Annotated in this window: 43 protein-coding genes (1 of these 43 only partly in view); 25 read left to right on the top strand and 18 right to left on the bottom strand. The window is 36.3% G+C overall.

Annotation, left to right across the window (positions count from 1 at the left end):
- Positions 1-546 (bottom strand): RCC1 domain-containing protein (locus QNI15_RS31915; protein ID WP_390902231.1); only part of this gene is annotated, 546 nt, incomplete at its 3' end.
- Between the two features lie 638 nt (positions 547-1,184).
- Positions 1,185-1,628, bottom strand: coding sequence for an OsmC family protein (locus QNI15_RS31910; protein WP_314003616.1), 444 nt, complete (start codon positions 1,626-1,628; stop codon positions 1,185-1,187).
- A 222-nt stretch (positions 1,629-1,850) separates the two neighbouring features.
- On the opposite strand from QNI15_RS31910, the gene QNI15_RS31905 reads away from it, so the two are divergent.
- Positions 1,851-3,026 carry a hypothetical protein gene (locus QNI15_RS31905; RefSeq protein ID WP_314035808.1) on the top strand — a complete coding sequence of 392 codons (1,176 nt, stop codon included), beginning with the start codon at positions 1,851-1,853 and terminating at the stop codon, positions 3,024-3,026.
- Between the two features lie 58 nt (positions 3,027-3,084).
- On the opposite strand, the gene QNI15_RS31900 is transcribed toward QNI15_RS31905, so the two are convergent.
- The 3 genes from QNI15_RS31900 to QNI15_RS31890 all read right to left on the bottom strand — a co-directional run bounded on the left by QNI15_RS31900 (position 3,085) and on the right by QNI15_RS31890 (position 8,739).
- Positions 3,085-6,546: a hypothetical protein gene (locus QNI15_RS31900; protein ID WP_314035806.1), complete on the bottom strand. Its 3,462-nt coding sequence runs from the start codon at positions 6,544-6,546 to the stop codon at positions 3,085-3,087.
- A 50-nt stretch (positions 6,547-6,596) separates the two neighbouring features.
- A complete protein-coding gene (locus QNI15_RS31895) occupies positions 6,597-7,100 on the bottom strand; it encodes a hypothetical protein (protein WP_314035804.1) in 504 nt (167 codons plus the stop codon).
- Positions 7,101-7,164: 64 nt separating this feature from the next.
- A complete protein-coding gene (locus QNI15_RS31890) occupies positions 7,165-8,739 on the bottom strand; it encodes a hypothetical protein (RefSeq protein WP_314003626.1) in 1,575 nt (524 codons plus the stop codon).
- A 443-nt stretch (positions 8,740-9,182) separates the two neighbouring features.
- On the opposite strand from QNI15_RS31890, the gene serA reads away from it, so the two are divergent.
- From serA to QNI15_RS31865, 5 genes are all read left to right on the top strand, one after another.
- A complete protein-coding gene (gene serA, locus QNI15_RS31885; protein ID WP_314035802.1) occupies positions 9,183-11,090 on the top strand; it encodes a phosphoglycerate dehydrogenase in 1,908 nt (635 codons plus the stop codon).
- Between the two features lie 123 nt (positions 11,091-11,213).
- Entirely contained in the window at positions 11,214-12,146 is a 933-nt protein-coding gene (locus tag QNI15_RS31880; RefSeq protein WP_314003630.1) for an EamA family transporter, read from the top strand.
- 89 nt (positions 12,147-12,235) lie between these two features.
- On the top strand, positions 12,236-13,300 hold the full coding sequence (locus QNI15_RS31875; RefSeq protein ID WP_314003632.1) for an aminotransferase class V-fold PLP-dependent enzyme: 1,065 nt from the start codon (positions 12,236-12,238) through the stop codon (positions 13,298-13,300).
- 218 nt (positions 13,301-13,518) lie between these two features.
- On the top strand, positions 13,519-14,229 hold the full coding sequence (locus QNI15_RS31870) for a hypothetical protein (RefSeq protein WP_314035800.1): 711 nt from the start codon (positions 13,519-13,521) through the stop codon (positions 14,227-14,229).
- 678 nt (positions 14,230-14,907) lie between these two features.
- Entirely contained in the window at positions 14,908-16,050 is a 1,143-nt protein-coding gene (locus QNI15_RS31865; protein WP_314035798.1) for a metallophosphoesterase, read from the top strand.
- Here the strand turns inward: QNI15_RS31865 and QNI15_RS31860 are convergent.
- Complete coding sequence (locus tag QNI15_RS31860) at positions 16,047-16,934, bottom strand: diacylglycerol/lipid kinase family protein (RefSeq protein ID WP_314035796.1); 888 nt, start codon at positions 16,932-16,934, stop codon at positions 16,047-16,049. The two genes, QNI15_RS31865 and QNI15_RS31860, sit on opposite strands and share 4 nt — an antisense overlap.
- A gap of 6 nt (positions 16,935-16,940) precedes the next feature.
- Positions 16,941-17,402 (bottom strand): acyl-CoA thioesterase, encoded by a 462-nt coding sequence (locus QNI15_RS31855; RefSeq protein WP_314035794.1) that lies wholly within the window; start codon positions 17,400-17,402, stop codon positions 16,941-16,943.
- Positions 17,403-17,639: 237 nt separating this feature from the next.
- On the opposite strand from QNI15_RS31855, the gene QNI15_RS31850 reads away from it, so the two are divergent.
- The 6 genes from QNI15_RS31850 to arfB all read left to right on the top strand — a co-directional run bounded on the left by QNI15_RS31850 (position 17,640) and on the right by arfB (position 25,144).
- Complete coding sequence (locus QNI15_RS31850; RefSeq protein WP_314035792.1) at positions 17,640-19,070, top strand: circularly permuted type 2 ATP-grasp protein; 1,431 nt, start codon at positions 17,640-17,642, stop codon at positions 19,068-19,070.
- 91 nt (positions 19,071-19,161) lie between these two features.
- Positions 19,162-20,115 carry an alpha-E domain-containing protein gene (locus QNI15_RS31845; protein WP_314035790.1) on the top strand — a complete coding sequence of 318 codons (954 nt, stop codon included), beginning with the start codon at positions 19,162-19,164 and terminating at the stop codon, positions 20,113-20,115.
- Between the two features lie 102 nt (positions 20,116-20,217).
- Positions 20,218-20,958 (top strand): peptidase, encoded by a 741-nt coding sequence (locus QNI15_RS31840; protein ID WP_314035788.1) that lies wholly within the window; start codon positions 20,218-20,220, stop codon positions 20,956-20,958.
- Between the two features lie 65 nt (positions 20,959-21,023).
- Positions 21,024-21,866, top strand: coding sequence for a transglutaminase family protein (locus QNI15_RS31835; protein ID WP_314003647.1), 843 nt, complete (start codon positions 21,024-21,026; stop codon positions 21,864-21,866).
- Between the two features lie 445 nt (positions 21,867-22,311).
- The gene (locus tag QNI15_RS31830) at positions 22,312-24,636 is read left to right on the top strand and encodes an OmpA family protein (RefSeq protein ID WP_314003649.1); all 2,325 of its coding nucleotides are present in this window, start codon (positions 22,312-22,314) and stop codon (positions 24,634-24,636) included.
- Between the two features lie 109 nt (positions 24,637-24,745).
- Positions 24,746-25,144: an alternative ribosome rescue aminoacyl-tRNA hydrolase ArfB gene (gene arfB / locus QNI15_RS31825; RefSeq protein ID WP_314003651.1), complete on the top strand. Its 399-nt coding sequence runs from the start codon at positions 24,746-24,748 to the stop codon at positions 25,142-25,144.
- Positions 25,145-25,160: 16 nt separating this feature from the next.
- On the opposite strand, the gene QNI15_RS31820 is transcribed toward arfB, so the two are convergent.
- Entirely contained in the window at positions 25,161-26,318 is a 1,158-nt protein-coding gene (locus QNI15_RS31820) for a tetratricopeptide repeat protein (protein WP_314003653.1), read from the bottom strand.
- Between the two features lie 37 nt (positions 26,319-26,355).
- Between QNI15_RS31820 and QNI15_RS31815 the strand changes: the two genes are divergently transcribed.
- From QNI15_RS31815 to QNI15_RS31800, 4 genes are all read left to right on the top strand, one after another.
- Complete coding sequence (locus QNI15_RS31815) at positions 26,356-27,597, top strand: 3-deoxy-D-manno-octulosonic acid transferase (protein ID WP_314035786.1); 1,242 nt, start codon at positions 26,356-26,358, stop codon at positions 27,595-27,597.
- A 157-nt stretch (positions 27,598-27,754) separates the two neighbouring features.
- On the top strand, positions 27,755-28,942 hold the full coding sequence (locus QNI15_RS31810; RefSeq protein WP_314035784.1) for an acyltransferase family protein: 1,188 nt from the start codon (positions 27,755-27,757) through the stop codon (positions 28,940-28,942).
- A gap of 94 nt (positions 28,943-29,036) precedes the next feature.
- Positions 29,037-29,960, top strand: a complete 924-nt coding sequence (gene rsgA, locus QNI15_RS31805; protein ID WP_314035782.1) for a ribosome small subunit-dependent GTPase A — start codon at positions 29,037-29,039, stop codon at positions 29,958-29,960.
- Between the two features lie 129 nt (positions 29,961-30,089).
- Positions 30,090-31,052 (top strand): glycosyltransferase family A protein, encoded by a 963-nt coding sequence (locus QNI15_RS31800; protein ID WP_314035780.1) that lies wholly within the window; start codon positions 30,090-30,092, stop codon positions 31,050-31,052.
- A 5-nt stretch (positions 31,053-31,057) separates the two neighbouring features.
- Here QNI15_RS31800 and QNI15_RS31795 read toward each other — a convergent pair whose 3' ends face one another.
- Both QNI15_RS31795 and QNI15_RS31790 read right to left on the bottom strand, forming a co-directional pair.
- Entirely contained in the window at positions 31,058-33,481 is a 2,424-nt protein-coding gene (locus tag QNI15_RS31795; protein WP_314035778.1) for a TonB-dependent receptor, read from the bottom strand.
- 135 nt (positions 33,482-33,616) lie between these two features.
- Positions 33,617-34,057 carry a hypothetical protein gene (locus tag QNI15_RS31790; RefSeq protein WP_314035776.1) on the bottom strand — a complete coding sequence of 147 codons (441 nt, stop codon included), beginning with the start codon at positions 34,055-34,057 and terminating at the stop codon, positions 33,617-33,619.
- A gap of 212 nt (positions 34,058-34,269) precedes the next feature.
- Here QNI15_RS31790 and dcd point away from each other — a divergent pair, with 212 nt between their 5' ends.
- A complete protein-coding gene (gene dcd, locus QNI15_RS31785) occupies positions 34,270-34,794 on the top strand; it encodes a dCTP deaminase (RefSeq protein WP_313983875.1) in 525 nt (174 codons plus the stop codon).
- 62 nt (positions 34,795-34,856) lie between these two features.
- Here dcd and QNI15_RS31780 read toward each other — a convergent pair whose 3' ends face one another.
- The 5 genes from QNI15_RS31780 to QNI15_RS31760 all read right to left on the bottom strand — a co-directional run bounded on the left by QNI15_RS31780 (position 34,857) and on the right by QNI15_RS31760 (position 39,404).
- Entirely contained in the window at positions 34,857-35,624 is a 768-nt protein-coding gene (locus QNI15_RS31780; protein WP_314003667.1) for an FKBP-type peptidyl-prolyl cis-trans isomerase, read from the bottom strand.
- A 59-nt stretch (positions 35,625-35,683) separates the two neighbouring features.
- Entirely contained in the window at positions 35,684-36,400 is a 717-nt protein-coding gene (locus tag QNI15_RS31775) for an FKBP-type peptidyl-prolyl cis-trans isomerase (RefSeq protein ID WP_314003669.1), read from the bottom strand.
- Positions 36,401-36,604: 204 nt separating this feature from the next.
- Positions 36,605-37,531 carry an aspartate carbamoyltransferase catalytic subunit gene (locus tag QNI15_RS31770; RefSeq protein ID WP_314003671.1) on the bottom strand — a complete coding sequence of 309 codons (927 nt, stop codon included), beginning with the start codon at positions 37,529-37,531 and terminating at the stop codon, positions 36,605-36,607.
- 73 nt (positions 37,532-37,604) lie between these two features.
- Positions 37,605-38,159, bottom strand: a complete 555-nt coding sequence (gene pyrR, locus QNI15_RS31765) for a bifunctional pyr operon transcriptional regulator/uracil phosphoribosyltransferase PyrR (protein ID WP_314003673.1) — start codon at positions 38,157-38,159, stop codon at positions 37,605-37,607.
- 222 nt (positions 38,160-38,381) lie between these two features.
- Positions 38,382-39,404 carry an XRE family transcriptional regulator gene (locus tag QNI15_RS31760; protein ID WP_313983861.1) on the bottom strand — a complete coding sequence of 341 codons (1,023 nt, stop codon included), beginning with the start codon at positions 39,402-39,404 and terminating at the stop codon, positions 38,382-38,384.
- Between the two features lie 212 nt (positions 39,405-39,616).
- On the opposite strand from QNI15_RS31760, the gene QNI15_RS31755 reads away from it, so the two are divergent.
- From QNI15_RS31755 to QNI15_RS31720, 8 genes are all read left to right on the top strand, one after another.
- Complete coding sequence (locus QNI15_RS31755) at positions 39,617-40,414, top strand: PD-(D/E)XK nuclease family protein (protein ID WP_313983858.1); 798 nt, start codon at positions 39,617-39,619, stop codon at positions 40,412-40,414.
- Between the two features lie 260 nt (positions 40,415-40,674).
- A complete protein-coding gene (locus QNI15_RS31750) occupies positions 40,675-41,343 on the top strand; it encodes an AAA family ATPase (protein WP_313983855.1) in 669 nt (222 codons plus the stop codon).
- A gap of 112 nt (positions 41,344-41,455) precedes the next feature.
- The gene (locus QNI15_RS31745) at positions 41,456-42,319 is read left to right on the top strand and encodes a hypothetical protein (protein WP_314035774.1); all 864 of its coding nucleotides are present in this window, start codon (positions 41,456-41,458) and stop codon (positions 42,317-42,319) included.
- A gap of 101 nt (positions 42,320-42,420) precedes the next feature.
- Entirely contained in the window at positions 42,421-42,729 is a 309-nt protein-coding gene (locus QNI15_RS31740) for a hypothetical protein (RefSeq protein WP_313983849.1), read from the top strand.
- Between the two features lie 69 nt (positions 42,730-42,798).
- The gene (locus QNI15_RS31735) at positions 42,799-43,167 is read left to right on the top strand and encodes a hypothetical protein (RefSeq protein WP_313983846.1); all 369 of its coding nucleotides are present in this window, start codon (positions 42,799-42,801) and stop codon (positions 43,165-43,167) included.
- Positions 43,168-43,238: 71 nt separating this feature from the next.
- The gene (locus QNI15_RS31730; protein WP_313983843.1) at positions 43,239-43,502 is read left to right on the top strand and encodes a hypothetical protein; all 264 of its coding nucleotides are present in this window, start codon (positions 43,239-43,241) and stop codon (positions 43,500-43,502) included.
- A gap of 108 nt (positions 43,503-43,610) precedes the next feature.
- Positions 43,611-44,018 (top strand): hypothetical protein, encoded by a 408-nt coding sequence (locus tag QNI15_RS31725; protein WP_313983840.1) that lies wholly within the window; start codon positions 43,611-43,613, stop codon positions 44,016-44,018.
- 90 nt (positions 44,019-44,108) lie between these two features.
- Complete coding sequence (locus tag QNI15_RS31720; RefSeq protein WP_314035772.1) at positions 44,109-44,477, top strand: hypothetical protein; 369 nt, start codon at positions 44,109-44,111, stop codon at positions 44,475-44,477.
- A 210-nt stretch (positions 44,478-44,687) separates the two neighbouring features.
- Here QNI15_RS31720 and QNI15_RS31715 read toward each other — a convergent pair whose 3' ends face one another.
- The 3 genes from QNI15_RS31715 to QNI15_RS31705 form a co-directional block, all read right to left on the bottom strand.
- Complete coding sequence (locus tag QNI15_RS31715) at positions 44,688-46,136, bottom strand: S41 family peptidase (protein WP_314035770.1); 1,449 nt, start codon at positions 46,134-46,136, stop codon at positions 44,688-44,690.
- A gap of 77 nt (positions 46,137-46,213) precedes the next feature.
- On the bottom strand, positions 46,214-47,401 hold the full coding sequence (locus tag QNI15_RS31710; protein WP_314035768.1) for a helix-turn-helix domain-containing protein: 1,188 nt from the start codon (positions 47,399-47,401) through the stop codon (positions 46,214-46,216).
- 177 nt (positions 47,402-47,578) lie between these two features.
- A protein-coding gene (locus QNI15_RS31705) for a hypothetical protein (protein ID WP_313983832.1) crosses the window boundary here: on the bottom strand, positions 47,579-49,037 show its 3' portion. Its footprint extends 83 nt past the window's final position; 1,459 of the gene's 1,542 nt are visible here — the last part of the coding sequence; the start codon falls outside the window, past its right edge — the gene reads right to left on this strand; the stop codon is at positions 47,579-47,581.

Raw genomic sequence — 49,037 nt, 5'->3', positions numbered from 1 at the left:
ATATCTACCAGCTGCTATTGCTTTTACATTCGTTGCAATTTGCTTAGGGGTTGAAATGTTATCATTAGTTCCATCACCCAACTGACCATATCCATTATACCCTGTAGCCCAGAGAGTATTGTCATTCTTAAGAATCAATGAATGATATCTACCAGCTGCTATTGCTTTTACATTCGTTGCAACTTGTTTCGGAGTTGAAGAACTGGTTGTAGTTCCATCACCTAACTGTCCATATCCATTATCACCTGTAGCCCAGAGAGTATTGTCATTCTTAAGAATCAATGAATGATATAGGCCAGCTACTCCTAATGTTGCATTCGTCATAACTAATTTTGGTGTCGAAATACTGGTTGTAGTTCCATCACCTAACTGTCCATATCCATTATCACCTGTAGCCCATAAGGAATCATTTCGTACGAGAAAAGTCTGAGACTCACCGGCACCTATTGATGCTGTTACCTGAGGTTCTGGATCTTTGGAATCTTTACAGGAAACTCCAATAAAAAGAATAGATAATGATAGAAGAGAGAGAATGGTTTTTTTCATAGCATTTGAGTGTGTTTAGAAAAATGAACTGGTTTCTTCTGCAAAATTGATTACAGAAATTTGACTATCCAATTTTATGAATACAACTCGTAGAGTATCAGGTATATAGTTGTGTAAGTTTCAATGAGAGAAATTGATTAGTGCGGAAAAATAATTCAGGAGCATCGAGTATAATGCCCATGTATTTTTAGGTGAGAATTTATTTGAGGAAAGATATTCTATTGAGACTTGTTTTGACTCATACATTACTTAATTTATAAAATCCTGCTGTAGGTTATTTTTAGAGGCTATAGGTAGCATTCTATATTCTGGCTTATCTATATAATTATGTCTTTTGCAGTTGTTTTTTATTCTACTTCTTGGGAAAACATACATCTGAACACTAGAAAGGATATTGATAAGCTTGAGTATCAGTGTTTTTGAGCCTTTGATTTATGGAAAACCAGATTGTATTCTAGCTGAGAGGTAGTTTGTAGTTGTTGAGGGGTAGAACTAGATGTTGTAGGAATGCTACTTTACTTTACAATAATAGTTACTGATCGAAATACAGGAGATACAATAGGTAGAAAAGTTTAAGTGCATAATTAGGCTAAATAGAATTGTTAGTCAAAATTATGCACTTAAAAATAATCAGATTCTTAAACGGCTTTTTCTGCTACAAGAGATGCAGTCAAGGTAATAGGCACACTTAATGCTTTGGATACAGGACAATTAGCTTTAGCATTTTGAGCAATTTCCTGAAACTTTGTATTATCAATCCCTGGAACATTTCCTGTTAATTCCAGGTGAATACCTTTGATTGTGTATCCTCCATTTTCAAATACTAAGTCCAGCGTAGCCTCAGTTGATAGTTCTTCCGGAATATAGCCTTCTCCATTGAGTGTGGCTCCTGTTGCCATTGTAAAGCATCCGGCATGAGCTGCTGCTATCAATTCTTCTGGATTGGTGCCCACTGTACCATCCTCTCCAAAGCGAGTATTGAATGAATACATTTGTTGTTTTAAGGCACCACTTTGCGTGGTCAGATTGCCTTTACCTTCTTTTAACGATCCGTTCCAAACGGCAGACGCTTTTCTTTTCATAAGAATAGGTGTTTAAAGCTGAGAAAAATGAAATGCTAAAATAAATGTATAAACCTGAATGTCAAGGGAAAATAAGAATATAATGTAGCTTATGCACAATGGAGTAAAATTTAATTATGCAATATTGTATATTTTGCGAAACACCGAGACCTAAAAATTTAATGTGAATTGAAACAAATTTTTAAAATTCTATTTTCCTTTTTCCTGATACTCTGTATAGCCTTGTTACTATACGTAAACATTCGATTAGGCTTTCGACCTGAATTGAATAGGACACCAGATGGTGTAATTAATCAGGATGTATTGCATCAGCTTTATTTTTTAAAAGAGGAGTTGCATAAGAATCAAGCTGGTGAGCAAATGCAGCAATTATATCCGGAAGGATTTCTCTTTATCTATTCCCTGTATGCACTCACCTGGTATGATCTGGTAAAAGATCTAAAGTATTCCTCTCCATATTATAAAGAAGCAATACAGGAAATGGATTGGGTAGTGCAGAGAATTGAGTCTGATGAAGCAAAATCTATTTTCAGTGAAGCCCAGGAAATAGAGTATGGTGCTTTTTATACAGGATGGAGTAATATGGTATTGGGTAGAAAATTGTTATTGCAAAAGCCAGTAGATAGAAGTGTAGAGAATATTCGATTATTCAAACTCAGATGTGAAAATATAGCTGGATTTATAAAAGATAGTGAAACCCCTTTTGCTACATCCTATGCTAACCAGGCCTGGCCTGCTGATATGGTTATCTGTGTAACCTCATTGGCAATGTATAACCATCTATTTGAACCTAAATACCAATATGCGACCCGACAATGGATTAAGAAAGTACAACAGCGACTGGATACAGTAACAGGACTTATACCACATTATGTACATGCTCAGACTGGATATCCCGAAGAAGGGGCCAGAGGTTCTTCACAGAGTCTTATAAATTGTTTTTTGCCAGAAATTGATTCTGTATTTGCAAATAATCAGTTTGTACGTTATAAACAGTTTTTTCTTACCCGTAGACTGGGGCTACCTGGTATCCGGGAATATCCTGAAGGAGAGTTTGGGGTTGGTGATATTGATTCAGGACCTGTAATCTGGGGAATTGGTGGGGCTGCTTCTGTTGTTGGACTACGTGTTATGTCTGTTCACACTGAAAGTGATGTGGCAGTTGGTTTACGCAATAGTATAGAAGGCTTCGGGGTGGGTTGGACTTCTGGTGATCAGAAAAAATATCTTTTTGGTATTTTGCCTATCGCGGATGCTTTTATTGGCTGGGCTAATTCAGGTCCGGCTATAAAAGCATCTATGCTACCTGATTGGCGGAGGGATTTTTTGATCTATTCTACATTAACCAGTTTAGTCATTTATCTTTTGTTATATTGTATGTGGCGAAAGAATAAATAGCTTTAAAAGTAGAATAGTTCTAGGATATCCCAGAGCTATTCTACCAAATCTAAATAAACTATCCTTTAAATAAGTCTGGAATCAGAATACGGTCTAAAAAACACATTGCTATAAGCACCAGAATAGAGTGTTTATAGTCGAATTGACCAGAGGTTCGGGCATTAATATACTCAGGATCATAAGTAACATAGTTCAGCAGCATTCTTCGAATTTCAGGTAGTTTACTTTTTAGCATCTGGGTATTTTCAATGATACCTGCGTCATTAGGGCCTGCCAGATTTAAGAAGACATCCAAAAACTTCTCAAAGTTAGCAAAGTTGGAAGGTATCTGATCAAACTGCTCAATCTTTTCCAGATATTGAGTAGTTACAGAATCACTTGCTTTTAAGGTTTGACCATTGAATACAAATCCTTCTTCCCCTACAATATCGGCTGTTTCTCTGCTATTCTCATCAACTACTACTTTTCGTTCTGCTGACAAACCAAATGAAACTTCTGACTTATTATCCTGACGTATTTCATCACGTTTTACCAGGCGGATAGTGTCAGAACCTTCTCCAAACCCAGCTTTAAAGCAATTGTTATAATAAGAAAGTGTATCTTGTTTTCCAATAAAGCTTTCCAGCCAGTCAAACATACGGCCTCCTTTTCCAAATGGAAAGAACTCAAAGGTGTTGATACCTGTAAGATTACGATCCTGAATTGTTTTCTTTGCCAACATACCAGAATAAAACAATACAGTTCCACAAATAAAGGTTGGAATAGCAAAAATAGCTCTTGCTTCTGCTTTGTTAACATACGGAGACCCTGACTGAGCTAATGATTTATAGAATTTGTCAAAATCTTCACCACGCAGACGATCTAGAATCGTATTTAGATAATAGGGTGATACTTCCGGTTTATTACGCATTTCCTCAATGCCCATTACCTTGATATTGGCAATGCCTGAGGTAGCAAAATAATAGATAGCTTCACGTACCTGAGATGATTTTAAGGTTACTTCTGCCAGTTTACCAGCTGACATTCGCAGAGAACTTTGCTTAACCAGTCGTGGTGCATAACTTCCATCCTGTCCTTTTTCACGAGCCACTAAAAGTACGTTACAGGTACTACCTCCCACATCTGCCCCAATCATCATATTGTCACCATAAAATGCTAATCCTCCTTTGCTAAGAGCATAGTTGCAAACTGCTTCTGCTTCAGTAAGAGGTTGTTCAAGATTAGCTGTGGGAACATTGCGTATAGGTGTAATCTGGGCAATGTTTCCGTACATAGTGTTATATAAACGCTGATCTTTTTTTGACAGAGCTCCTGGATATGACCAACGCATAACAGAAGGTGCATATTGATTTTCATATAATTCTGCACACATTGTCAGCCATAAGGTTTTCAAAAATCCTTCCTTGCGATGCATACCAGCATCATCATTTTCCCATTTCAGGCTGTAGTACAGTTCACCAGCATTGGTTCGCATAAAGGATTTTTCCATTGCCAGAACCCGGATGTTAGGTTCGAAAATAGGTACTCCACCAGAAATTTCAATGGTTTCTTTACCTGGAACAACACTCAAACGATTGTGTTGCTGAACCCAGGTTTTAAGTTGCCCATTCATGATGCTTTCATTCTGGAAAAAATACATCTCGTGTAAAGATGCAAATTTGCTATCACCATTAATGGTTTCAGCTCCCATTAAAAATACACGTCTGTTTTTAAAGGTAAAAGGTTTAACTACTCCATCTGTAGAATAGCTTAGACAAGAGTTGTTAGAACCAAAATCAATTCCGACTGTTGCTCTACGATTACGAATATATTCTGGTGTGTGTGTACCTGAAAGATCTTTGAAGGTTTCTGTTGCATTTTTAGTCATCAGATAACCAATCACCTGATCTGATCCACCAATGTTTTTCCGGATTTCCAAACCGGCTAATGGTTGATTAAAACGGTAGATTTCATATTTATGGATATCACCTGATTTGCCAATTGGATAATATATCAGTTTATCTCCTTCCAGGCGTTTTTCGGGTAATCCATTATCATTGATAAATTTAAACTCATCTGTCGACATCCCTTCTCCATAGACAAATTGTTTTTTGTCATTGGTGATAATTTTCCAGGGATTTTCCCAGCGTTTAAAAAAGGGTACTATCTTAATCGATGTATCATTCGCTGGGATTTCATTGTATAAATAATATTGCTGCCAATGTTCAGAAATAAAATTAGGCCATAGAATTATATGTTTCCCTGTGTCCATTGGTTCAATCTTATATTCACGTTCAATAGGAGTCATATGCTTATCACCTACATATAACCTGAAACGCACCTTGAGACGATACTCATTGGGTTTCAATTCTGCATAGATCTGATGAAAGTCTTTTTTGCCTTGTAGCAGATCTGCCAGATTATTCTGAAACAATAGAATTGCAGAACGGCTCAGCGGTAATGGGAAGTATAAGTCTTCATTTCGACTCAGATCCCTTGCTTTCAGATAGTATACTGCTGCATTATCCAAAGGCTGAGTTTCATCTTCCAGAAAGAACTGAGATAGCGTTTCTGAATCCAGAAGTAATGATTTTGGATCAATTTCTACTGCCCCGCTACCTGGATCATTCAGATAAAATACTCCATTGAGGAAATAATAGCCAGATTTTACTGCAAATAGCTCCTGATAAGGTGCTGCAAAATTTAATTCACCATCAAGTGTACCACTCTCTTCAATATTAGGAGCCTTAGCTTTTATATCCTGAGCAAATTTCTCCGTAAATTCCCGAAGACCTAGTAACGAAAGTGCTACTTTTCCTTGTCTGTTTTGATTAATTTTTTGTTCAAAAGAAGGGATCTTTGCCGCCATTGTTTTAACCAAAAGAAACAATTTCTTCAGGTCATCTGCTCCAAGATTACCATATACTAGAGGATCATCAAATTTTCCATTGCGATACCACCCGATATCTCCCGAGTCCGGTAAATTAGTATAAGAGGCCGCTGGAAAAGCTAAGGAATAAGGAGACGTTCCACCAATAAGTTTTCCATTGTAATAAATAAGTTGGACCGCAGGTTTTGCATTGGGATCATTTCTTGACAAAGAATCCGGTTCTGTCCACAGATCTGTATCATCAAAAAGCATCCTTCCCAGAGACGTTGGGATTGAGTACAGATCGTTGATATTCTGTACGTCCATCGGTAAGGGGGATGCAATCTTGATTCGATTGGGAAATAATGCCATGCAGGCAATCAGGCCTTTCCATTCTGCAATGAGAGAATTGTAAAATTTGATTAAGCCTGTTGTCTTTATATTGGGATCTTCCTGGGTGTATTTTAATGCAAATCCAAACAATCTGGCTCTGGCCCAGGGAGTGGGAACTCCCGATATCATCGTATTGAGTGTAACCGCATCAATTTCCTGAGTAGCTACATCTCCTGTCTGAATGCCTTGTATATAAGGTTTTTGCTGATCAAATTTATTCCATTTACCACGATCTCCATTACGGACCTGTGAACTTTGAATGAGAAGTGATTTGGGCATATTTTTAATTACTGAGTTTACAAATTGATTTGTTCTTTCTGATCGATAAGCTAATCCTTACTACTTAAATTTCTTTTCATGATTACTGCATCTGGAGTATTAATCAGTATTTCTTCATTGGGATCTAACTCAAGTTCTTGAATTAACTTATCTTTTGACGGGCGGAGGAAGATAAACAGAATGATAACAATACCGAATACTGAGAGAAATGTATAGTCTCCAGTAAGGAAAAAAGCAATGATACTTAACAGTGATGGAGCCTCCAGTAGTGCATATCGAACAATCATTGCCGTTCCATATGCTGATATTTTTTCACTAAGACTGGATTTTTCTCTGGCCTTTTTTAATAGAATATTGAACAATAGAAATGCAGCTGCTATGCCTATCAATGCTACTAAAGGTACAAGGTAAGTAAAGGTTTGTTTTAATTCCTCATTACCTGACGAAAGCGAAGTTTGACTTATGTAAAAAGTTACAATAGCGAATAAAATCTGCCCCATCATTAATGCCAGATGGATAATAGATTGCGTTAGAAAGTATTGTTTGGAGGTCATTTGTTGTAACTAATTAATAGTGAATAAAGATACAGATGGACTTAATTTACTATTAATTATGAGTTTAAAAACTATATAACTTAACAAGTGTATCATACATCCTCTTAATCAGTTTTTCACTCTTGTTCGCAAATGCCCCATCAGATGTTTCTTTAACAAATGTCTCTTTAAAACGGTCAAAAGGACTGGTTAGGAAATTGACACTGAAATTATGTCTCTGATACTCGCTGCTCTTGGAAAACAATTTATTAAACTCAAATTTTCGAAGATCTCGTACAGTAGTGGCACCAAACATCTCAGGATTATACATAAAACGCTCTCCTCCACCAGCAGAACGCCATACCTGACGAAGCCATCCTTCGCGTAATTCATCATTGGAGAAACGGAAATGAAATAATCCCATATATTTTAATAGTGCATCTAACTCAACTTTTGTTATATCTTCATAGCCTGTTATATTTTTGAGATCACCTCTTTGTGCTGAGGCAAAGAAATCGGTATTATCTAAACCTACCAGGAAGGAAAAGGCAGTAAAGAGTGTTAGTTTTTTAAGAAAGATATTGGATGCTTCATTTTCGGGAAGAAAATCTTTGAAATCAAGTTTCTGACTGTCATCAATAGAGCGAAAATAGTATTGTACACCACTTGCCTTATCATCTTTAATTTTTTGTAAATCTGCATCTGGATTCTTAAAGAAGTCATAGGCGGCAAAAGCACAGAAAAGTTCAATATAATGAGAGTCGTTGCGCTGGCGATTGCCACCTGTGATAGTATCTGGCTCTGCCTGTGGTGTTGTAAAATCATTGGTTGGGGTACCCAACATATAGAACTTCTGATAGGTACGTCGTACACTCAGGTCATCTTCATAAAACATCATAGCTGCCTGCGAGTTCATAGAGAAGTTTTTGGAGTCAGCAACGATTTTCTGAAGTTCGCGTGAATTCTGAGTAGGTGATATAAACGAGAAATAACTAGTCAGTAAAGTTGCTCCTACAAAGAGTTTATCCAATGTTTTTCCCTGATGTCTTTTTCTGACAGCAGTATCCAATGCAGCCGGCATAACAGGAATAGAAGATGCGCCTGTACCTCCGAAAACAGATCCCATGATAAATAATTTTACACTGCCTGCTGTATTGGCATTGTATAACTCATCAATAAAGGCAGACATGTTGCCTCCTGGGTTTTTATTGACTTCATCAATGATTGCATGATACATCAACATGGAGCCCAGATGGGTCTGAGCCCGATACCCATGTTTAAGATCAAAAGCCTGAACATTATCAGTAAATAATAAGTTGGCTAGATCTCTCTCTGTCTCAGTTGCATAACTAGTCTTTGCTATACGTTGGAAACTGCTGGTTTCAGTGCGGGAATAGTCAGGTGAGAACTTATAAAAATTAATTTTCGCTGAGAAAAAAGTGTCAGCATGTGGGGTCTGTGTTTTGTTTTCTCCTTTTGTTTTTAAATAGGCATCCACGAGCTCCTGTAAACGGGCAAAATTGCCATTTTCCAGATCTGTATCCAGAGCCAGAAGGTTAATTTCGCTATTGTCAAACATGCCCATTGCACACGTGTGAATGAATGCTTCCAGACAGCGCATGCCTGTACCGCCAATGCCGATGATAAAGTATTTGTTCATAAAATGAATTAGGCGTTAGTGCTAAGTCGTTAATGTTTTATATGATATAAACTATAAATTCAATATGCATCCAGTTACTTACTCCCATGTTTTGCTAACTGCTAAAATAGTTGAGAGTAGATAATCCTAGTTATATTATTTTTTTGAGTAATTTTGACTACCAAACTTTAAGCGGAATCTGCATGATTCCTGATTCTGAATTTTTTTGTAAATATATTGTTTTGCTGATATAAGTGAATGTTTACGAAAAAACACTTTTACAGGTTTGGTTTGCACTTCTCCCCAGAATGAGAGAAATTGCCACTTGATTGGAAATCATACAATATTTGGAATATTTATCTTGAATAGATACCATTTTATTTTAGAATTATATAAAAAGTGAATTTATAGATACCTCTTTTGCCGAATTAAACTTGGAGTCCAATACATAACCAAAAACAATCATGGTTGAAATACCTACAAAAGAACAAAAGTACTTTATCATTGACTTTGACAGTACATTTACAAAAGTGGAAGCAATGGATGAGTTGGGAAAGATTTCACTGCAGGGAAATCCAAAACGGGAAGATATTCTTCGTGAAATTCATCAGGTTACTGAGTTGGCTATGAATGGAGATATTTCTTTTAGCGAAGCACTTCAACGTCGGGTTGACTTGTTAAAGGCACACAAAGATCATCTTCCTGAGTTAATTGCCGTCCTTAGTGGTAAAGTGTCTGATTCTTTTGAAAGAAATCGTGATTTTTTAAATGAATTTGCCGATAGCATTCTGATTATTTCAAGTGGATTTCGTGAGTTCATCGTTCCTATTGTTACAGCTTTAGGCATCAAACCTGAAAATGTGTATGCCAATACATTTTTATTTGATGACAGTGGAAACATTATTGGCTTTGATGCCGAAAACCCATTGGCTAAGGATAAAGGCAAGCCTGAGTTAATGCGTAAACTTAATTTACAGGGTGATGTATATGTGATAGGAGATGGGTATACAGATTACGAAATTAAAGAAGCTGGATTAGCCAATCGTTTTTATGCATTTACAGAAAATGTCGAGCGAGGAAAAGTAATTGCTAATGCTGATCATATTACACCAAGCCTGGATGAGTTCTTGTTTGTAAATAAACTTCCTGCCAGTTTATCTTACCCTAAAAACCGTATCAAGGTTCTGCTACTGGAAAATATTCATCCTAAAGCCAAAGAATTATTTCAAGAGCAAGGTTTTACAGTTGAGATGGTTAAAGGTGCTTTGGATGAGGATGAATTAGCCGAACGTATCCGTGATGTAAGTGTATTGGGTATTCGAAGCAAAACCCAGGTCACCAAAAAGGTTTTAGAGAACGCCAATAAACTTATGTGTGTAGGAGCATTTTGTATTGGGACCAATCAAATTGATTTAAAAGCTTGTCAGGAGAGAGGAATTGTTGCCTTTAATGCACCTTATAGCAATACCCGGTCTGTGGTAGAACTTGCGATTGGAGAAATGATTATTCTGATGCGTCAGATTGTTGAAAAAAGCAATAAAATGCATAGAGGAGAGTGGGATAAGTCTGCTATTGGAAGCTATGAAATCAGAGGAAAGAAATTAGGACTGGTAGGATATGGAAATATAGGCACACAACTATCTGTTGTAGCAGAAGCCTTAGGAATGAAAGTATACTACTATGATTTGGTTGAAAAACTTGCTTTAGGAAATGCACAACGTTGTAAGACACTACATGAGCTATTGGAAATATGTGATGTAATTACCTTGCATACTGATGGACGAAAAGAGAATGCTAATCTTATCGGTGCGAAAGAATTTGAACGTATGAAAGATGGGGTAATCTTCCTGAATCTGTCTCGTGGACATATTGTAGATGTACCTGCTTTAGTGAATGCTGTGAAAAGTGGCAAAGTAGCAGGTGCTGCAGTGGATGTGTTTCCTTATGAGCCTAAAACCAATAATGAAGAATTTATTAATGAACTAAGAGGTTTGCCCAATGTGTTGCTGACTCCACATATTGGAGGTAGTACAGAAGAGGCTCAGGAGAATATTGCTAACTTTGTTCCTGGTAAACTACTGGATTTCATTAATAAAGGAAATACTTTTGGTAGTGTGAACTTCCCGAATATTCAATTACCCGATTTGAATGATGCACATCGGATGATTCATATCCATAGAAATGTACCAGGTATTCTAGCTCAGATCAACAGTATTTTGGCTAACTATCACATCAATATCCGTGGACAATATTTAAACACACGTGAAGATGTAGGATATGTGATCACAGATATAGATAAAGCTTACAATAAAGAGGTAATTACTGAACTTAAAAATATAGCTCATACCATTAAGTTCAGAATGTTATATTAGTAGAACTAGTCTCCTTCTGTCATTTTGAGAGAAGGAGACTATCATTTTCTTGATTCTACACTCTGTGTAAGAAAATTTTTTAGACTAAGATCAATCTGGGTTTTACCATACAAAAGTTTCTACATGACTGTTATTACAGCCCCACAACCTACACGTATGCAAATCGTGTTGGCGTTGCTGGCGGTTTATATTATTTGGGGAAGTACGTATCTCTTTATCCACTTCATGACAGAAGTAATGCCTCCTTTGCTGATGTCGGGTATCCGAAATGTAATTGCGGGAGGATTATTATATTTGTTTGCCAGATTTCGCTCGGGTGGTTCTGTTCCTGAATTTAAACATTGGCGTTCTGCCACTTTATTAGGTTTCATGTTGCTGGCTGTAGCCAATGGTGGATTAGCCATTGCTTTGAGATTAATTCCTTCCGGAATAGGAGCTTTGTTAACAGCTATGTTGCCTCTCTGGATAGTTATACTCAACTGGCTTGCATTTAATAAACAAAAACCTAGTATACCTACCATAGCAGGTTTGGGCATTGGCCTGATTGGATTTCTCGTGTTGATTGGTCCAACTAGTTTATCGTCAGGGTTATCACTCAACTGGGTAGGGGTAGTTATTGTTATGATTGGGGTAGCTTCCTGGGGAACTGCTACTTTGTTGGCTCCACGACTGCCTTTACACCCCTCTCAGCTACTGGCTACATCTATGCAAATGTTTGCTGGTGGCATACTCTTACTGATTTTTAGTTTTTTCTATGAGCAGCCAACACTAGCTATGTGGAATGATCTGACCCCAAAGGCTGGCTGGTCTCTGATTTATCTGATTGTATTTGGTTCCTGGATTGGATTTACTGCTTATGCCTGGCTTGCACAAAATGCGCCTCCTCATATTACTTCTACTTACGCCTATGTGAATCCTGTTGTGGCTATGTTGCTGGGATGGGCATTTGCTGGCGAGAAATTGACTGATAAGTCATTAATTGCTGCTGCAATCATTATTTGTGCTGTGATTATAATTACCAGTCAGCGAAAGGCAAAAAAAGCTGTTGTTGAGTAACATAGTTAGTATTTTTTTTCTGGTCTCAAACTTATCTCATTTCTATTTCCAATATTTGTAATCCTATTATTATACACACTTATTGATCAATGCAAATATTCTTCACTCCCGGTCCTGCTCAGCTATATCCTACATTTGAATCACATGTACAACAAGCTATTCGCGAGCAGATTGGTTCTATTTCACATCGAAGCAAACAATTTCGTAGTATATACCAGTTTGCTGTAGAGCAGCTTCGAGAACTGTTGAACATTCCTGCAGACAGAGCTATATTATTTACGGGATCTGCAACTGAAATCTGGGAAAGAATTATTCAGAACTGTGCAGAGAAGGAATCAACTCATTTTGTGAATGGATCTTTTTCAAAGCGTTTTTATGAGTTTTCTGTTGAACTAGGTAAGAAAGCACAGAAATTTGAAGCTCCTTTTGGACAGGGTTTTGATATCTCACAACATGCAGTATCTGATTCCTCCGAATTGATTTGTCTGACACATAATGAAACGAGTTCGGGTGTTTCTATGCCAGTGACTGATATTCATAACTTTAAGAAAACATACCCAAGTAAGATTGTTGCTGTGGATGTCGTTTCTTCTGCTCCTTATCCGGATCTTGACTGGAGTCTTGTAGATACAGCATTCTTTTCTGTACAAAAGGCTTTTGGTTTGCCAGCAGGTTTGGGTGTATGGATTGTGAATGAAGCTTGTTTGCAGAAAGCAGAACAACTGAGACAGCAAGGACAGTATATAGGTACACATCATAGCTTGCCTTCCTTATGGAAAAACTATCAGAACTATGAAACTCCAGCTACTCCAAATGTTTTCGGAATGTATCTTTTGGGAAAGGTTGTGGAAGATATGAATGCTACAGGGATACAGAAAATCAGGCAGGAAACAGAAGAAAAGGCTACTTTGTTGTATCAGTTCCTTGAACATAGTGAGAAATTCCGTCCTGCTGTTGAAAATCCAGCTCACAGATCACAAACTGTGATTGTTGCAGAAGTAGCGAATCCTTCTGAACAAATAACTTCTTTGAAGGAAAAAGGATTGGTGATAGGAAGCGGGTATGGTGCATATAAGGATAAACAAGTCCGTATTGCAAACTTTCCGGCTACTTCACTGGAAGATATGAAGAAATTAATCAAAGAATTAGCGTAATCAAGCAATACATATGTAACCGGATTTTTTTTACAGCACTGTCTTTATAGTGTAATTTTTGCCTTATAATTGTATTTTATGGCCGTAATTATTGATAGGAACTATAATTGTTAAACCTTTTGGTTCTAATAAAAGTATAATCAAATTTTGAATTTAACAGAAATTTCCTGTAATTATGCGTCTGAATATCAGTTCGTTCTAAATTTAAATACACAGCGATGCTACCAGATCAAGACTATAACCGGGATTCTGAACAAAACGAAGAGGCGAAAGAATATAGATTATATAATTATGATTATCCTTCTGAGAGTGATACCAGTTCATCGTATCAATCCGAAGAAGAAGATTTTGTATCGAGTCAGGATTATTCTACTAAATCTTCTAGTGAATTAGAGGATGAGAACGAAGATTTACAGAAGGAAAATGATAACTTAAAATCATCTGCCGGAACATTAAGGACTTTAGCTATTATTTTTGGTGTACTGGCATTTGCAGGAATTGGTTATATATTATTTTCACACTTCAAGGCTCCATTATTTGGCCCGATAGCTAAAGAACACAAAGAATTTGCAGCTCAGTCTGAAGAGCTGAAAAAAGTAAAATCCAAGGTCGATACACTACAGAAAGCAAATGATATATTGGTTGAACAACAGCCTGAAATAGAAGAAGGCGTGTTTTTTGAAGTACAATTAGGTGCTTTTCAAGATTTTAGTTTAGATGACTATCAGGCTGAATTAGCCGCCTTACGTCAGGAAGGTGATGCTACCCGTAAATTTACTTTTGCGAAATTTCGCGACTATAGAAAAGCTGAAAAGTTAAAGAACGATTTACAGCGTATGGGGGTTACAGGCGCATTTGTTGTTGGAAGAATTAATGGACAACGTGTAGAAGATATTAATGAGGCTATCAAAGCAAGTAAAAATCGGTAATAGCATAAACAATATAAATAATTTCGTTGTTAAGAAGCCTGGTAAAGCCAGGCTTTTTTATGCCCAAATAGATTTATATATTTTCTTTGAGAGAAAAAATAGATAAGATACTGTAGTGTATTTGGTTTAAGAATTATTTAAATGTTGTTGAAATTATATCTTTTTATTCTAGTGAAATATATTAAATATGGCAATGTTTTGTATTTTTTTATATGTCTTATTTAATAATGTTGTTATTTATTATTTTTATTAAGATTCTTTCGGTATATGCAGGTATGTAGTTGTTACTTTCGTGATTTTATGAGAAGTATGGGATAGTAGATAATAAAGATTTAAAAATATTTTCTCGTTGTGTGTGTGTTAATTTGAAATTTATTTTTTATGAAATACGTCTTAAAGTGTTGTTTTTCAGTTCTGACAAGAAATTTGTATTAAAAAAAACTTTTTTTTGAGTTTTCTATAAATAAGTATTATTATTGGTTTGAAAGAGTAAGTTTTAGCCCGGAAGGCACTACTTTCTATGCTAGACGCTCTTTTAGGTTGCTCGTATTTAACTAATTGAAAAAGGTTATGGTTATACCATAACCTTTTTTGATTTTTATACATTCGCAGAATGATGAGGAATACATTTTGTGGAAGTGTTTGGTACGGTATTATGTCAATTCAATAAAGTATATTATGCCTTTTGCTTTTTTACGGGATCGGGATTATTGGTATAGCAGACTACCATATTACAGCGAAGCAGAAAATAGGTGGCAGCAGCAAGAGCCTCCTCAAACAGATTTGTTAAGTCATTCTATATTGCTGATAGGAGATGCAGGACATCCCAGTCTGGATGGAAAGGATCCTATACTTCATCTGATTCATGAACAAATCAGTATATACAAACAAGATCTTACTGTGATTTTTTTGGGAGATAATGTTTATCCTAAAGGGCTACCAACCAAACATAGTGCATTACGTAAAATCTCAGAAGACAGACTAACTGCTCAACTGGATCTGTTTAAAAATTTTGATGGAAGACTCATTTTTCTTTCTGGAAATCATGACTGGAATCGAGGGAGAGCAAATGGATTTGAATATGTAATCAGGCAGGAAAAGTATATCGAGAACTACACCAATAGAGTAGATGTTTTTTTGCCTTCGAACGGATGTCCGGGACCGAAAACAATTAAGCTACATGAGAATTTGTATTTGATAGTGATCAATACCCAATGGTGGGTACAAAGAGGTTATAAGCCGATCGGGATTTCTGCAGGATGTGAAGCGCAAAGTGAAATGCACTTTTATGAGTTGTTGGAACAAGCACTTGAGTCCTTGGCTGAAAAACAGGTAATTATTGCCGGACACCATCCTTTATTTAGTAATGCCTTGCATGGAGGTAGGTTTACGTTAAAGCACCATTTGTTTCCATTAACCGCTCTGCATGGTAAATTGTATTTTCCGCTTCCGGTTGCAGGATCACTTTACCCTCTTTACAGACGCTTTTTTGGTGCATACGAAGATATGTCATTTCCTCCTTACAAACGAATGCGTCGTAAATTAGTGAGTATACTAAAGAAATACAGAAATATTGTTTATGCAGCAGGCCATGACCATAACCTGCAATATTTTCATCAGCATGATAATCACTTCATTGTAAGTGGATCTGGAAGTAAGACATCCTTTGTGCACAAGGGGGGGAAGGCTTCATTTACCCATGCGCAAAAAGGATGTTTCCGCCTCGATTATTATAAGAATCAGGAATTATGGTTGCATGTACTGGAACCTGCAAATAATTCTGGAGCTAATCAGGAGGTATTTAGAAAAAAGCTAAATTAGGGAACAATAATATGTAAACTGCTTGGATTAATAGATATATCTACAGTTTCTGTTGCATCAATTGGTTCACCGTCGATCTGAATTAGCTCTAAATCCGGATTGCTGATGGATGCTTTGGTGCATTGAATAATTTCATAGTGCATAGACTGGTCTATATCGCCTACTAGAAGACGATATAAGATTCCAACACCTTCCAGTTTCGGAAATTCTTTAATAATGCATATTTCAAATAGTCCATCATTGATAATTCCCGTAGGATTGATAGTAGCATTACTTCCAAAAGCATTAGCATTGGTAAATGCAATCATAAAGGCAGTGCCTTCAAATTCACCATTATCAGTGACTACTTTGTATGGTTTAGGCTGGTAGTCAGTAAATTCTTTTACAGTATTCCAGGCATACGTTGTAAGACCTCTTCCTTCGTCTTTTGTAAACCTGTCTACAATAACCGCATTAAAACCTATGTCTCCGATATGTACACAAGGGAGCCTATTGATTGTAAGTGTATCAATAGTTTGAATCTGAAAATTTTGAATTATGTGTAAGGCTTCTGTTGTTTCCTGAGGAATCTTCAGGTCTTTAGACAATCCATTACCTGATCCCAATGGTAAAATGCCCATAGGAATAGCTTTACCAATGAGCAGATTTGCTACCAGGCTTACAGTTCCATCTCCTCCAACAGCTACCACTGCATCAGGGTGTTCGTTTTCTATATATTTTAAGATAACTTTTTGATCATTTTTTTGATCAGTTGTTGTTTTGTAGATGGAAAAGTCTATACGTTGTTCGTCACAAAAGACTTTAATAAGTAATTCGATTTCGTCCTTATCTATATTATCTCCTGAAATAGGATTAAATACTATAAGTAGTTTTTGAGGTTGCATGCAGTATTATTTGGTTTCAATGTACTTCTCATGTTGTAAAAATTGCTCACGCCAGCTATCTGGTATAGCCACTGATTGATTGAGTTTATAGTTGTAAGTAACCATAACTGTGCCACCTTTAGCAATGAGTTTTTTCTGTCCATCTTTTTCATTGACTATTACTTGTTCCAGTTCAAAACTTTTAGTACCTATATGGGTACAGCGAATATACAAATACGGCTCATCTAAAAAGAAAAGGGGCAGAACGTAGTCTACTGTATTACGCGCAATGATAACACGTGTATCTACGTCCCGATAGGGAATCTGGAGTGTTTCATGCAAATAACGTAAACGAGCTTCTTCAAAATAAGTCAGATAGACGGCATTGTTTACATGCTTCATTTCATCCATATCTGACCAGCGCATTTGTATTTTCCAACGAAAGCGAAAAGATGTCAGATAGTTTTCAAGATCTATTTGTTCTGGCATAATTTTAAATTGGTTTTTGAAATATTGTTTGCTATTGGATGGCCTTAGTAGAATCTTTATTTTATTTTTCGGTTAATAACTTGGATATTGTTTCGAATAGTTGACTTAAATCAAAATTTAAATTATTATTCGACAAGAAATCAGATAGAGTATCTAATGGCTTATTAATAAGCAAAAGAGGCAACTTTGCCTTTCAATGATAAAAATTCCTAACCTTATTAATTAATAATCAGTTATATGGCTTTTATATTTGATAACTACCATACAGAAGGTTTTTTCGATGAAATGTTTGAAGTAGATGGCAAGGTAAGACCCCACTATGAATATTTCAAACAACAGATTGAAAATTTGCCAAAAGGAGAACTGCTTCAACGCCAGCATGCTGCTGAGAGAACGCTGATGCAAATGGGGATTACTTTCAATGTATACCACAATGGAGAAGGTACTGAACGTATAATGCCTTTTGATATAGTGCCTCGTATGATACGGGCTGATGAATGGGCTCGGTTGGAGAGAGGGTTGAAGCAACGTATTACTGCATTGAATTTATTTTTAGATGACGTATATAATGATCAAAAGATTCTTAAAGATGGAATAGTACCTCGTGAACTGGTAGAATCATGTAAAGGTTATTTAAAACCATGTGAAGGAATAAATCCTCCCAAAGGTGTATGGTGCCATATCACAGGTACTGATCTGATTCGTGGAGATGATGGTACATTTATGGTGCTTGAAGACAACTTAAGATGTCCATCTGGTGTGTCATATATGTTGGAAAATCGTGAAATTTCGAAGCATTCATTTCCTGAAATTTTTGAACGACTACGGGTACAACCTGTATCCAACTATCCAACACAATTATTGCAGATGCTGCAATACATCTCTAATAATCCCTCTCCGACAGTAGTTGTACTAACTCCCGGACGTTACAATTCCGCTTATTTTGAACATTCATACCTGGCACAGCAGATGGGAGTAGAATTAGTGGAAAACAATGATCTTGTTGTCCATGATGGGTATGTGAAAATGCGTACTACCAAAGGTTTTCAGATTGTAGATGTGATTTACCGTCGTATTGACGATAGTTTTTTAGATCCGAATGTATTTAACCCAGAATCATTACTGGGTATACCTGGAATATTTGAAGTATATAAAAAGGGTAGAGTTGCATTAGCCAATGCACCAGGGACGGGCGTGGCTGATGATAAAGTAATATATGCTTATGTGCCACGTATTATCAAATATTACTTAAATGAAGATCCCATAATTCCTAATGTACAGACATATATTTGTGGGGAAGATAATGATATACAATATGTTTTAGAAAACATTGATAAGTTAGTAGTGAAAGAAGCCAATGAGGCTGGGGGCTATGGAATGTTGATTGGACCGAAATCAACAAAGGCCCAGCAACGATTGTTCCGGATGAAGATCAAACAGAACCCACGAAACTATATTGCGCAGCCAACTATATCCTTATCTCGTGTACCTTCTATGGTTGAAAATCATTTTGAGGGTCGACATGTAGATTTGAGACCTTATATTTTATATGGAGAAAATATTGAGGTGATTCCTGGTGGATTAACACGGGTTGCATTACGCAAAGGTTCGTTAGTTGTAAATTCCTCCCAGGGAGGTGGAAGCAAAGACACTTGGGTTTTGTACTAATTATGTCAGTTTTCGTTACTAACTATGGACTGAAATGGATCGTCCACAGTTGTTTTATCATCTATACATTTTTTAACTGTACTTCTAATCAATGCTTTCAAGAGTCGCAAATTCTATCTACTGGATCAATCGTTATATTGAACGGGCTGAAAATTATGCTCGTTTTATAGATGTTAATTTTCATTTGATGTTTGATCTGCCACCGGAGATATCTGAGCAGTGGGCTCCTCTGGTTATAACAATGGCAGATGATAAGCTCTTTAAAGAATATTTTGATGTTCCTTCACGTGATAATGTGTTGAGGTTTATGACATTTGATATGCGAAATCCCAATTCGATCATATCTAACCTGTATAATGCAAGGGAAAATGCCCGTACCATTCGGGAGACATTGTCAAAGGAGATGTGGGAACATATCAATAAATCCTATTTGCGTGTAAAGGAGGCTTCTCATCACCAGATGGATCTGCTGGCATTGCAGGAGTTCTACAAAGAAATAAAGATGGGAAGCCAGTTGTTTTTTGGTATTGTAGACTCTACTGTAACACGTGGTGAAGGTTGGCATTTCGGGAGAGCTGGGCGTTTTCTGGAAAGGGCTGACAAAATATCCCGTTTTGTAGATGTCAAGTATTTCATTTTGTTGCCAGATACAAATCTGGTAGGCTCTCCTTTAGATATTTTGCAATGGTCATCTGTATTAAAGTCTGCCAGTGCTTACAACATGTTTCGACAACAATACAAAGAGATAACACCCGCAAATATTGTTGAGTTTCTGGTTTTGGATAAGTTGTTTCCTCGTTCTGTGTTGCATTCTCTATTGTATGCAGAAAGTTCTTTACGGGAAATTTCTGGGACCCCTTCCAGTATGCGTTATAGCAATGAAGCTGAGAAGAAACTGAGTCGTTTACGTTCTGAAATTGAGTTTACTTCTGTTGATGAGGTTTTTGATAAAGGACTCCATGAATTTATTGATACATTTCAGACGAAAAACAATGAGGTAGGAGAGGAGATATTCAATACATTTTTTGCTATTAAACCCATTTAAAGGAAGTAGTATAGTAATAACCACTTCTATTTTAGTAGTTTTGACAAGTAATTGTTTGAGTATCAAATATCTGGTACTAAGACGGATTTAATATTGAATTTTATGACTTTTTGTTTAGGTATAAAGGTGGAATCTGGATTAGTAGCAATTGCTGATACTCGCCTAACATCAGGAGCTGAATATTCTACAGGCAAAAAAGTATCAGTACATCAGTTTGGTAAGCATTCTTTGTTCATTATGACTTCAGGCCTCAGATCTGTACGAGATAAAGCTATAACCTATTTTAATGAAGTAATTAAAGAACAGGATCGGAAATTTAATAGGTTATATAAGGCTGTGAATGCTTTTGGAGAGCAGGTAAAGCGTGTCGCAGGTGAAGATAAAGACTCATTATATCAATCTGGATTGTATTTTAATTTACATGCTATAGTGGGTGGACAATTGGAAGATGATGACGAACATAAACTTTTTCTATTGTATCCGGAAGGAAATTGGGTGGAAGTTGGCCCTGGAACCCCATTTGTAATCATTGGGAATACTAATTATGGAAAACCATTATTACATAGACAATTGAGGTATGAAATTTCAATGAGAGATGCTATGATGGTTGGCTTTCTTGCTTTTGATGCTACAAAAGTTAGTGTAAATGATGTTGATTATCCTCTGGATATTATTCTATACGAAAAAGGTAGCTTTCAGATAAAGGACTGCCGGCTTGAAAGAGAGGAGTTAAAAGAAACATCAAAAACATGGAGCGAATTATTGAAACATGCAATAGGCCAGTTGCCAGACCAATGGGTAGATAAAGTTTTTGATGTATGTGAACTACCCAAAGAAGAGTAATTGCTGGCACCTGATTTAAGTGTCTATTCTTTTGTTGATTTAAAATTCCTGAACTGACTCCTCTCATGCATTTTAAAGTTAACCACCATACCTACTATACATATTCAAAGATGGTTTACCTGGAGCCTCATATCTTATGTGTGCATCCTCCTACCTATCCTTATCAAACAATTTCCAATTTTACCCTAAAAATAAATCCGGAGCCAGTTGTTTTCTCCCGCTCAAATGATATTGAAGGAAACTCTATCTATTTGGCTTGTTTTCAGGACCTGACAGATCATTTATTAATTGAAACTGAATTTGAAGTTCAGACATTTCGGTCAAATCCTTTTGATTATGTGTTGTATCCTTTTGAAACCTGTAATTTACCCTTTCATTATCCTGTAGAACTCCATCCCCTGTTAAAACCTTATTTAAAGCCTGACAACCGGAATTCTAAAATAGAAAACTTTGCATTGGAGTGTGTCGGCAAATCACAACAAAGTACCTTACGATTATTAATGTACCTCACTGAGACTATTAATCAGGATTTTGTCTATGAGTTTAATGAGTTTGGGTCTCCACGTAGTTCTGATGAAACATTACGCTTAAAAAAAGGTTCGTGTCGTGATCTGGCAGTTTTAATGATTGATGTTTGTCGTGTGTTAGGTATTGCGGCCCGGTTTGCCAGTGGATATTATCTGGGTAATGGTACAGATGAATCTTATTTGCATGCATGGGTTGAAGTATACTTACCTGGAGCAGGGTGGAGAGGATATGATCCTACCGAAGGGTTGGTTGTAGCCGATCAACATATTCTACTTGCTTCTTCTGCTTACCCAAGTCTGATTGCACCTGTTCAGGGCGTATTTCGTGGAGATGCTCGTGCATTATTAAGAAATAAGGTCTCTATTCAGCCCGTTATTTGAACTTTATGTATCTAAGCGTCTATATTTTGTTTTAATTCCTCTAAACAATCTCTTTCTTGAATTTTGGTCTGACTTGCATCTTTACTAATGTTGTATCTGCAAATAATATGGATTTTAGTGAAAATGTAGGACTAAAGACAACAGATTTTCTTCTATACACCACAAAAAAACAATTTGTGCGGTTACAAATTTGCTCTTTATGAGAATAAAATATGATTTTATTTCTTTTATGTAAGAAATTTGTGATTTTTGCGGTAATATATTTTTTTGAAAGAAAGTGTCTGTACTTTATACAGGCATGAGTCTATTAAATTATTAAAAAAAATATTTATAGAAATTTTTTAATAGAATAATTTTTGATTCAATTTCCTGGTAATCAGACTGAATTTAATTCAAAAGGATAAATTATTTATTTGTTCTTTGATCTTTTATTATATCATTATACATGAAAAATCAATACTCGCTCAAACTTACTTCACTGCTTTTTTTGCTTTCCTTTTTAGGTTTTCAGGCCTTTGCTCAAAGTGCAAAGTCACTAGTTAAGAAAGGGGATAAAGCTCTTGACAAAGAGAATTACCACAAAGCTTTAGAATACTACAAACAAGCTAATACAAGTAATGGAGAAAATGCTGATGCATACTTTGGGCTTGGAGTAACTAATCTGCTACTATTTAATAATAAAGAATCTCTGGATTATTTGCGAAAAGCAAGAGAATTGGATGCTGATGTGGATAAACATTACTACTATTGGCTGGGAAGAGCTTTTCATGCTAATCTGCAGTTTGACTCTGCTGTTGCTTCATATCGTGTCTATCTGAACGATGAAATTGGAAAAAATGATAGCCGTCAGGATGCTGTAAAGACGCTTATTCTTCAGGCTGAATTTGGAAAGACTTATCTTAGCAGTCCTGTTGATTATCAAATTGTCAATCTGGGTACTGAGGTTAATTCTGAATATTCAGAGCACAGCCCTATGTTGACTAAGGATAAACAAACCTTGTATTTTACCTCTCGTCGCCCTGCTAATCCTTCTGAAATCACTCCTCGTGGTGATGGATGGGAGAACGTATATACTACTAGCGGAAAAGGTAGTCATTGGAGTGGTGCCTCTTTATTAACCGGCCAGGTAAATGAACGAAAGACACATACATCCAATGTTCAGCTATATGATAATGATGAGAAAATGTTGGTTTATAAATCCTCGAAATTTGGATCATTGTATGAGTCTGTATTAAATGGAGGGACTTGGTCAAAACCTAAACCTTTTGCCAAGTTTACTAATACACAGAAATTTGAGCCAGACGGATTTGTTATTAAAGATGGTAGTGTGGTATACTTTGCATCAAGTCTGGATAATAAAAACGGTAATCTTGATTTATGGATTTCTCGTCGCAAAGAAGAAGATACAACAAAATGGAGCGAACCTGAACGTTTACCTAACATTGTAAATACAGATGCTGATGAAGATGCTCCATTTTTATCTGAAGATGGTTTGACTTTATTTTTCTCATCCAGAGGCCATGACAGTATGGGAGGATATGATGTATATAAAACCACCTATGAGCCATTTACCCGTACATGGAGTAAACCAATCAATATGGGGTATCCAATAAATACTCCTGGAGATGATATCTATTTTATGACTGATAGCACAGGAAAAAATGGATATATTACCTCCAATCGTCAGGGGACTATGGGCCAGGAAGATATATACATGGTCAAAATGTATGATGATGTTGTGGTGAAAGGACAAGTTGTTATTAAAACTACAAAACGTCCCTTAGGTGATTATATTCTTAACTTTGATTCCCAGCGAAAACTAGGTGTAAAAGGTAGTGCTTTATCGGGTACAGATGGTAACTATTCTTTAAAACTTCGTTCCGGACACACTTATACTGTAGAAGTAAGAAAACAAAATGGAGAAGTAGTATTAACAGATGATGTTGAGATTCCAATGGCGGAAAGCGAAGGAGCTGAAATAGTAAAAAACTTTGAGATAGATATTCCCGATACCATTCGTACTGCTGCCGGACAACGTATTGTACTACAAAATTTAAACCTTGTTCGTGTTAAATATGTAGAGACAGATTCTCTGCTTATTAATGGCGAAGTAAGAGATAATGCTGGTATCCTAGCTGGAGCTCTTGTGGAGATCAGAGAGGAAAGTAGTAACAAGCCTTTCCTGTCAACAAAAACAGATGCTAATGGGGTATATCATTTTGGGTTTATACCAGGAAAACAAACAAATTATGTAATTGAGATTACTCAGAAAAATTACTTCCCATATTTGGTTGTGTTAAATTATCCAAGTCCTGGTAATACAAATAAGTTTGTAACAGATCAGGATTTAACTTCTGTGGCATTGAATCAGGTCGATGTACGTTCTGTACTCACCTATGCATTCCCTATTGATATCAAAGAAGGAGCTAAAGCTGTATTGGGTGGAGTTTACTTTGATTTTAATAGTGCAGATCTGCGCCCTGAAAGTAACTTTGCGCTGGATAAGCTTTATGAGTTTTTAAAGCGTAACCCACGAATCATTATGGAGATTGGCGGTCACACAGATAATTTAGGTACTGCATACGTTAATAAGTTTTTATCTCAGAAACGTGCTCAGGCCGTAGTTAATTATATAATCAAAAAAGGTATAGATAAGAAGCGTTTGACTGCTGTTGGTTATGGATTTACTCAACCTATTACTACAAATGATCATGAATTGAATGGTCGGGATGTAAACCGTCGTGTAGAAGTGAAAATCCTGAGAAAATAAATAATAGTATTGGACATTGAATAAAAGTACCACTCAAAAGGTGGTACTTTTATTTTTGCCAGTAATGTGTTTTAGTGGTATAATTATAAATTGATTAATTGAAATTTTAATGAAAGATTTATCATCTGAATTTGAGTTTGCTGCTGTACGGAGCAGTGGTCCGGGAGGACAGAATGTTAATAAAACTGCGTCTAAGGTAGAGATTCGTTTTAATGTAGATAACTCTTTACTATTGACAGAAGCGGAAAAGCTGAAAATCAAAGAAAAGCTAGCCAATCATATTACCAATGATAATGAGATTATAGTGACTGCTCAGACAGACCGTAGTCAGCTAAAAAATAAAGAGACTGCTATTAAAAAGTTTTATAGACTTTTGGAGAAAGCTTTTGTGACTCCAAAGCCAAGAAAAGCTACCCAACCAAGTGCTGCATCTAAAGAAGTTCGTCGTGAAAAAAAGCGTCGCCAGGCAGATAAAAAAGCCCAGCGACAGAAAAGAGAGTGGGAATAGAAAGGTCTGTGAGTACTTATTTTAAAGCTGGCCAGGTGTAGTTTTTATTCCATGCATAGAAATCTTCAATTTCTTTGCCGTGTGAGCTGAGCCAACTCTGAACCTCTTTGCTCTGATTACTGGCTTGTATGATATACATGAATGTAGTGACCATTGATTTTTTTTGCATCTCTGCAAAATAAGGGACATAGTATTGCCAGTAAAAACCTGTTTTTTTATCCTGAAGAGATCCCAGCATAGAGAAAAAAGTATCCAGCTGAAAATTAAGTTTTTCAAGACCTGTAAGTTGTTTTTCTTCAACTTTTACTTCGCTACCCATAGTACCTAGTATAAATTCTGCAGCAAAAAAATCATCTTCTTTGGGTTTATTGTTGGATAAGTTTTTGAGTGCACCCATTGTAATGGTTATTTCTTTTTTATCAGTTGACGCTGGCATTAGTATTTCCTGCAATATCTGCCAGTTTTGAGCCGCACGCTTGCTTTCCGGCTCCAGAACCAACATTCGCATCAAAGCCAGCATGGCAGGAACTTTATTGACTCTTAGTAGAATCCTACCAATCATATTATGAGAACCAGGATGATTAGGCTCTAATACAATGGCTTTCTGAAAGTTTTCTAGTGCTTCTTCCTGCTTTTCTTGCTGGGCCAGTGAAATTCCCTTATTAAAATACAGCAGATAATGATCCGGGAATTTCTTAATTCCTTGATCATAGATCTTTATGGCTTCTTTTCCTTTGCCTAATTGATCAAGCGTATTGCCATACAAAACATATGTGAGTTGAAGCGTTGACTCATTCTGGCAGGTTTTGATCAGTTTTTTAGCTATTTCTATTGCTTCTTTGCTTCGATTAAGTGAGGATAAGGAAAACGCTTTTTCATATAGAGCTGTGTAATTATCGGGTTCTTCTGTTAATGCCGCATCATATTTTTGAATGGCTTCTTCATATTTTCCTTCATCATGTAAGGCAATCCCTTCTTTTAGAAATTGTGAGGCTTTCTGTGGATTCTGAGCTTTCAATGAAAAAATACTCAAAACAGATAAGAAAAGTATACAGATGTGTTTCATATAATATGCTTGATGTTTTCCATAGGATGAAAAAGAAGAAGCTTTTCCATAAGCTATATTTCTGTTTTTAGCTTTTGCTTCTTCCGTAGATAAAGATTCAGATAACATAGTATTTTTGCAGGCTAATTTGACTTCTTATTCAGTTATGATGCTTGTTTTCTATACTATAGGTATTTACTTAATGGGTGCACTTATCCGTATTGCTGCTTTGTGGAATAAGAAGGCTAGACAATGGGTAACGGGACGAAAAGACATTTTTTCAAGTTTACATGCATCTTTTGATGAAAACACCCATCCTATAGCCTGGTTTCATTGTGCTTCGCTGGGAGAGTTTGAACAAGCCCGACCTGTAATTGAAGGATTTCGAACTAAACATCTACACTATCGTATTTTATTAACCTTCTACTCACCCTCTGGATATGAAATACGAAAAAACTATGAGTATGCTGACTGGGTATTTTATCTTCCCTTAGACACCGCCAGTAATGCTAAACAGTTTATTAAAACTGTCCGACCTACCATCGTATTCTTTGCAAAATATGAGTTTTGGCATTATTATCTGACAGAGCTGCGGAATCGAGCTGTTCCAACCATACTTTTCTCTGCAATATTTCGTCCAGATCAGGCATTTTTTAAATCGTATGGCCAGTTTTTTAGAAATATGCTTACATGCTTTACTCATATCTTTGTTCAGAATACAAGCTCGCTGGCTTTATTAAAAGATATTGATTTACAAAATATCTCAGTGGCAGGTGATACTCGTATTGATCGGGTAAGTAAGATTGCAGAAACGAAGAAAGATATTCCATTGGCTGCCACATTTAAAGCAGACCAGCCGTTGCTGATTGTAGGGAGTGCCTGGCAGGGTGATCTGGATCTTTTAACAGCCTATCTGAATCAATATGCTAAACCACTTAAGATACTAATAGCTCCACATGAGATAAAAGAAGAAACTTTACAAAGCATTGAATCATCTTTTACAAAAAAAACTATACGTTTATCAAAAGCTGTAGATAATTCTATTGCTACCTATGATGTTCTTTTAATTGATAGTATTGGCCTTTTGTCTTCTTTGTATCAGTATGGAGATTTTGCGTTTATAGGTGGAGGATTCTATGATGGGATTCACAGCATACTAGAACCTGCTGTTTTTGGAATGCCGATTTTTTTTGGACCTAATTATAAGAAGTTTCAGGAAGCATTTGATTTGATTGAAGAAGGTGGTGCATTTTCTGTTGGAAATACAGCTGAGTTTATTCCCATTTTTGAAAAGCTGTATTCAGATGCTACCTTACGAAAAGAGGTAAGTGATAGAGTACAGATGTATATTCGAAAAAAATTAGGAGCAACTGAGAAAATTCTTAAAGAAATAGATTTACTGTGTTGAAGTATGATAAACCATTTAGATAAGTTATATATTTGTTTGTGAAGACATCTCCTGAATGTCAGGTTGATATGTGTGTTTCTATTTTTTGCATCTTACAAATTGATAATACCAGCTGTAGTTTATTGTGAATTTCGCAATGGTTAGAGCCTGTTAACTAATGGTAAAAAAGTTGTTAAAAGCCAATACTTCAAATTCTGTCTCTACTCCGGTTTCTGTTTTTTTTCCAAATCTGAATGGTATTCGTTGTATTGCATCCCTATTAGTATTGTTCCATCATATGGAAATACTTAAGGCATTTTTTGGAATGAAAAACTTTTCCGAGAATATATTTATTGCCAGAATAGGAGGATTAGGAGTAGTTCTTTTCTTTGTATTAAGTGGTTTCTTAATTACATATCTTTTATTGGCTGAAAAACAGAAGCATTCCCATATAGCTATCAAGTCATTTTATATGCGTCGTATACTACGTATCTGGCCATTGTATTACCTGGTTGTTATACTTGCTTTTCTGGTTTTACCACGCTTCGATTTTTTTTATATCCCTCATCTATCTGATAATTTATTAACCGATTTCTCTCTCAAGCTTACTTTATATCTGCTTATTCTTCCTAATGTAGCTTCAGTAGTGACAAGTACTGTACCCTATGCCGGGCAGGCATGGTCTGTTGGTGTTGAAGAACAGTTTTATCTTCTATGGCCAATCATTCTAAGCAAAACACAGCACTACCTTGAGGTTTTATGTGCAATTATTGTAATGATTGTAATATTCTCCAATGGCTTCCTTGGAGATGGGCTGATAACACTGGGACATTATCTACATATTTCGAATCCGGATTGGTATGCTCTGGCTACTATTATTACAAAATTTTTTAAAGACTTGAGAATTAGTTGTATGGCGATTGGAGGGATTGGAGCTTACGTATTATTTTTTAACAAAGAAGAGATTTTGAAAATTTTGTTTTCAAGAAATGTTCAATTATTTACATATGCAGTTCTAGTTCTTTTATTACTACGTGGGACTCCAGTAAGCCAGGAATTTTATGCTGTGTTGTTTATTATTTTTATTCTGAATATGGCTGCTAATACCAATCGTTTATTTAGTCTGGAAAACCCTATAATCAATTATTTGGGAAAAATATCTTTTGGGTTGTATATGTGTCATAATATTGCCATTGTTATAGCAATTCGTGTCTTTCTATATTTTTTCTCAACAGTGGATAATTTATTCCATCATTTGATTCTTACAGGGATGGTATTTAGTATCGCTATTATTATTGCGGCCTTATCCTATCATTGCATAGAAATACGATTTATGAAATTGAAATTGTATTTTACCCGAAGTTAGTATTACTGCATTATAAATGCTTATTGACAAAATCAGATACTTATTTCACTTCCTTACTAGAATTCCCGACATTTGTGGCAAAAAAGAATAGCTAATGCCTGAAGGAATTGTAATGCGATCAACCGGATCATGGTATGAAGTTCGTACGGATGACCATCAATTGTTAAAATGCCGTTTGAGGGGAAAGATAAAGCTTAAGGATATTAAGATAAATAATCCTATTGCTGTGGGCGATAAAGTAGTATATGAGTATGAGCCAGGTCTTGCTACAGGAATCATTACTGAAATTTTACCAAGAGAAAACTATATAATTCGTCAATCAGTACACAAATCGGCTTTTAGCCATATTCTCGCTGCTAATATAGACCAGGCTATTCTTATTGTTACGCTTACATTTCCTCGAACCTCGCTTGGATTTATTGACCGTTTTTTGGTCACAGCAGAGAGTTTTAGGATACCTACTGTTTTGATCTTTAACAAAATAGACTTGCTTGAAGAGGAAGCCAGAGTATACCAGAAAGAATTGATTGCTTTATATGAAGAATTAGGCTACAAATGTATTGAAACCTCAACCTTAGATAATATCAATCTTGATGAATTTCATGCAACAATCCGCCATAAGAAAAGTTTATTGTCTGGACATTCTGGAGTAGGAAAGTCGTCTTTAGTCAATAGTGTTAATCCCAATCTGAAACTGAAGACTAATGAAGTGTCTACTTTTGCCAATAAGGGAGTACATACTACTACCTTTGCAGAAATGTTTGAGATAGAATCTGATACTTTTATTATAGATACTCCGGGTATTAAAGAATTGGGTTTGGCGGATATAGAATCATGGGAGGTCAGCCATTATTTTCCTGAGATGCGTGATTTACTTGGTGAATGCAAATACCATAATTGTACCCATACTCATGAGCCAGGTTGTGCAGTACTTGAAGCTGTAGAAGCAGGCAAGATTGCTGAAAGCAGATATATCAGCTATTTGAGCATGCTCCAGGGAGACGATAATCGTAAATAATCGCTTATTTCCTGTTATTTTTACAGGAAATTCATAAACTTTGTGTGCAATGATAGTGGAAAGTAACTTTTGGTAAGGATTTTCGTAGTATAGAATACCTGTCTATTTAAAATCTCGCTCTTTTATCTTATGGAGCAGCCCCTGGTAACTGTAATCTGTCTGTGCTACAATCAGGAATGTTTTGTAGGAGATACTTTATTATCTGTATATCAGCAAACCTACTCTGCCATTGAACTGATAATTATTGACAATGGAAGTACGGATGATAGTGTATCCAAGATTGAAACTTTCCTGGAAATATGTCCTCATGCGATATTCATTCGGCTGAATACAAACCAGAATACAGCTATTGCTTTCAATCAGGCACTCAGTCACTCCTCTGGCAAGTATATCATTCACATTAGCGGAAGTCATATTCTGGTCCCTCACAGAGTAGAAAGGCAATTACATGCTTTTTCTAAATTGGATAAACGATATGGAATAGTCTATTCAGATGCTGAGTTATTAAATGAACAGCTTGATCATATTGGGTTCTGGTATGAAAGGAACAGTGAAAATAAGCAGTTCAATGAAGGAAATTCTGGAAATGTATATGCCTCATTATTCAGGAAAAAATATATTTGTAGTGCCTCTATGATGGTTGCCCGGGTAGTTTATGAAACCCTGAATGGCTATGATGAATCATTGGAGCATGAAGAGTTTGATTTCCAGGTTCGTTCTGCTAAAAAGTATTATTACTATTATCAGAACGAAGCCCTTACCAAAATAAGAATTTGTGGAGATATACTGAATGACCGAAACTACATTCACGCTCATCTGCTATCAATATTAAAAGGATGTCAGCATGCTTATCGTCTGAATTCTTTTGATAAAGAAAATCAGGCACTAGCGATTTGCATACGTCGTTATTTACTTCAAGCCTTATTTACCGATAATCGGGAGCTTGTACATAAATTTGGACAACTTCTCTCAAAAATTACTGAACTCACTCGTTTAGACCACCTTTGGCTTGGTTTGGCCAAAAGCAGACTCCCTTTATTTATTTTTTATCGTCAATATCTGCGATTAAAGAAGCCTGTAGTTGTGTTTTAGCTCTACTAGTTGGATGTAAAAGGAATAACAACCTTGAAACTAATGTTTCTACCCATATTATATACCCCTGTTCTCCCTGTAGCCATATTTGTATCCAGGTATTTCAGACGACTTTGATGTGACTGATAGGCTATATCAAATACATTATTTACAGATAAATAAACAGAACACAATGTTTGTCGTCTTTTTGTTGTTAAATCGCCACCAATACCTATATTGACGATTTGATATCCTGGGGTGCGTGTTTCTGTATTATATGCCTTCAAATAGTTATTCTGTGCCTGATATAATTCAAAATCAATGGTTGCATATAGATTTTGAAAGTATGAATGCCAGCGATCTTTACTTACTTTTAACTGAGTAATCCATCGTGGAGCAGGCATAAAAGGTAAGTTTTTCCCATCTTCACTACTGGCAGATAGATTTTCTCCAAATACACTGGAGTAATTTTGGGTAACACTAAACCATCTGGCAGATTGAGGATTAAAGGTGGCAGTTGCTTCAATTCCTCGTAAGCGGGCATTGCCTTGAGTGTATCTGAATACAGGAATTGAACCTTGTACCAGTGAGTCAGTTCCATTCTGTGTTTGAACTCGTTCAGAAAATGTATAGTTGCGAATAGAGTTTTGGAAAAGGTTTACATCCACATACAAATTTTTGTTTTCATAGGTGAAGCCAATATCACCTTGATAAGCTACCTCTGGTATCGCTTTCAGATTACCTATTTCATAACGAAACGTTCCGGCATGAACACCATTAGAGGAAAGTTCCGGAACTGTTGGTGCACGAAAGCCTCTGGATATATTGGTTCGTATCAGGAGTTGATCATTGATAGTGTAGACACCACCCAGACTGGCAGATATGTTTTGATATCTTTTCTCCAATCCACTGAATCTTTCAGAGTTTACTCCTTGTGGAGTAACCTGGAAGTTACCTGTAGAGTCGATATATAATTTGCCAATAGTAAGTGTCCTTGAATCATATCTTATTCCCCCACTAATTTTCAGTTTTTCAAAGTTGCGCTTACCAAATATAAAAAGGCCATTGTCAAATAGATTATAGTTTGGATATAATACCTGAAATCCATGGTTGTCTAATTGTTGATACATACCATTAGAACCTACATTTACTTCCCAAAGTGTAGTAGGAGCTAAATTGTATCGAATGTCATAATAATACGTATGCAGATAAAGGCTTAATTGAGACTGCCAGGGACGGGTTACATCCCCATATTCATTTCGGCGATTTTGAGCATAACTGATAGTTGCAGAAAGCGAAGATTTATCGTTGAGATTGAAGAGGCTGCTCCAGGCGATTTTACTATTTATAAGTTGCTGGGAGTTATAGGGAATAAAACGTCTGCTCTTTAATTCTTCCTGAGTTACGGTTCTTGTACCTGTACTATCGTCTGGTAGAATAGTCGCTGTAGTAAAATGGCCGTTACTATCACGTGTACCATTTATAATATTAAATTTTTGGAATGATCGTAGAAAGTAGATTCTGGAATACCCCCATTTTTTACTTAAACCTATAGATCCGTTAATATTGAAAGGTTCTGAAAAGTTAGAAGCATATACAATACCATCATAACGGTTTCTATAGTTTTGAGAAGATTTTGTTGATGTATGCAAATGCCAGGTGACACCATTTTTATTTCCTGAAATTTGTACCGATGTTCCTATCAGCCTGTGATTGGTTTGATAATTGGTTAGTATACGTCCTGTTATTTTTCCTTCTTCAACAGGACGTGGTGATAGCATAGATACAACGCCCCCTAATCCATCTGATCCATACATAAGTGAACCTGCTCCCCGAATGATTTCATAACGATCAATGGAATACTCATCTATCTGAATACTATGTTCCTCTCCCCATTGATTATCTTCCTGGCGTACTCCATCATGCATAGTGATAACCCGATTAAATCCCAGGCCTCTGATAATAGGTTTGCTTAATCCTATACCTGTAGATACTTGTGACATGCCGGGTAGTTTAGCAACCGCATCTACTAAGTTGGTTGAGGATTGTTGCAGGAGCTTTGCTTGACCAATAGCTACAATTGGGATAGGACTTTCTTTTATGATGGTTTTAGTAGATGATCCTGTTACAATCACTTCTTCTAGTGTTTGAGAGGTGCTTTCCATAACAAAGTTGATATTTTGATCACTTTGTATGTCTGCTTTGGCTAGAATAGTCTTATAGGATACACTACTGATCTGGATCGTGTAATAGCCTTTCGGAAGCCTGTTTATTCGATATTTTCCATTGGCATCCGTTGTTGCTCCAATCTGTAGCTGTGGTATATAGATAGTAGCACCCACCACAGCTGTGCTATCATTCTGATGAATAACTGTTCCTTGCAAAGAATATTGTGCCCATGTGGTACAATAGCATAACGAAAGGATAAGGATAGTATATATTTTTTGCATAGATACGACAGATTGTTTTGTGGTATTCTGTTTAGTAGGCTGAATTTATTTCAGATAATGCTACTTTTTTATTTTATGCAAATGTATATATAGTTTTATTTAATTGAAAAATAATTTTAGGTAAGGCTAAATTTTTTATTCTGTGACTACTGCATTACGTATGATATAAATCATCTTTTCTGGGTCTTGGCTATTAAGTATCAGAGTACCACGAATTCTAATAGGGTTTTCTGATTGTTTAATAGGAGAATGGGCTTCAACTTCTACTACCGTTTCTGGACCTCCTACACCACAGAAGAAACAAGCATTCAGTGGGAGAGAGGAGAGTGCAAAATGTTTTGACCAACGTGTTTGCTCAAATGGGTAGATGTATCCTGTTATTTCTACAGACTTTCCCTGTAATGCTTTGACACGGTCACCAAATTGTGGTGTGTAGTAATCATCCCGTAATCTGAATTTTACATCTGATAATATCTTCCACGTTTCTGAAGAAATAGAAGTATTATTCTGCTTGTTCTGGGCTTGTAACAAAGAGCAAATAGTGATAAAGATCAGAAATAAGATTAATTTATGCATATCTAACTTGTCAGAAGGGTTGATGAATGACAAATTTAGATATTATTTGCAATGATGTTGCAAATTTAGTGATGCAAACAATTAACCAGATTTAAAAAATAGTAGATCGGGCAAAGAAAAAACATAGGGCTTTTCATTACCTTTGACTGTTTTTTACAACCCATTTGATTACAGGTGGGTTTATTCTATATAATCTGCAATTTTACTTAATTATGATCCTTTCAGGGCTGGAAATACGTAAGCAATTAAATAAAACCATCTTTATTGAGCCTTACAGTGAAACCCAACTTAATCCAAATAGTTATAATTTAAAATTACATCATGAGTTGTTGGTATACGATGGACCTGAGCTGGATATGCGGAAGCCTAATCCTGCAAGTAAATTGGTAATACCTGAAGATGGATTACTATTAGAGCCAGGAAAGCTTTATCTGGGACGTACTATAGAACACACAAGGACAGATGCCTATGTTCCTATGCTGGAAGGACGTTCTTCCATTGGTAGACTTGGCTTATTTGTACATGTTACAGCAGGATTTGGAGATGTTGGTTTTAATGGCTTCTGGACATTAGAAATGTTTTGTATACATCCATTGCGTATTTATGCAGGCGTTGAGATATGTCAGATTTTCTACCATGCTGTAGAGGGTGAATATGAAGTCTACTCTAGTGGGAAATATCAGAATAATCAGGGGATACAGCCAAGTCTGCTTTATAAAGATTTTGAAAAGAAATAAAATAAAAAAGCCTGTGACAAATCAATCATCACAGGCTTTTTTATAGCTATAGCAAAAGGTTATTATTTTTCTATTCCAAGTAATTCAACTTCAAATATAAGCAGGCTATTAGGAGGCATTTCTGCACCTCTTCCCTGATCTCCATAGCCAAGTTCAGGAGAAATAAATACTTTCCATTTTGAACCTACTTTCATCATTTGGAGTGCTTCTGTCCAGCCTTTAATTACTTGTTGAACACCAAAAACGGCTGGTTCACCACGATCTACAGAGCTATCAAATTTTTTGCCATCCAGGAATGTACCTGTATAGTGTACCTTCACCCGATCAGTTGGTTTTGGATAGGGGCCTGTACCTTCTTTCTGAACTATATATTGTAGGCCAGTTCCTGTAGTTACTACTCCAGGTTTTGTTTTATTTGCAGCTAAAAAATCATCTGCCATTTTTTTGTTTTCAACAGCTTTTTGTTTGTTTTTCTCTTCCATTTTCTGTCTCATAGATTGAAAATAGCTTTGAAGGATACCTACAGATTGCATTTCGCTTAATAATAAAGTATCTTTTTTTTCCAGTACAGAGCGTAAACCTTGCAGTAATAATTCGGTATTTAATGAGTCTATCGGTTGAGAGTTTACACTACTTCCTATATTTACCCCAATTGAATAACTTACTGAATCAAGGTAGTTTTTCAATTGAGGCTTAGGTGGTGTTACAGGCAATGTTGCTTCTGTTTCTCCTTTGCCCTTTTTCTTCTTCTTCTCTTTCTTTTCTTTTTGGGCGTATGTAATTCCCGAAATCAGACTTAGTAATAATAACAGAATTGAAATTCTTTTCATAGCAGTAAAAGCAAAGTAGCACGACATTGCGTGCTACTTTGCGTTAGTTTGTTTTAAAATTATTTTTTCCCTTTATATACTTTTAAAAGTTCAACTTCAAATATCAGTACTGAATTTGGTTCGATACCACTTTGTGGTGGTGGTTGCATTCCATAGCCTAAAGAAGATGGCACATACAGTTTATATTTAGAACCTTCAGTCATCAGTTGTAAACCTTCAGTCCATGCAGGAATTACACCATTCAATGGGAATTTAACGGCTTTGCCATGATCATATGAACTATCAAATTTCTTACCATTAGTCAGTGTTCCTGTATAGTGTACTTCTACAGTATCTGTAGCAACCGGTTTTACGCCAGTACCTTCTTTGATTACCTCATATTGTAATCCTGATGCTGTTGTTTTTACGCCAGACTTTGATTTATTGTCTGCAAGAAATTTCTCACCTGCTTTTGCATTTGCCTCAAACTTTTTGTTTTGTTCTTTCTCTATATATGAGTTAATCATCATTTGCATTTGCATATCACTCATTTTCACGCTGTCACCTTTTAATGCACTCAACATGGCACTTTGAAGTACTTCAAGGTTAAACAAAGTATCAGCTCCATTATCCTTAAAACGTTTTCCCTGCATTATACCTAGTGCATAGCTAGCTGAGTCTTTGGCATTTTTCAATGAAACAGATCCTGAGCTAAATCCGGCTTTGTTGTTGTTACATGAAGAAAAGAAAACACCACCCGCTAGCAGCATAATGGCGATCATATTGTTTTTTTTCATTTAAAAGAAAGGTAAAAGATATGGATTGATAATATTCTTGATTTCTGTTCAGTACAATATTTTCCCAATAGCCATGAAGATGCCGCGAAATTACAGCATTTTTTCGATTATCCTCACATAGGAGATGTTTTATCAGATATTTTGTAATGTCACAAATCTCCTGTTGGCATACAACACTGTGTCTATCAAATGCAAAAGATCTGTTTATTGATTCATTTGTGCCAGCAGAAATAACACTGCCATACGAACAGACACTCCATTCTCTACTTGTTGTAGAATGATTGAATGCTGAGAGTCTGCTGCATCACTGGTAAGCTCTACACCCCTGTTGATAGGACCTGGGTGCATAAGAATAATTTCTTTATTTAATGAATCAAGTAGATTTTTATCTATGCCATAGTACAGGCTATATTCTCGCAGAGATGGGAAATATTTGATTTGCTGACGTTCCAGTTGTATACGAAGCACATTTGCTACATCACACCATTGTAATGCTTTTCGAATATCATATTCTACTTTTATACCCAGTTCCTGAATATATTTAGGTATAAGTGTAATAGGTCCGCAGACCATTACTTCTGCACCTAGTTTTTGTAGACAGAATATATTGGATAAGGCAACACGTGAGTGAAGAATATCGCCAATGATAGCTATTTTCTTTCCTTCCAGACCTCCCAGTTTTTCCCGAATTGAAAATGCATCCAGTAAAGCTTGTGTTGGATGTTCGTGAGTGCCATCACCTGCATTGACCACATTTGCTTTGATATGTTTTGATAGATAATGAGGTGCTCCTGGACTGGAATGGCGCATTACTATCATATCTACTTTCATTGCCAGAATATTATTCACCGTATCCAGCAATGTTTCTCCTTTTTTTACAGAGCTGCCTGAAGATGAAAAATTGATTACATCTGCAGATAACCGTTTTTCTGCTAATTCAAATGATAATCTTGTTCTGGTTGAATTTTCAAAAAAGACATTGGCAATCGTTATATCCCGTAAAGAAGGTACTTTTTTGATAGGTCGGTTGATTACTTCTTTAAAGGTATCAGCCGTTTCAAAAATCAGTTCTATATCCTCACGTGTGAGGTCTTTGATTCCAAGTAAGTGTCTGACACTCAGTGAAGGCATCGCGTTAATTATAAAGTTATACTAAGAAATTATAAAACAAGCTATCTTTTACTACAAAAGATAGGTGGGTTTTCTATGCGGATATATCCTGCGTATCTACTAACCATATTGCATTTTCTGTGGCTCCTTTCTCTGTCCACTCCACCAAAACACGTTGAGACAGAATTGTATTTACATGTTGGCCAACATAATGTGGCTCAATAGGTAAGTCTCTACTGTATTTTCTATCAATTAAAACCAACAATTCTACTTTACGCGGCCTTCCAAAGGCAATCATTGCATCCAGCGCTGCCCGTATAGATCGGCCGGTAAACAAGACATCATCAATCAGAATGACTTTTTTATTTTCAATAATAAAAGGCACATGGGTTGTATTTGCAAGAAGAGGGGTTTCCCGCCTGCGAAAGTCATCTCTATAAAAAGTAGTATCCAGATATCCTGTTGGTACTTCTTTGCCAGTTAATTCCTGTAACTTGCTTTGTATGTGCTTGGCTAGAAATGTACCCTTGGGCTGTAAACCCAGAATGACTGACTGCTCGAAAGTGTCATGATTTTCAATGAGCTGCTGGCACAAACGTGTGATAGTGATGTCCAGCAAACGACTATCTAAAATTAGTCTTTTATGCATGGGGGTTGTAAATATGCCTGCAAAGATAAAAACGATTTCGGATTTCAGTTTCGCATACTGGAATTTTTTACAGATTATTCTAAAATGTGCTTATTCAGATAAAGGAGAGCCCTCTTATCATGTATTGATAGAGTCTTAGTAAATAATGATTGCCCGCATAAACAAAAACCCCGTCTCAAAGAGCGGGGCTTTTGCGATTATTAGGTCATTCTCAGCAGATTTTTATCCAATTCGACGTTGTAATTCCTGTAATTGATCTTTCATTTTGGCTAGTTCCAATTCTACTTCATACAAGAATCCTTTAACTGGTTGCATATTCATATGGGCTTTTACCTTCCATATTTCCTTGACATCTTTGGTAGCTATCGAATAGGTTGGATAGATGGAATTATCAGATTGCAGGTAAAGTTTTTGTGAATCTTCCACATATTCCACTCGTTTTACTACCACACTTTCTTTGGTATCAGATACTACCACATACATTTCTCCACTTCTGATATCTTTCAGTTTTTCAGTAAATTCACAAACCAGCCAATCACCTGTATGCAAAGTGGGTTCCATACTTTGCCCTGTTACCTGAAAGGCTCGAAATGTACCGTTTCTAAACTCTACACTAGGGATAGAAAAAGCAGGCAGATTACGGATGTATTCTGGCTCAACACATCCCTGCATATATCCGGCAGCGGCTTTAGTGCTAACCATCAGTATATTATCAGTACCTTCCTGGTTGACTGTAACTGCAAATGGCTGAATAATACGCTCAGTCTGAGTGATAACACGTTCTACTACATTTCCTTTACTTGTGTCTTTATCCAGACGTAATTTTTCATTTTCTCTTTCAAGTTCTTTCCGTTTGCGGTATAGATCATCATTGGTTTCTTCAATTAACTCAATACGAGCCTTTAGCATATCATTTTCAGCCTGGATACGTTGCCAGTCGCGATTAGTAGATTCGCTTGTTCCCAGAAAAGAGTTGGTTGATAGAATACGTTGTGCTGCTGGCGTAGGAGGGGTAGTATTTAGAAACATTTCACCTTCACCATGATATAACCATTGTTTATTAAGATTAGGAAATATTTCTACCAGCTTTTCCAATACTGCTGTGCTGGGCAGATTCTTTCCACTTTCAATCTGAGAAATACTGGATTGGGTAATCTCCAGCTTCTCTCCAAACTCTTGCTGATTTAATCCTGCTGCTTTGCGCAATTGTTTAAAACGTTGCGCATATGTTGAAAAAGGTGTCATATATTATAATAAGGACAAAGTTACACTGATATTTCTTTCGCTGTAGTAATAATTTTCGAATGCAATAATAATTAAAATAAATTATTTATTCCTATTTTTTAGTGATAAAAATTATTTTACCTCAAAAATAAGAAATTTTGTTTTTAATGTTTATTTCGTTTAATTATATTTGTAGCGGTTTAAATGGTTTGATTATAATAAAGAGAGATAATATGTTTATACCTGCTATTACATCCAGACCTTCTGTATCTCAGTCCCTGGTAAAAGAATTGCGTAATGATGTATGTCCCAGACGTATATATGGTGCTTATGTTTTAGGACTACCAACAGTGCCTACAGATAGTCAGTTGAGAGGGATTTACTTTGAATATAAACTCACTGGTTCATGTGGTAAATCGGGCATTCCACCTATAGAGCCTTTGCAGAAAACAGGTAAGCGCTATGTGGATTTTGAGCGACTAGATGGACAGGCTCAATTTATACGAGAAGAACTCTTTCCATATTATGGTATAGAAATATTGGATACGGATGTTGTGATCGCAACTGAGTTTACGCATCCTGATACGGACGAGATTGTTACTGTAAAATGCCGTCTGGATGTTTTGGCACGAGTAAATAATAAACTGGCAGTAATTGATATCAAGGCGACTGGAGATGTAGCAAATGGAGGATGGCGCAATCCGATAGGACTTGATCATACACAGGCTTATTTCTATATGTGGGCTTTATATCAGTCGAAGGAGCTTAATAGTGAGGGTGTTATGCCTGAGTTTTATTATGTAGTAGCTGATTGGTCTCCACGTAGTGATTATGAAGTAATTAAAGTTGAGTGGAATAATGGAAGTTTTTGGGAGGTACGACATGCCGCAACAGAAGCATTTGATAAAATGAAGAGTATGGAAGAGCAGGGGTTTCCTGCCAAACCATCTTATCAACAGTGTCAGTCTTGCCCGTTCCAACATTCCTGTGCAGATAAGAAACAATTTAAAGAAGTGAAAGTGATCTGGTAAAAATAGAGACTTTATTTCTGAGCAGAAAATAGTTGACAACCTTCTCTTTTGTTATTTTTCATCCTTGTTCGAAAACTCCATTAACCCTGTTGATGGAGTTTTTTTATTGTTATATATCATGTCTTATCATCATATTTTATAAAGTACTGAAGTTGAGATGATAATAAATATCTTGAAAATATTTTTAATAATTATTTTGGATAATATGATATTTGATTATATTTGTACTATAAATAATATCGCAAATAACGAATAAAACTATGAATCTTATCACAATCATTGGCGGTGGTTCAGGTACAGGCAAGAGCTACTCACTACATAACTTAGGCAAAGATGCGGTTGTATTAAATGTTGAACGCAAAATGTTGCCCTTTCAATCTAAGGGATTGGTAAATGTACCGATCAATTCTACTTTCAAACTGTTTGAAGCAATTAACCGGTTACGTGATAATGATGAGTTTAGAATAATAATACTGGATTCGTTCTCTGAATTCTGTGATATTCTTTTAGCTGAATGTAAAAATAAAGCTAAGGGATTTGATGTATGGAACTTATACAACACAGAGATATTCAATTTGTTTCAGGCGTTGAAAAGCCTAAAAAACAAATATGTGTTTGTTGTAGGACATACCGAAACTTTAATGGATTCAGATGGTGAAAGAATTCAACGGTTAAAGGTAAAAGGAAAAGAGAATGAAGGGATGATTGAAAAGAATGCAACATGTGTGTTCTATTCCAAAACTGTACGCAGACAGGATGGTAATGGAGTAGACTACAAGTTCATAACAAATACAGACGGGTATTTACCTGCTAAAACGCCATTTGGCATGTTTAAAGATTTTCTGGTTGAAAATGACCTTGCTGCAATTGTAAAGGTATACGACGCTTTCTATCATGAAAGTGCAATGAAACTGGCAGAAGCTGCCTGATTTGTGGTTGCGAATAGAGAGAAGCTTCAATAAGAAAACCAGAATATTTACTTCAAAAGATGTTTAACTTCCTTAATTTTTAAATTCTATGTTAGCAACTTCCATTCCAACTATGCCCCAGGAATCAGTACGTAGAGAACACTATGTAGGTATTTTATTGGCGTATGTTGAAGCAATTAACCCAACTGATGCAGAACGTATTGAAATGGGTATTGTCACTCAGGAATCGCTGGATAGTGGCAGGACTAAACCTGTAAACTATCGCGAAGAAGACGGTCGGTATCGGATCGATTTTTGGTTAAAAGGTAAAGATGAATCTGGAAGAGATGTACGGGTACGTCACTCTCTTTTTGTGAAAAATGAAGATGCTCGTCCATCGACAGTGGGTAATATTCAGGTAATTAATCAACAAGGGAAAACCGCTTACATCCCTCAGGTATTTTTTGAAAAGGGAAAATCTCCTTATGAAGATTGGTTTAGTGCTCCTTTTCAACGTGCACGTGTAGGAGAAGCAGAATTACTACACTTTGTAAATGCCTGGATGAACAAGAAAACAGAAGACAAAGCAGTTGTACTGGATTTTGCATCCATTTCTAAAGGAAACCTGAAACAATTGCACCAGATTCTGCAAAGTGACAAAGCTTCTTATGTGAAAATAATGCTGGGCGTACGTATTGCAGATGACGGACGTCGTTTTCAGACTGTATTTCCTCGTTTGGTTATGCCTTCATGGACAATAAACTATGAACGTTTGCATAAAGAATTGGTGAATTATTTGTCAAATGCCCAATCTCGTAATGATTATGGTGTTACTCCGGATATGGCGTATGACCGCAAATTATATCGCCTTCGTGTGTATGATGAAGTAGTGACGACAAGTAATTCATCTAACATGGTGCATTCCAATATGCAGGAGCCTATTTCACAGCTAGACCTGCCTATTACATCCATGCATGATGAAGACCTGCCTTTTTAAGTAAGATCTGATGAGAGGGTGAAATCTGGCAGGAAATTTATTAATAGATTTCCCCTCTCTCAACCAGCTATAGTACCTTATTATATTCATTTACTACAACTATGATTTCGAATAAAGATTTATATCTGGAAGAATACTATCAGAACGGCGCAGAGATAGCTATGTATCAGGAATTTGAAGCATGGCAGGCGTGGGAGGCATTATTGAAATGGGCCGATGATCGTATTCGTCAATCTGAATCATTTTTTCTGGATTTAAGAGATGATTCTTTAGAGCCTGTAGAAATAGCGCCGGAAGATGAATTAATCAGTGAGGAAATGAATTGGTTTATGCGTGGAGACTCTGTTTCACAGGAAGGAAAGTCAATTCGTTTTTTGCCGGAAAATACCGGATGGCGTATCCCTGCCTAAGGAAAGTGGTACTCTTTCAGATTTGATCTTTATCTGGTAGAAGGGATTCATTTTAAAAAAACAAACCATATGAATAGTAAAGTTAAGCAGTTATGGACAGAGGCATTGCTCAGTGGGGAGTATAAACAGGGATCTAAACGGCTTAGAGATAAAGAAGATCATTTCTGTGTATTGGGAGTATTATGTGATTTATATGTAAAACACCATACGGATTGCCGATGGAAGCCTATGGAAACCAAAAGTGGTTTTCGGATTGTCGGTAAACGTGAAATTCATTGGTGTGAAGATTATTTGATTGAGCCTGTAATGGAATGGGCTGGATTGGAAAAAAATAATCCGTTGGTAGAATATGACGGACAAAATATTTCTCTGGTAGCTTTGAACGATAAGGGATTACCATTCGAACAAATTGCCAGATTAATAAAACAACAGCTTTAGACTATAAAAAATGCTGGTTGCAATAGGTGGACCAGGTGTTTTTACAAATTAAAACAAAACTAATAATAGCCATGTACGTTGCTGAAAAGATCACTTGCCCTCATTGTGCCGGAAGTCGTACTGTTCAGATACAGGAACGCGAATTTGCTATCTGCGGTGTTTGTAGTGGCAGAGGGTATATTCAAAAGTATCAAAAACTTACTGCTGCTCAAATTTTTGGAATGATATGGCAGGAAGATACGAATACGGATGTTAAGTATGCTGTTAACAGTGGAGAAGGAGGGAGTTCGCAAGATAGAAATGATGATCGGAAAGGCGTTATTAAGAAGTCATAGGCCAGACAACAGTGAGTAATAGATCGCTGATAGATTACTCAATAAAGGGTGTGGTTTTATGTATTGATATATCCTGTTTTCAGTGTATTACTTTTCGATTTTTTACTGATGATTGAACTTACAACCCGCTATCCTTGTCAACGCATTACCCTTGACCCTGATTTTACAGAGATGGTTTTAGATAAAGTAATCCTCCTTTCACATATTTCTTATTTTGACTGGATTGATGATTTTATAAAAATCTATTTCTGTATTAAGATGACTAACCATAATGGACGGACTGAAAGTATCATATGGCATCCATTCAATGAAGTTTCTGTTGCAAATTGTTATCCTATTGCTGAGTATAATGAAGTAATCGAAATACCTGAATGGGCTATAGAAGCAGAAGTCTCATTGGTGAATACAGATCTTCTGACAGGAGATGAAGTTGTAGGTGTTTTTCTGGATTTTACTAAAGCACCACGCTCAGTGCAGGAAACAAACCGAGTTGATGTGAGTGCAGATGTATATTAAAATAGAAGTGGAATTGTGCAGGATTGCATACACAAATTTAACCAATCCACTTATTACCCAAATTGAAAATAATTAAAACGTTAGAAAACTATGGCACTTAAGATTAAACGTAGATTAACAACAGAAACTATTGATAATCTGGCAACAACATTGCCGTTATATCTGACAGACGAGTTTAATATATGGTACTATGCTGTTTTGGATGAAAATACTGTGTTAGTAGTTTCATGTGATTCATGCCAGGTACAGACTTTTGATGAGACTTTTAATAGCAAATATTCCATAGATTTTGATGAATTGAAAAAATGTGATGCAGCTTCTTTTAATGAGGTATACTCACATACCAGAGAAAGATTAGGGGATGCTGACAGAAAGCTTCAGTCTTCTTTGGCTGTATCAAAGTCTACCTTTACAGAACTTTTCATTGAGAGTGCCGATCATTTACGTGCTGCCAGCTAATAATCAGATAGATTATTAATACAATACACAGTCCCATTGTATGTAGTCCGGGTAACATACAATGGGACTTTTTCTGTTTGTAAGCTTGGGAAGTGATAGCGATTGATTATGATTGTTTAAATATTTATTGTTGTGTTAGAATTTCAATCACCTTTTCCTAAACATTATCTGTACTTGTTTGAATACCTTCTATTTTGTTGTTAATTATAGTTAATTACCATTTGATGAAAGCGAAGATTGTTTAATCAAATCCAGAGTAAATTGTAGTTCCCTGTCAGTATGATTAAGTATATCCTGAATAGAGGGTTCAATCGTATGATCTGGAATCACACCATGATCCGGATATGGATATCCTGAAACAGCCATATAATAAGCTAACATGGGAATCCCTACAATAAACTTACTGTGAGGTAATTTAACAATAATGAAGGTGCCACTGTTGTTTCCATAATAGCCTCCGCCTACTTCTTGTCCAATAAATGTAGCTCTCTGATGAGAGTGGGCTATTGCAGCAAACTCTGACGTTACCGAAAAGCTCCATCCATTCGTAAGAATATATAATTTACCCAAATAGGCATTTTGCTGGGGCTTCTGAACCTTCAGGTTTTTGTGATGTGTCCATAAATGTGGTCCATTTTTAGGTTTTTTGATTAGCATTTTTAGAATGCCGTAAAACTTAGGCATATCTGCATATTGTGCAAAGCTATATGAATGGGTTGGGGTCATTTCCAGACGGTCATAGTAAGGAAATTTTTCATCTGTCAGATAAGAATATAGTTGAGCTCCCCATCTGTCCAGGCCTCCTTCATTATCCCGCAAGTCAAGAATCAAATGTTGAATATTGCGGGTTTTGAGTTGAGCAAAAGATTCCTTTAGAAATTGTTCATAATCATCTCCTTTTTGTGCTGGATAGAATACCTTGATACGTATAAGAGCCGTTTGATTGTCCAGAAATTTTAGCTGAAAGGTAGGTTCTTCTGGTTTGGGATGCTGTTTCTCAAATGCTTCAATCTGAGATACTGTTACTGCTGGAACTTCAAGAGATGAAGTAGTACTATCTGTTTTACGGCAAGTAATCTGAAAGGATGGGGACGAACCTATAAGGTTAGCATAATAAGCTGAAAAGCCTTGGTTTAATTCCAGATATCGGGTAGACCGATTGTTTCCATCTACGAAAATTTTTGTGAGTAATGAAGAAACAACTTCTGAAACAGGTTTGCCATTGATTGCAATAATTTCTGTTCCTTTAGCGACTGGAAGATTGCCTGCATAACTTTCCAGTACATATACCTTCTGCTGAGTAAAATAAAGCTGCCAAGGGAACAATTGATCTGTTGCGTAAAAATAACGAGTCGTCCACTTGCCATCCGGATGAAATTTTGTGTGACCACATTTGATCTGCGCAATAGCTGGAGTAAGAGTTTGATAGAATTCCTGATCAGTCATCTCTCGTTTAAAAGAATGTGACAGACTATCAAAAATCTTTGTAAATGTTGTTGTATCTGTATAACGATACAAACCAGGATGTGCTTCTTTTAATGCTCTCTGGAAGACATCAAAATCTTCCTGCATCTGAGTGGGAGTTAGCTTTACCGTCTGAGCAAAGCTGGACAGGCATATGATTAGACCTATCCAGAAACAAAGGATCTTTTTTTGCATAGTTGTAAATAAGATTGTAGTAAAATGTGGTGCAAAAGTATATCCCCACTCAGTATTGATCGTCTGATCCGATAAATTCAGACAACTTCTTTGTATGATTTGATGTATTCAGACGGAGTTTGTCCGGTTATTTTTTTGAAAACAGCATTGAATGTGGCTTTGGAGTTAAATCCTGCTTCTCCTGAAATAGCTAATGTCGTCAAGTGTTTATACTTGGGATCAACAAGCATACGCTGTGCTTCTTTTACACGATATTCGTTTACAAAATCATAAAAGTTCTTTTCCAGGCGCTCATTGATAAGTTGAGACAATTGATGCCTGGAAATACCTGTTCGTTCCGCTAAATCCTGAATGGTGAGTTCTTGCCGCAGGTACAGTTTCTCGTTTTCCATCAAATGAGCCAACTGCTTAAGATAGGTATCCGCTACATCATTAGTCAATGTCGATTTCTGGTATTTGTTTTTAGGTATTTCTTCTTCTGCTACAACAGAAATAGACACATCTTTTTTGGGTTCAGGCACATGGGTGACTGGCAATTCAAACTGGTTAAAAATGCGAGGCTGTGAGAGTGCTTTATAGCCAATCCAGTAAATTAAGGCTACAACACCAAGATAATGATAGCGATAGAGCTGGGTTAACCAACCAATATTCCATTTTTTTGCATAAAAAATAATAACAGAGATAAGCATTACAGTTAAGACAAAAAGCAGAAGCTGTCGAAGCCAGCGGAGGCGAATCTGGGTAATATCAGAGAATGAATTCAGAATACCCTGCTGGTATTTCTTTACTATAAATAAAGACAACGTTACATAAAACAGATGCAGGAAGTTGGTTAGTTGATTCAAAAAACCAAAATCGTCCTGTAGAGCTGCCTCAAAGTTATCGAGATAGGCACTTTTTTCTGCTGCCGATTTTGCATAATAAGGCAAGAGATAAAAGAAATAAACGATAAAGGGAACCAGATGAATACAGTCTGCTCTTTTCCAGATTGGTTTCTCTGAAGTTATTTTTCGGGTAAACAAGAAGAGTAATGGACCAAACAAAGAGGGTAGTAGCCAGGATATCTTACTCAGATGAGGAAAGCGAAGAAAAAATTCCCGATTGTCAAAGCCGACTAATAACGTTTGAATGGAAATTAGAAAAATTAATAACCCTAATAAACGACTTGCCAAAGGATTAACTCTTCGGGTTACCAGCAAAAAGGCTAACAGAAATCCTTGAGCAGCACCGGCAACAAGTAGTAACTGCAAGATTGTAAAAGGCATGCATACTATAGTTTTGTAGTGTAAAGGTAAAGAAAACTCTTTACTAAAAAAGAATAGCTGTTCCAGCTTGATTCAGCTAAAACAGCTATGTAATTAATCTGCTAAGAATGACCTATGTGAAAATCAATGAAATACTATGTGATTTATGAGATGATCCGCCTATACAAAATATATCAATTACTCTTGTCGGGTAGTCAGATTGGCATCGTAGGTTATTTTATTAAGATAAAATACTCTGCGTTTGCTGGAGCCTACCGTTCTTGCACCCTGGATCTCCTGTGTGCCCCAACTGATAAAGTATTTGTTATACCAGAAATCAATATTCACATCATCAGAGTCAATCACTTTATCTTCTTCAAAATTAGTCGCGATCTTAAATTTCTCTTTTTCTTTTAATACATCATTACCACGAATCACTTTGGTATGGATTTCTCCTTCTTCCGGATAGGTGAGAATAATTTTGTCCTGGTCAAAGGCAACTTCAACCATTTCCCGCAGATTATAATTAACTATATTCTGGATTTCAAAAGAGTTGTCCCAAAGTAGATTGCCTGATTTGTCAAAGCCACATATCACAGCATGAGTATAGTGATACCCTTCAAATACACGGTCCCCATAACTTCTTCCTAAGTTTCCTATTGGAGCATAGGCATAGCCATACGAAGTACCTGAACGATACTGCGGGTAAAATGCTTCTGCAACAAGTATATACTGATCTGAAGTTTCGATAATATCATGCATTAGCAATTTATAATGCAATAACATTTCTTTTCCTTTCTGGCGTTTCTTTAAAATCCGTTCTTTGATTTTTTCCTGTCGGCGCGGCTTCATGAAATTAAAGAAGTTCTTAAAGTCATTAAATTGAAAGTATTTGATGTATTCCTGGTTATTCCCATTGAGTTTAGCCATGAATAACCCCTGAGAGTAAGGAAGGTTTTTATAGGCATAGTGTCCCATAATTAGCTTTTCCTGTTCGTTGAGGGATGTAATACGTCCTGTAATAAGACCTTTCTCTTTAGGACTTTCCAATGTCACATTCTGTACTACTTTACCTGAATAATCAAACGAGCGAACAGATAACTTACCATGATTACGTTCCTGCGTATAGATGAGTACATTACTGATACGTTGGTATGGATCAATCTGAATATGATTAAGCTCTGTACGGGGTTCATACAAAGCCGGTAATACACGCGTTCGTTTATCAAAGAAGTTGAATGTTAGCACAACAGGGCGATAATTCACTATTCCACCAATAAAAGCTGTATTACTTAATACCTTGAACTCTGTCATATAAATATAAGTCAGGGTATTACCATCCATCCATTCATGATCACCCGTTATCAGATCCAGTCGAAATATTTTAAACTTCTTCGAGTCTGGCTGAGCTAGCAATACATAATAATAACTGGAATCCAGATAGGTGTTGACAGGTTCGAACAGGTGATCTACTTTGTATTGATTAGCCCATATCTGATGCAGTGTAGTATCATAACGAGTAATATTCCATACATTCCCATCTCTTCCCGACGGAAAGCGTGGTTGAGTAGATACAAGTAGTCCTTGTTTTTCTAAAGGTGTTACATCATAAATCAGATCTTCGTAATCGTCTTCTTTTAAGGGTAATTCTAATCGT

Origin of the sequence: Xanthocytophaga flava, from assembly GCF_030068545.1 — a bacterium.
GTDB lineage: Bacteria > Bacteroidota > Bacteroidia > Cytophagales > 172606-1 > Xanthocytophaga > Xanthocytophaga flava.
This window is presented reverse-complemented; position numbering and strand designations above follow the sequence as displayed.

Bases quoted from the DNA above. Each gene is read 5' to 3' on its own strand.
- QNI15_RS31910 (WP_314003616.1), bottom strand. From the start codon at position 1,628: ATGAAAAGAAAAGCGTCTGCCGTTTGGAACGGATCGTTAAAAGAAGGT.
- QNI15_RS31900 (WP_314035806.1), bottom strand. From the start codon at position 6,546: ATGCCCAAATCACTTCTCATTCAAAGTTCACAGGTCCGTAATGGAGAT.
- QNI15_RS31895 (WP_314035804.1), bottom strand. From the start codon at position 7,100: ATGACCTCCAAACAATACTTTCTAACGCAATCTATTATCCATCTGGCA.
- QNI15_RS31890 (WP_314003626.1), bottom strand. From the start codon at position 8,739: ATGAACAAATACTTTATCATCGGCATTGGCGGTACAGGCATGCGCTGT.
- serA (WP_314035802.1), top strand. From the start codon at position 9,183: ATGGTTGAAATACCTACAAAAGAACAAAAGTACTTTATCATTGACTTT.
- QNI15_RS31880 (WP_314003630.1), top strand. From the start codon at position 11,214: ATGACTGTTATTACAGCCCCACAACCTACACGTATGCAAATCGTGTTG.
- QNI15_RS31875 (WP_314003632.1), top strand. From the start codon at position 12,236: ATGCAAATATTCTTCACTCCCGGTCCTGCTCAGCTATATCCTACATTT.
- QNI15_RS31870 (WP_314035800.1), top strand. From the start codon at position 13,519: ATGCTACCAGATCAAGACTATAACCGGGATTCTGAACAAAACGAAGAG.
- QNI15_RS31865 (WP_314035798.1), top strand. From the start codon at position 14,908: ATGCCTTTTGCTTTTTTACGGGATCGGGATTATTGGTATAGCAGACTA.
- QNI15_RS31860 (WP_314035796.1), bottom strand. From the start codon at position 16,934: ATGCAACCTCAAAAACTACTTATAGTATTTAATCCTATTTCAGGAGAT.
- QNI15_RS31855 (WP_314035794.1), bottom strand. From the start codon at position 17,402: ATGCCAGAACAAATAGATCTTGAAAACTATCTGACATCTTTTCGCTTT.
- QNI15_RS31850 (WP_314035792.1), top strand. From the start codon at position 17,640: ATGGCTTTTATATTTGATAACTACCATACAGAAGGTTTTTTCGATGAA.
- QNI15_RS31845 (WP_314035790.1), top strand. From the start codon at position 19,162: ATGCTTTCAAGAGTCGCAAATTCTATCTACTGGATCAATCGTTATATT.
- QNI15_RS31840 (WP_314035788.1), top strand. From the start codon at position 20,218: ATGACTTTTTGTTTAGGTATAAAGGTGGAATCTGGATTAGTAGCAATT.
- QNI15_RS31835 (WP_314003647.1), top strand. From the start codon at position 21,024: ATGCATTTTAAAGTTAACCACCATACCTACTATACATATTCAAAGATG.
- QNI15_RS31830 (WP_314003649.1), top strand. From the start codon at position 22,312: ATGAAAAATCAATACTCGCTCAAACTTACTTCACTGCTTTTTTTGCTT.
- arfB (WP_314003651.1), top strand. From the start codon at position 24,746: ATGAAAGATTTATCATCTGAATTTGAGTTTGCTGCTGTACGGAGCAGT.
- QNI15_RS31820 (WP_314003653.1), bottom strand. From the start codon at position 26,318: ATGTTATCTGAATCTTTATCTACGGAAGAAGCAAAAGCTAAAAACAGA.
- QNI15_RS31815 (WP_314035786.1), top strand. From the start codon at position 26,356: ATGATGCTTGTTTTCTATACTATAGGTATTTACTTAATGGGTGCACTT.
- QNI15_RS31810 (WP_314035784.1), top strand. From the start codon at position 27,755: ATGGTAAAAAAGTTGTTAAAAGCCAATACTTCAAATTCTGTCTCTACT.
- rsgA (WP_314035782.1), top strand. From the start codon at position 29,037: ATGCCTGAAGGAATTGTAATGCGATCAACCGGATCATGGTATGAAGTT.
- QNI15_RS31800 (WP_314035780.1), top strand. From the start codon at position 30,090: ATGGAGCAGCCCCTGGTAACTGTAATCTGTCTGTGCTACAATCAGGAA.
- QNI15_RS31795 (WP_314035778.1), bottom strand. From the start codon at position 33,481: ATGCAAAAAATATATACTATCCTTATCCTTTCGTTATGCTATTGTACC.
- QNI15_RS31790 (WP_314035776.1), bottom strand. From the start codon at position 34,057: ATGCATAAATTAATCTTATTTCTGATCTTTATCACTATTTGCTCTTTG.
- dcd (WP_313983875.1), top strand. From the start codon at position 34,270: ATGATCCTTTCAGGGCTGGAAATACGTAAGCAATTAAATAAAACCATC.
- QNI15_RS31780 (WP_314003667.1), bottom strand. From the start codon at position 35,624: ATGAAAAGAATTTCAATTCTGTTATTATTACTAAGTCTGATTTCGGGA.
- QNI15_RS31775 (WP_314003669.1), bottom strand. From the start codon at position 36,400: ATGAAAAAAAACAATATGATCGCCATTATGCTGCTAGCGGGTGGTGTT.
- QNI15_RS31770 (WP_314003671.1), bottom strand. From the start codon at position 37,531: ATGCCTTCACTGAGTGTCAGACACTTACTTGGAATCAAAGACCTCACA.
- pyrR (WP_314003673.1), bottom strand. From the start codon at position 38,159: ATGCATAAAAGACTAATTTTAGATAGTCGTTTGCTGGACATCACTATC.
- QNI15_RS31760 (WP_313983861.1), bottom strand. From the start codon at position 39,404: ATGACACCTTTTTCAACATATGCGCAACGTTTTAAACAATTGCGCAAA.
- QNI15_RS31755 (WP_313983858.1), top strand. From the start codon at position 39,617: ATGTTTATACCTGCTATTACATCCAGACCTTCTGTATCTCAGTCCCTG.
- QNI15_RS31750 (WP_313983855.1), top strand. From the start codon at position 40,675: ATGAATCTTATCACAATCATTGGCGGTGGTTCAGGTACAGGCAAGAGC.
- QNI15_RS31745 (WP_314035774.1), top strand. From the start codon at position 41,456: ATGCCCCAGGAATCAGTACGTAGAGAACACTATGTAGGTATTTTATTG.
- QNI15_RS31740 (WP_313983849.1), top strand. From the start codon at position 42,421: ATGATTTCGAATAAAGATTTATATCTGGAAGAATACTATCAGAACGGC.
- QNI15_RS31735 (WP_313983846.1), top strand. From the start codon at position 42,799: ATGAATAGTAAAGTTAAGCAGTTATGGACAGAGGCATTGCTCAGTGGG.
- QNI15_RS31730 (WP_313983843.1), top strand. From the start codon at position 43,239: ATGTACGTTGCTGAAAAGATCACTTGCCCTCATTGTGCCGGAAGTCGT.
- QNI15_RS31725 (WP_313983840.1), top strand. From the start codon at position 43,611: ATGATTGAACTTACAACCCGCTATCCTTGTCAACGCATTACCCTTGAC.
- QNI15_RS31720 (WP_314035772.1), top strand. From the start codon at position 44,109: ATGGCACTTAAGATTAAACGTAGATTAACAACAGAAACTATTGATAAT.
- QNI15_RS31715 (WP_314035770.1), bottom strand. From the start codon at position 46,136: ATGCAAAAAAAGATCCTTTGTTTCTGGATAGGTCTAATCATATGCCTG.
- QNI15_RS31710 (WP_314035768.1), bottom strand. From the start codon at position 47,401: ATGCCTTTTACAATCTTGCAGTTACTACTTGTTGCCGGTGCTGCTCAA.